The sequence below is a fragment of the Algibacter aquimarinus genome, from assembly GCF_039543265.1.
GTDB classification, from domain to species: domain Bacteria; phylum Bacteroidota; class Bacteroidia; order Flavobacteriales; family Flavobacteriaceae; genus Algibacter_B; species Algibacter_B aquimarinus.
Window position 1 is genome coordinate 1 of the sequence record NZ_BAABJK010000008.1, and the last position, 49,209, is coordinate 49,209.

Genomic DNA, 49,209 nt, shown 5'->3' on the forward strand with positions numbered 1-49,209 from the left:
TTACCTAGAGTTGCTTCTAAGATACCGTCTTTATAGATATTATAATTTGTTACACCTATATCATCATTAGCGGCAGTCCAAGATAAATCTACGGTAGTATCTGTTTTAGCCGTACTCGATAAAGTAGGGGTAGATGGAATGGTAGAGCTTGTTGTAATAGCTAATGTGTTACTAGCAGCACTTTCATTATTATCTGCATCTAAAGCAGTAACGGTAAAGTTATAAGCTGTAGCTTCTGTAAGGCCTGTTACTTGATAGTTTAATACATTACCTAGAGTTGCTTCTAAGATACCGTCTTTATAGATATTATAATTTGTTACACCTATATTATCACTAGCGGCAGTCCAAGATAAATCTACCGTGGTATTTGTTTGCCCTGTACTAGATAAGCTAGGTGATGTTGGAATGGTTGAACCTGTATTGATTGATAGTGTATTACTGGCAGCGCTTTCATTGTTATCCGCATCTATGGCTATAACTGTAAAGGCATAAGTTGTTTCTGCACTAAGTCCTGTTACTTGATAGCTTAGTACATCGTCTAAAGTCGCTTCTACGACCCCGTCTTTGTAGATGTTATAATTGGTAATATAAGTACTACTATTAGAAGCTGTCCAAGATAAATCTACTGTAGTATCTGTTTGAGTTGAACTACTTAGAAAAGGCATAGATGGTGGTTGAATTTCTGAGCAAGAAGTTAATAAAGCTCCTGCCCAATCTGCGTGATCAAATGCATTGGAGCCCATTTGGTCTACAACAAGCCTGAGTTGAGCAACTTCTTTTATATCTACTTCAATTAATTGCGCATCGTCAGCAGCTGTTAAAGTTTGACTTCGGAATAAAGAAATGTCATCACCAAATATTTCGAACTGCACGCTTGCAGATGTATTTGGACCTACATTATCATCTATCCCAATATAGGATTTAAATGTTCGGAACTCACCATCAATATTATAAATAATTTCAGAGTTGGCATGTGTACCAATACCATGAATAAACGTTTGCCCATTAATGGTTAAAGTATTACCATTTAAATTAGTATTCTTTCTAGTTGTTCCCCAGGCTTGTTCAGCTGAGAACCAATCTAAATCAGAAAGGTTAGTTTCATCCAAAAATTCACAAACTTCAGCATTTGTAGTTATTGTGACTACATTACTAGATGCACTTTCAATACCATTAGCATCAATACCAGTTACAGTAAAATTATACAAGGTAGATGCAGTAAGGTTAGTTACTTGGTAGCTTAAAATATTATCAACAGTAGCAATAAGTAAGTTATCATTGTAAATATTGTAGTTAGTGATGTTTGTATCACTTGTAGAAGCTGTCCAATTTAAATCGACAGTCGTATCGGTTTGAGCTATACTTGACAATGTAGGGCTAGTAATGGGTGATGATAAAATGATAGGTCTCCAATGTTGGTTTTCCGTATCTTCTTTAGTCCAGCTTATTACAGGTTCGTTTTCAGTAAGACTATTATCATTAATACTCAAATCTAATCCATTATAAACATTTACTATTCTGTAATAGTCGTCTCCAACAGATTCAAAGTACCATAATTGATGTTGCTTTCCACTCCAAGGCTCTTGAATTACTTGAACTCCACGATCTGTTCTTAAATCTCTTAAGGACAATACCATATTGGAGTGTTTCGCTTTTATTCTATACTTGTTATTACCTAAATCTTCCATTAACCAATTTGAATGGTTCTCTTGATTAGAAGTTATTTGAACCACATTCGCATCATCATTATTAGAGGCATTGTCTACAGCTAGAAACATATTGCTATGACGTGCTTGTAAAGTATAAAAACCTTCAGTAATGGTTTCAGGTCCATTTATATCAAGACCATCAATCCAGCCTACTAATTCATTAATATAATCTTCATCTACCAAATTTCTACCAATAGGAGGCATTTTATCACTAGAAGTACTACTATCTCTCATAAAAAGCATTGAGTTAGCATGATCTTGTGGTTTTACTATTTTAAACCCTGGTAAGGAAGCATGACTGACCACATCGGCATTTATCAAAGATTGATCATAAAGAGCGGTTAGAGCACGACCATCAAATGCACCTTCAACACCATTTGGTCTATGGCAATAAGCACAATTTGAATCTATGAAAGATCTAACCTTCATCTCGCTGCTAGCAAGTTCTGAATTGATATGTGCAGATTTTGGTAAATTCTCAGGAGTACCGATGTCATGATTAAACATATTCAGATGATTCCAAGTTTCTAATTGATTGCTATTAATACCAGTAGAGGGGTAGGTGTAGTCTTTATTTAGTTGCCTTGTCTTTAAGCCAAGAGAATATCCTGCTACACTAGTGTGACATTGCATACATTGAGATCTTGAAGGAAAGTCCCAAGTTTGAATGGTTGAAGATCCATCGCTTTTCGAAACTGTGTAATCTTGAGAAATCTGTTCATCAATACCGATTAAAAAAGCATCAGTTTGTTCGTCATTCCACTTATATGTAAGTCCATAAGCTTGGTTGTCTTCTGTAAAAACAAGAAAACGTGTTTCTAATTTTGTGATTTTTGACGGGTCATTTTCGTCTGTTGGTAAATCAAATTGCTTTATAGTTACTGTTCCTGGAGGAAAAGACCAATTTTCCTCATTTTCAAAAGTAATTTGTTCTAATGAAGAATCATGATTTCCATCATTTGGTAAAGCAATCCATCGTCTTTTCTTAGCCCCATCAGACCAAAGTGGTGAATTTACATCATAAGGTATAATACCATCTATAGGCGTAAGATTTTGTAAATCGGAAAATACATTGAGATCTGATAATTTTTGTGGTGGATCGGGTATTGAACCTGTTGTGATTATTTTACGAATTACACCACCATCTTGGGCAGTTCCAAATAAATCTAATACGTATATGATGCCATTGGAATCTACAAAAAAAGAGGATATCCCATCTTTACTACCAGCACCACTAACAGGAACTCTAAATAAAAAATTCACATCACCAGTATTCTCACCAGTTTTTGTTAACGACCAAACATCTTGTGTTTCATGGTCACCAAAAAAATATTTACCAACTAACCCAGGGTATTTATTACCTCGATATACAAATCCACCAATAACAGACCTTCCTATGTTTCTTCCGTAAGCATGAATTGGCGGTTGGTCATTACCTATGATAGGATCAGGCTTAGTTTTTGGTCCAGCTTGATCACCCTCTCTGTAAGGCCACTGTAAGTTATCACCTTTTTTTACAAGACTAATTTCTTCTTTTGAACCTTGACCAATATCACCAAGCCAAATATCACCCGTTGGCGGATCAATGGTCATTCTATGAGGACTTCTGGTTCCTATGGCATAAAATTCTTCTAAAATACTACCGTTTGGGTCTAGCCAAGGATTGTCGTTGGGTATGTAATAACCTTGTGTGAAAGAATTTGGCCAACCATTTGGTGGTGTGCCAGAGTTTAAAGGTTGCTTTCTAATTGGATGACTAATGTTTCCTCCTCTTTGATCAACATCAATTCTTAATACACCTGAAAATAATAAACTATTGATTTGTTGAGTAACGTTATATGAATCATTTGAAGCACCTTCATCACCTACAGCTAAGTATAAGAATCCATCTTCAGGACCAAAAAACATATCACCGCCATTATGCCAGTCATGGCTGTCGAATATATTGATAAGGATTTGTTCAGAGGAGGGGTTTATGGCATTTGCACCTAAAGGAAGGTTAAATCTAGAAAGTCGCATATAACCATTGACTACAGAACTAGTTTGATCAGTTCCTTGTACTGGGGTGTATCGGTAAAAAACATAAATGTATTCAGAATTAGGAGACCCAGGTATACCAAATTCTGGATGCAAAACAATACCAAGCATACCACCATCTGCATAGCTTACAACATTATCGGATAAATCTAAGAGGAGTTCTTTAGAGCTTGTATTCTGATTGTTTGTAAACTTCCAAATATGACCTTGTAATCCAACAACCAAAAACTCATTGCCTCCAGGTAACTCAGCCATATCAACAGGGTCTATAAATGTTAAATTTGGAAAAGCATTTTCAACATCATAGCTAATTTGATCCAAAGAAACTCCAGTTGGAGTTAAGCTAGGAAAAACACCGTTTAAATAAGCCCCAACAGGTTTAGGAGTTAAAATACCAGGCGCATTAATAATACTTTTGTAAGAAAAGATAAAAAGTAAAGCTAAAGCTAAGCCTGAAATAAATATTGATTTTTTATGAGTGAGAGTAATTTTTTTCATGATAATCCCTTTAAGAGGTTATCAAAAATAGACATAAACAGTTATGAGCTAAATAAATACCTATGAATAACCACTATTTTCGACGATTAGCATAATTTTGAATTATCCAAAATAATAATAATTTTGAATACTAAAATAACCAGATATAAAGTTATGTTTAACCGATTAAATGAATTTTGTAAATAAAATATTTATCTGTTTTAAAACTAATACTCAATAACAATATTTGGTATTTTTAGTATAAGAACTTTGTTTTTGATTTTAAACTAAAATTAATTTTGAGAAAATAGCTATTCTATTAGACATACCATTTGTATACCTTACGTATACCTTCCTCTAAATTTATTTGATGTTTCCAGCCTAATGCATGTAACTTTGAGGGGTCGGTAAGTTTTTTCATAGTACCATCAGGTTTTGAAGTATTAAAATGAAGTTGGCCATTAAAGCCTATAATATCTTTAATCAGTAAAGCCAAATTTTTAATAGAAATATCTTTACCAGTTCCTATATTTATATGAGTATTCCTAATTTCTTCGGTATTAGAGATACAATCTTGAAAGTTACGTTGTTCCATTAAAAAAACACAAGCATCTGCCATATCTTCACTCCATAAAAATTCCCGCATAGGGTTACCACTTCCCCAAACTTCTAATTGAATGGTGTTATCAACTTTTTGGATTCCATATTTGTCTAAAATATCCAAAATAGTTCCTTTAGAAGAATTACCAGAAATCCCTTCAATAGGCATTTTTGTTAAATCCTTTCTAATGGTACTCCAGTTGTTTTCATGCAATGCTTTACCTAGATGCACTTTTCTAATTAAGGCAGGGAGTACATGAGATTTTTCTAAATCAAAATTATCATTAGGACCATATAAATTGGTTGGCATAACCGAAATAAAATTAGTGCCATACTGCAAATTATAACTTTCACACATTTTTATGCCAGCTATTTTTGCGATTGCATATGGTTCATTAGTATATTCTAAAACATCAGTGAGTAAATAATCCTCTTTCATGGGTTGAGGACAGTTTTTTGGGTAAATACATGTACTTCCTAAAAACATCATTTTTTTTACATCATTCAGATAGCTTTGATGTATTACGTTATTTTGAATGCATAAATTTTCATATATAAAATCAGCGCGATAGTTGTTATTGGCAATAATACCACCAACTTTTGCAGCTGCTAAAAACACATAATCTGGTTTTTCACTAGAAAAGAAAGTAGCTACAGCCTTACTATCAGTTAGATCTAATTCTTTGTGGGTACGCGTAATAAAATTTTTATAGCCCTTGCTTTCTAAATTTTTTAAAATAGCGCTACCCACTAATCCTCTATGGCCAGCAATGTAAATTTTTGAATTTTTATTCATTTCTAGTTTTGCAAATTAGTACAAGTTTTATTTGTTAAGCTTTGATAAATTTACTCAGCTTGAGTTAAGATGTCATGTCCGCCTTTTAATAAATCAACATCTCGTTTAAATAATTTGACGTCAGATTCCATCATGTCTTTAACTAAATCACCTAAGTCATATTCAGGAACCCAACCAAGTTTTTCTTTTGCTTTAGTAGGGTCACCAATCAATAAATCTACCTCTGTAGGACGGAAATATGTAGGGTCTATGGACAATACTTCTTTGCCTATTTCTAATTGGAAATCTTCAAGGTTACAAGCCGTAACATAGGCCTTTTCATTAATGCCTTCACCTCTAAATTCTAGTTCTATACCAACTTCTAGAAATGCCATTCGAACAAAATCTCTAACTGTAGTCGTAACACCTGTAGCTATCACCCAATCTTCAGCTTTATCTGCTTGTAAAATCATCCACATCATTCTTACATAATCTTTGGCATGTCCCCAATCCCGTTTTGCTTCTAAGTTTCCTAGAAATATTTTTTCTTGTAATCCTAATGCTATTTTAGCAACAGCTCTTGTGATTTTTCGCGTAACGAAAGTCTCACCTCTTCGAGGAGATTCATGATTAAACAGAATACCATTGCAAGCATACATATTGTAAGCTTCTCTATAGTTTTTTGTAATCCAAAAACCATATATTTTTGCAACACCATAAGGAGAACGTGGGTAAAACGGAGAGTTTTCATCATAAAAACCTCTTTCATTTTTATTTTCAGGTAAACCACCATATAATTCAGATGTAGAAGCTTGATAAATTCTGGTTTTCTTTTCTAAACCTAAAATCCTGATTGCCTCCAGTAATCTTAAAGTTCCTAATCCATCAACGTTTCCAACATACTCAGGTGTGTCAAAAGAAACTTTAACGTGAGACATCGCACCCAAATTATAGATTTCATCCGGTTGACATTCTTGGATAATACGAGTAAGGTTGAGAGAATCCGTTAAATCACCATAATGCAATTTCAACCTTTGATTTGGATCATGCGGATCTTGGTATAAATGATCAATTCTATCAGTGTTAAAAAGAGAAGATCTTCTCTTAACACCATGGACCATGTAACCTTTTTTTAATAGTAATTCTGCTAAATAAGAACCATCCTGTCCGGTAATCCCTGTAATTAATGCTACTTTCATATATGATAATATGTAAATTATTAAACTTTAATCAGAAGTAATCAAAATAGTTAAGAGCTAACTTTAACTATTATAACCACTAAAACTTTGCTAAAAGTAATGGAATAAATTAGTTTACAAAAAGCATATAAGGTAAAGTTTAAAAAAATTAGTTAATGTGTATTTATGAGAGATTTTTTTCAGAATCCTTATAAATTTTTTAAGATTTTTATCAAAGCGTTAAAGTGTTTTTTATCTGATTTTTAAGTAGTTCAATTTTTAAATTAACAATTATTTTGTTTTAAATCGACAAATTTGTAAAACTTAACGAAAGCATCTTATTTTAAAAGATCAGTTTTGAATAATACTTTATATTTAGTTTTTATTTAAAGTATTTATGCTATTTAATTCGATTGATTTTGCGATTTTTTTACCAATTGTATTTTTGCTTTATTGGTTTGTTGCAAATAAAAATTTAAAACTTCAAAACTTTCTTATAGTCATAGCAAGCTACGTTTTTTATGGATGGTGGGATTGGCGCTTTTTAACTTTAATTTTGTTCAGTACTTTGGTTGATTATTCCATTGGTTACCGACTAAATACAGAGGAAAACAAATTAAAAAGAAAAGTACTGCTTTGGACTAGTATTTTAGTCAATCTGGGTTTTTTAGGTTTTTTTAAATATTACAATTTTTTCTTAGATAATTTTATAAGTGCTTTCTCTTTTTTCGGAATGGTAATAAAAGCAAATACCTTAAACATTATCCTTCCTGTAGGTATAAGTTTCTATACCTTTCAAACATTGAGTTATACAATAGATGTTTATAAGAAGAAATTAGAGCCCACTAAAGATTTTATTGCTTTTGCGGCTTTTGTATGTTTCTTTCCCCAATTAGTAGCAGGGCCAATAGAGCGCGCAACACACTTACTGCCACAGTTTTTTAACAAAAGGCATTTTGATTACCATAAAGCCATCGATGGTATGCGTCAAATATTATGGGGTTTATTTAAAAAAATAGTTATTGCAGATAACTGTGCAGAATTTGCTAACCAAATATTTAATAATTCAGCAGATTATAACGGTAGCACGTTAGTTTTAGGCGCTTTGTTTTTTACATTCCAAATATATGGGGACTTTTCAGGTTATTCTGACATCGCTATTGGCACGTCAAGATTATTTGGGTTTGATTTAAAACAGAATTTTGCATTCCCTTATTTTTCAAGAGATATAGCAGAATTTTGGAGACGCTGGCATATTTCATTAAATACATGGTTTAGAGATTATTTGTATATCCCCTTAGGAGGTAGTAGAGGAGGTACAAAGATGAAAATACGTAATACCTTTGTTATATTTTTGGTGAGTGGATTTTGGCATGGAGCAAATTGGACCTTTATTATTTGGGGAGCTTTAAACGCCTTATATTTTTTACCGATAATGCTAAGTAACAATAATCGCAAGCATCTCGATCTTGTTGCAGAAGGTAGATTTTTACCTTCGTTTAAAGAATTAATTAGTATGTTAACCACCTTTACATTAACTGTTTTTGCGTGGATATTTTTTAGAGCTGAAAATTTGGGACATGCTTGGGATTATCTAAAAACTATTTTTTCATCCAGTATTATAAACACACCTTACTTTGAGAATGGAAAAAAGGCTATACCAACAATAACTCTTTTAGTTTTTTTTATCATAATTGAATGGTTAGGAAGATCAGGAAAACATGCTTTAGAAAAGATAGGAATAAATTGGAACCGTAAAGTTAGATTAGCAATTTACTATTCAATCTGTTTTTTAATTTTTTGGTATGGAGGTAAACAGGAAACCTTTATTTATTTTCAATTTTAAAATATTATGAGATTTTTTTTAAGAAATGTTTTTTTGTTTTTAAGTATTCCTACGGCAATACTTATAATATTTTTTTCTTACACAACTCATATATCTAAATCTTATAAATTAAAAGAAAATATTACTATTCTAATTTCAGGTGATTCTCATGTTACAAGTGCTATTGATGATAAAGACATGAATATTCCAAATATTCAAAATATTGGAAAACCTGCAGAATCTATTTATTTTTCTTATTATAAGATTAAGCATTTATTAGAAACTAACCCTAATATTAAGACAATTTATTTTGGCTTAAGCTACCATAATATCACTGACTTTGCTGATATATTTACCAAAGGTAAACGATCATTTTTTTATGCACCACCGTATTTCTATGTATTACCTTTAAAGGAAAAATTAAGATCTTTTAAATGGAATTCGAATAATGAAAGTGTGTATATTAAAAACATAATAAATTCTGGTATAGAATCAATTAAATTCATGCCGAGTTATATAGGTGAGGGCTTTAGTAATAATTCTTTACTTGAATTGTCTAAGAGTAAAGCAGATTTTAGGATAAAGGAACAGTACTTTGAAGGAGGTAAATTAAGAGATTTTTCTTCTTTAAATCTTCATTATTTAGAAATGATAATTAAATTATTAGATGAGGAAAAAGTTGAATTATTTATTTTAAACATTCCCTTGGCCGATTATTATAAATCAAAGATTCCTAAAGAATATATAATTAAATATGATGAAATTATAAAAGAATACGATTTAGAGGTTATTGATTTTAGTGAATTAGAGTTAGGAGATCCAAAATATTTTTTACCAGATGGAGATCATGTAAATGCAAAAGGAGCTAATTTTATAACACAAGAATTTAAAAGAATATTATTGTTAAAATAAAATTTGTTTATCTCAAAAAACAATTTATAAATCACTTTAATAAAAATAAAGAAATGAAACGAAACTCTTCAATTGAACTTTTACGAATTTTATTCATGCTATTTATTATTTTATTTCATTTTTTGGGAAGAAATTATAATCTTTTTGGTGTAACAAATGAAACAGCCATTTGGGATGAAAATTTACTGTCGAAACTTATTGTGCATGCAACAGGACAATTGGGAGTTCCGGGTTTTGTCTTTATTTCAGGATATTTTGGATTAAAATTTAACAGTTATCGTTTTATAGACCTTTTGGCTCAATGTTTTCTTTATTCATTTATTTTCTATTCTTTGATTTCCCCAACGATTGGCATATTTGAAAACAGACCATTTATACTAAGTATGTTTTTTTTAAGTTCTTGGTGGTTTATGTGGTCGTACATTTTGCTTTATTTTATAAGTCCTGCTCTAAATAGTTTCATTGAAAATATGAAAAAAAATCAATTCATAGTTTTACTATTTCTGTTGTTCTTCATATCGATAGGACTTTGGATTCATAAAACAAGTGCAACCAATATATTCATACTTCTTGAAATTTATTTTATTGCTAGATTTGTAAAAATACACTTAAGTGATGCTTTAAAATCAAAGGCTTGGGTTCTACTCCTTTTATCTTTTATTTTGTATTATGGTTTAGTCGCAGTAGGATATTTTAAGCATAATCTTGTGGTCATGCCTTATGTAAATTCGTATTATAATCCCATAATAATAGTATTAACAGGTTCTTTAATTGTTACATTTGAAAGAATTAAGTTTAGTGCAAAAATTATTAATTGGGTATCCCCAAATTTATTGGCAGCCTACCTAATAACTGAAAATTTTTACGGAACTCATCTTTTCAAAAATTGGTTTTATATTCCAAATGAATATCCTATTTTAAAGTTTATAGGTATTGGTTTAGGTTTAACGATTATATGTGTTCTAGTAGATAAATTTCGACTATTATTATTTAGTCCTACAGAAAAAAGGTTAGCTATTAAATTAGAAAAATGGATGTATTAGTAAAAAGAAACTTTTTTTAAAAAAAATTACTTTACCTTAAGAATAAAATATTTGAGTATTGTAATATTGACCTATTTTATTTACCATGTTAGTAATGAGTATAATTAAACTATAAAATTATGAATTATCCTAAACTATATAACTGTAGAATAATGTTTTTTCACAATTCATCGCGGTTTTCTTCAGTAGAATACCATTTATAGCATTAGATAAACCGTTAAACTAATTTTTAATAACTTTTTTTTTTGTAAAAACTATTAAAATTTAAATTTACGCGAATCATATTTTTTTATATAAGTTATATTTTATAAAATTTTAAAGAAAGAGAGTACTTGATTATAAGAATGAAATCTAACCAAGAAAAAATAACAAAATTAATACACAACTATATTCATGGAAATAAGTACGTTTAAAGAATTAAAAAAAAATCTAAAAAAGGAATTAAATGAGCTTCCAATAATAAAGGTCGCTTTATTAGGAGATAATACGACTCAGTTTCTAGCAACAGCTATACAGGGAATAGCTGTTGAAAGAGGTTATAAGATTGAACTTTTTGAAGCAGATTTTAATCAAGTAGAACGACAATTCCTTGATCCAACTTCTGAATTATATAGCTTTAATGCTGAATATGTAATAGTATTTCAATCTACTCACAAATTATTATCTAACTATAACAAAAAGACAATAGAAGATCAAAAGTATATTGCAGAAGAACGTCTTGATTTTATAAAAATGATAAGCAATTCCACAGACTGTAATTTGATTTATTTTAATTATCCTGAAATTGAAGATAGCGTGTTTGGAAGTTATGCTAATAAAGTAGAAAGTTCATTTACCTACCAGATACGTAAGCTTAATTTTGAGCTTATGAATTTATCTCAGGAACTCCATAATCTTTTCATTTGTGATATAGCTGCGTTACAAAATAAATTGGGAAGAGATATGATGTTTGATTCATCTGTTTACGTGACTACCGAAATGTTACTTTCGATAGAAAGTCTTCCTTATGTAGCTTCTCGCACTATGGATATTATTTGTGCGGCGCTAGGCAAATTTAAAAAATGTTTGATACTAGATTTAGATAATACGATGTGGGGAGGCATAATAGGAGATGATGGTCTAGAAAATATTCAGATTGGTCATCATTTAGGTATAGGAAAGGCTTTTACTGAGTTTCAGCAATGGGCAAAAAAATTAAAAAATAGAGGAATAATACTTGCTGTGTGCTCAAAAAACAACGAGGATACTGCAAAGGAACCTTTTGAAAAGCATCCGGAAATGGTGCTGAAATTAGATGATATCTCTGTATTTGTAGCTAATTGGGAGAATAAGGCTGATAATATTAAAAATATTCAATCTATTTTAAACATAGGTTTTGATTCTATGGTGTTTTTAGATGATAACCCTTTCGAGAGAAGCATTGTTAGGGAAAATGTACAAGGAATAACGGTTCCAGAATTGCCAGAGGACCCTAGTGCTTATTTGGAGTATCTTTACGGCTTAAATCTTTTTGAAACCTTATCGTATTCTAATGCTGATGCGGATCGCACAAAACAATATCAAGTAGAAGCAAAAAGGGTAACCTTACAAAAAAACTTTACAAATGAATCTGAATTTTTAGAAAGTTTGGACATGTTTTCTGTTGTAAAACCATTTGATAAGTTTGATACCCCACGTGTATCTCAACTAACTCAAAGAAGTAATCAATTTAATCTCCGTACGATAAGATATACTGAAGCAGATATTAAAAATATTTCAAATTCAACGAAATATCAGAGTTTTAGTTTTACGCTTTCAGATAAATTCGGTGATAATGGATTGATTTGCGTTATAATTTTAGAGAAAAAAAGTGATAATTCAATTTTTATTGATACATGGTTAATGAGCTGTCGCGTTTTGAAACGTGGTATGGAACACTTTACCTTAAATGTAATAGTGAATTATGCTAAAGAGAATGGTTTCAAAAAAGTTGTAGGAGAGTATATTGCAACACCTAAAAATAAAATGGTTGAGAATCACTACCAAAATTTAGGTTTTACAACATTAAATGAAGAAGGTAAAAACTTTTATGAGCTAAAAATTAATAATTATTCAAAAAAAGAATCCTTTATAAAAAAACAAAATAAAAAATGAATCAACAAGACGTTTTAAATCAGGTACAAGAAATTTTTCAAGATCAATTAGATGATGAGTCTATCATATTAACTAATGAATCCACTGCCAATGATGTTGATGATTGGGATTCTTTAACCCATATTATGCTGGTAGTAGCTATTGAAAAACAATTCAAGATTAAGTTTACATCAATGGAAATTCTTTCGTGGAGGAATGTTGGTGAAATGATTGATAATATTTTGAATAAGCTAAACTAACAACATGCTTGTAAATTCATTAAATTTTTTAATATTTTTTGGAATCGTATTTTTCATCTACTACATTCCATTAAAAGAGAAAACCAAATCTCAAAATTGGTTGTTATTTGTAGCTAGTTATGTTTTTTATGGTATTGCTGCATGGCAAATGATACCTTTATTATTTACAGCTACAACTATTTTCTATTTTTTAGGGTTTGCAATACGAAGGGGTAATGAGAAAAAAGCCTCTTTGCTTACTACTCTAGGTGTATGCATTGGTGTTGGACTTTTGCTTTACTTTAAGTACCTAAATTTCTTTATTCAATCGTTTGCCGACCTGTTTAATACAATCGGACTCAAAGCAAACTGGGGTACTTTCAATATTATTCTACCGCTTGGTATTAGTTTTTTTACGTTCCGTCTAATTAGCTATATTATTGAGGTTCGGAGAGGGAAAATGGTGCCGACAAAAGATTTTGTGGTCTTTGCTAATTATATAGCTTTTTTTCCGACGATTATGTCCGGACCCATAGATAGACCAAATAGTTTTATACCCCAACTTACAAACAAAAGAACGTTTAATTATGGTCTAGCTTCGGATGGATGTCGCCAGATTATTTGGGGAATGTCTAAGAAAATGATTATTGCTGATAATTTAGCTACAATAGTTAATCCAGTTTGGGCTGATATTCCAAATCAAAGCGGAAGTACATTATTTATTACCGCTATTTTATATAGCATTCAGATGTATACCGATTTTTCAGGTTATTCAGATATGGCGATTGGTATTGGTAAAATACTAGGGTTTCGTATAACCAAGAATTTTAATTATCCATATTTTACAAGAAATGTTTCTGAGTACTGGCGTAATTGGCACATGTCATTAACATCTTGGTTAACAGATTATGTTTTCATGCCTTTGAATGTTAAATTTAGAGACCTTGGAAATTTTGGCTTGATATTAGCCATTATTATTAATATGGTTGTTGTTGGATTATGGCATGGAGCTAATTGGACCTTTGCCTTATTTGGTCTTTATCATGGATTACTATTTATACCACTCATTCTTTCAGGATCTTTTTTTAAAAAGAAAAAGTTAAAAACCAATAAATTAGGAATACCCTATTTAAAAGATGTTTTAAAGATGCTTGGAACTTTTTTACTTGTTACTTTGGGGTTGGTTATTTTCAGAGCAGATAATATTGGTCAATTCTGGGATTATATTAATGGCTTTTTTAATTTTTCAAATTTTTTCAAGTTAACATTAGATAAAAAGGAACTTGTTCCATTAGCTTTATTTATAGTGATTATGTTTATTCTTGAATGGTTTGAAAGAGGTAAAGAATTTGCATTGAGTACCTTTTTAACTAAAAATAATATCGTTTTTCGATGGTCTTTTTATTTCTTTTTAATTGTAATGCTTTTTGTAATGTCTTCAAAACAACAGGAATTTATATATTTTCAATTTTAACATGAAAAAATTTTTAATAAAATTATTTGTCTTTGCAGTTCTGTTTTTTGCTTTTGATAAACTATTCATATACACTAGGAATATACTTCCTGAGCATGATACTTTGGATAATAGATTAGATTTAGTGTTTAAGGGTAAAATTAACAAGGATTTAATTTTAATGGGATCATCAGTTGGAGACACGGATTTACTACCGCATGCTTTTCAAGATAGCTTAAACCTAAGTACTTATAATTTATCTTATGGTGCTGCTGCGATAACCTATCAAAAATTTATATTAGAGAATTTATTAAAACATAATTCAAAACCAAAAATCATTATTAAATTAATTACTAATGATACAGAATTTTACGGAAGCTCTGGTGTTAATGACATGGGTTTTAGGTTAGATAGACTATATCCTGTGATTAAATATAAAACAGTAAGAGATGAGTTGGTTATTAGAGAAGATATTAACCCAATACTCTCTCAGTTTATGGTTTTGAGTCATTTTAAGAAACAACATGTCATAGATCTTATAAAGCCTAAACAAGAACATGATGATTATTACAATGAATTTGGAACTGAAGTTTTTAAGGATAGGCATGATAGTTTAGGTAAATGGAGTTATAACAAGAATCCGAAATATGATTTTGAGAAAGAAAATTTAAATTTCATAGAAGATTTTATAGAATTTCAGAAAATATGTAAAGTAAATAATATAAAATTAATATATGCTGTTGCACCAACTTATATGGCTTTAAACAAGGAGTTATTACAAATAGTAAAAAATAATTTGTTAGGTAGTACTAATTTATTTGTTTATGATTACTCTAACAAAGCCTATAAAGATAAATTTAACTTTGCGGACCCTTTGCATATGAACCCTAAAGGGGCAATAATTTACACAAATGAATTAATTGAATTCACAAAGACTATATTAGAAAAATGAGCACATCCGAAAGTAACAAGCGTATTGCCAAAAATACAGCCCTTCTGTATGTACGAATGTTATTCACCATGGGTGTTGGATTTTACACCTCTAGAATTGTACTTGATGCTCTTGGTTTTGTTGATTATGGTATTTATAATGTAGTAGGTGGAATTGTATCAACACTTGCTATACTAAATGGATCTATGGCTGGTGCTACACAACGCTGGATAACAATTGCCTTAGGAAAAGAAAATCTTGAATATTTGAAAAAGGTTTTCTCTATAGGGGTTTCAGCACAGGTGATTATAGCTATAATAGTTTTGTTGATAATTGAAACTCTGGGTTTATGGTACCTATATGGTTATGCAGTTATTCCAGAAGATAGAATGAATGCTAGTTTTTGGGTATTTCAAATATCGGCTATTACAATGGTTTTAAGTATTCTAAATGTTCCATTCATGGGAGCTATTATGGCGCATGAAAAAATGGGTGCCTTTGCGGCATTTTCGATTATAGATGTAATAATGAAACTTGTTATTTGTTATGCAGTTTATGCTACCACGTTAGACAAATTAATTGTATACGCTTCATTATTACTATTAACCTTTCTGATTAATTTTCTCATACAGCAAATTTATTGTTATAAAAAATTTGAAGAAGCCCGATTTAGATTAGGTTGGGACAAAGATATTTTAAAACAAATGTGGTCGTTAGCTTTTTGGTCTATGTCTGGAAATGTTGCTTACATGGGATATACACAAGGCATAACTTTACTTATTAATTTGTTTTTTGGACCAACGATGAATGCTGCTGCATCTATTGCAAGTCAAGCAGGTAATATTATCAATCAATTTAGTGCTAATTTTCAAACAGCAATGAATCCACAAATTACCAAAAACTATGCTAAAAATCAATTTAAAGAGATGCATGATTTAGTCTTTAGGTCTGCTAAGTTTTCTTATTTTTTGATGCTTATTTTCGTGGTACCATTATTTTTTGAAGCTAATTTACTTTTAAGTCTTTGGTTAAAGGAGGTGCCTAATCATTCAGTTTACTTTTTGCGATTAGGGCTGTTTATTTCGATGTTTATGGCAGTTCGGAATCCACTCATTGTGTCTGCACAAGCCAATGGCGATATAAAAAAATATCAATTTGTAGTAATTCCTATTTTGTTATTAGTTACTCCAGTAAGTTATATCATTTTAAAGCTTGGCGGCATCCCTGAAACAACCTCTTATGTAATGCTAGTAATCATTATTATAGCGGTATTTGCGAGTGCGTATATGTTACGAGACATGGTTCATCTGGATTTTATGGATTTTGTAAAGCGAGTGATGCTGAAAATTTTTCTGGTTACCATAACTGCTTTTAGTTTACCTACAATTGTTTATTTATTTATGGACGAAGGTATTATACGATTTTTAGCATTGGGAACTGTCGCTACCTTATCTTGCGTAATGAGTATTTATAAAATTGGTTTAACAGACTCAGAGCGCATTTTTGTCTTAAATATTATTACCTCAAAATTAAAATTTATAAAACTCAAATAATATTATGAAAAAAAATATTGCTTTTTGTTTAAATGACAAATATGTTACGTTTTGCTATGTAACTATGTTTTCAATTATAAAAAATAAAAATGCTTCTGATGAAATAACATTTCATTTATTAACAGACTATTTTGAAGCTGATAGTATTGAAAAATTTAATAAACTCGTTTCAAAATCCAATGATAAAATTAAGATATATAATATAGATAAAAAGAAGTTTGATGGTTTTAATATGAATTTTTCTGTCTATGTATGGTTTAGAATTCTCATTCCAGAACTGGTAGACCAAAATATTTCCAGAGTTTTATACCTTGATTGTGATGTTATTGTGGATTCTAATTTAGATTACCTATTTGAGTTAGATTTTTCGGATAACGCTATTGCGGCAGTTATAGATAGAGAATCTTTTGACAGTAATACATTTAAGCGATTAAAGTATCCTGAAGAGAAAAAATATATATGTGCTGGTGCCATGCTAATTAATGTTGATTACTGGCGAGAAAATAAAATTACACAAAAAGTTTATGATTATGGAAAAAAGTACCCCAAGGAAAGTGTTTTTGCTGAACAAGATGCAATAAATTATCTGTGTCAAGATTCTAAAATAATTTTGCCTTTGCGGTTTGGTGTAGTAAATAATTTTTTCTCAGCATCTTACAGATATGATAAAAATCAAGTTTTAGAAGCAATGAATAACCCCGTTATTATTCATTATGCTGGTAATTCTCCTTGGAAGTATCCTTCTAATCATCATTTTCATAAAAAACTATGGTGGTCTTACATGAAAAAATCAAAAGTTAATCAAAAAAGTATATTATTAAATTATTACAAATCAATGATTATTCATTACTTAAAACTTATAAAGTTCAAAATCACCAATTTTAAAAACTATCCTTACTCTAAACCAAAAACAATTTCTAAAAAGGAAGTTTTAGCAAATTTTAAATAAAATTATTATGAATTTAATTCAGGCAATTAAAAAAATAATTTTCGAAAAACAATTTGTCTATCTTTTTTCTGGCTCTAAAGTAACAATTGAGAGAGGAGCATTATTTAGAGTAGGAAAAAATGTAACCATTAAGAATACTGAGATTTATGTAAAAAAAGGCGATGTTCTTGTTATTGGAGATAATTCACACATATCAAGCGCAAAAATTAGTATGATTGTTGGTGAAAATAATGAACTCTACATTGGTAAAAGTTGTATTATTGAAGAGTTTGATTTAAGTTTAACTAACGGGGCTATAAGTATTGAAGATTATAATATATTATCTAAGGGTGATAAATCAGAAAGACCTCATTTTCAGGTTGAAGGAGATTTAAAAATTAAAGGATATAATTCCTTGCGATGTAATATTTGGATTCGTTTTAATGGTAAGTTAAAAATAGGCTTGCATAATGCCATTAATGAAGGTACCGAGATACGATGTGACGAATCTGTCTTTATAGGTGATTATAATCAAATATCATATGATTGTATTTTTTGGGATACCAATACTCATACTATATATAAAGCTGAAAAACGAAGAGAAATTACCAAACAACAATACCCAGAATTTGGAGTAGAATTTGAAAAACCTGTAACAAAACCTATTTATATTGGAAATGATTGTTGGATAGGAAAAGGAGTTTCTATTTTAAAAGGAACCAAATTAGAGGATAGATGTATAGTTGGATATGGAGCTTTATTGAGTAATATTACTGTTTCTGAAAATAAAACTATCATTAATAAGCCTAATTTAGTAATAATTGATAATCAACTTTAGATAAAAATGCGTGGTAACTGGGTTTCATATTTAGAAAAAATTGTGTTTCCTGTACTAGATGCAGCTGCTGAAGATCGACTGAAAGAAACCATGCCTATTTTTAAAGATAGAAGTGAGTTTCAATATTTAGAGGCTATCGGTAGAATTGTTTGTGGTATTGCACCATGGTTGAATTTACCAGATGACACTTCAGACGAAGGAGAGCTCCGTGCAAACTATTTGGATCTTACATTAAAGGCTATTACTAATTTAGTAAATCCCAATTCAAGAGATTATATAGATTTTGGTTTAGGAGGTCAAGCTTTAGTTGATGCAGCCTATTTATCACAAGGACTTTTAAGGGCGCCTAATTTATGGAATGCTCTAGGGACAGAAGTACAAGATAAATTACTACATGAAATAAAAAAAACGCGTAATATAAAGCCACCTAAGAGTAATTGGTTGTTATTTGCTTCAATGGTTGAAGCTTTTTTATTGAAATACGGTGATGATTTTAATAGAAAAAGATTAAATTATGGCGTTAGAAAGTTTATTAAAAACTACTATAAGGGGGATGGACTTTATGGTGATGGGACAAATTTAAGTATAGACTACTATAATAGTTATGTTATTCATCCCATGCTCATGGATATTTTAGAGATTATGATAACTCATAAATTTAAAGAGTCAAACCGATATTTAATTAAGCAAAAACCAAGGTATCAGAGGTATGTTGAAATTCAAGAGCGGATGATTTCTCCTGAAGGAGCTTATCCACTTTTTGGTAGAACATTAATTTGCAGATTTGGAGCATTCCACGCCTTAGCGCAAGCTGCTTTTTTAGAGTTACTTCCCAAGAATATAAACTTCTCACAAGTTAGGTGTGCTCTAAATGCTGTTCTAAAACGCCAGATTGAAATGTCTAAAAATTTCGATTCGGATGGTTTTATGACTATTGGTTTTAATGGAATGCAAGAGAGAATGGCTGAATCTTATGTGTCCTCCGGTAGTCCATATCATTGCTGTAGTGTATTTCTTCCATTAGGTTTGAGTTGTGATCATCCTTTTTGGAAAGATGAAGATTCAGAATGGACGAGTTTAAAAGCATTTAACGGTCAAGAATTTGAGCAGGATAAATCATTTCATGAAAAAAGTGTTAAACAAGAGTTTTTCATGCCCTTAGTTTACAAGTGCCAATCAGGTTTGAGAAAATTAAAAAACCTATTTAAAAGTTAAATGGCTAATAGTAAATCATATATGACCATTAGTTTTATATATTACCTGTGAATATAAATAGATGACCTAATTATTCTAATTTTAAAAAATTCAAGATTATTTTTAGTACCAGAATTAGTTGGTTATTAAAGCTAATAAATCATCTAGTTCGTGAGGTAATTCATATAAAGACAACTTATTTGATAAAGAAGGGATATCCTCGTAAGCTATCGCTCCCATATAATTACTAGAAACCTCAAAACCTTGTGTTTTCCAGTTTTTTTGATTTTCATCAACGTATATATTTAAAGGATGGAAACCATCTAAACTTGGTACTTTCGAAAAATCATCATCAATACCTTTACCAATAGCTTTTACAAAAGCTTCTTTTCGAGTCCATAAACAGTAAAACGCATGTTTTTTATCCTTCGCATTTTTAATAAAATCTATTTCGTTAGTGTTGAATAAAGCTTCCAATAAGTTTATGAAATCGTAGTCAGGGTTAATAAATTCAATATCTACTCCAACAGGGCGAGTTGCCAGAGAAATAAGCCCAAAGTCTTCAGAATGTGTTACATTAAAAAAAAGTAATGGATGAGAAGCTAAGTAGGGTTTTTTATTGTGTCGATATGCTAGTTTTATTTGCTTTATATCTAAATTTGTATGAAGTGATAAAACGATTTTCAGTAAACTTCGACATATTATAAATTGGCTTGAGTCTTTTTCTTTATGATATCTTTTTGCTCTATTAATTTCTTCAGTGTTTAAGAAATAAGATAATTCATTAACCATTTTATAATAATCAGCTAAATTCACTTTATAAATTATTATATCTGAATCGTTAAAAGTATAATTTGCATCATAAGGATTAGATTTTAATGTACCTACTGACTTGCAGTGAATTTTAGTTTTTATTGACTTCATTTCTCGAATCTAAAACGTTTTGAAAAATACGCCCTACTTCTTTTTCATTTTTTTTGGTAAAAATCCCATCATGATCTCCAGGTATGTCATGAGTACTCACTCCTTTTAAAGCAATTTTATTCCAGCCGTAAAAAACAGGGTCATTTGTATAAGCAGTTTCATCTTTTGCTTTAAATAAATCGACTCTAATATTTTGTTTTTTTATGTGATAACGCTTTTTAATAGGTTGAATAATACTTTCAGTTTTTAAAAAATGAGTATGAGCAAGCTTTTCATCTTCGGTCAGGAAAGTTTTGGTTTGAAAGTGCTGGTTTAATATAAATTCTTTTTTTCGATTTATATGAAATTTAAATTTTTCCCAGCTTTTCATCATTTCACGTAAAAAATAAATTTGTCTGTTCGTTTTATAAAAAAATGATGCTATTTTTTTTCGAAGCGGTGAAGCGTGATTAAAATGAGGTTCAATAATTGTATCAAATAGGCCTACCATATTTACCTTCTTATTTTGCTCTTTAAGTTGTTTTGCCATTTCATAAGCAATTATGCCTCCAAATGAGTAACCTGCTAATGCATAAGGACCTTCAGGATTATGTTTTATTATAGAATCCACATAAAGAGAAGCTATTTCTTCAATACTATTAAATGATTTTTCACTGCTAAATAATGCTTTGGCTTGTAAACCAAAAACAGGTTGTTCTTTATCTAAATTTTTAGCTAACGCATTAAAAATTAAAACCTCCATCCCTGCACCATGTACTATATAAATAGGTGTTTTATTGCCCTCTGGCTTAATAGGAACCAGAGATCCCCATGATTCAATAGTTTTGTCTTCTTTATCTAATAATTGAGAAAAAGTTCTAATAGTTGAATATTCAAATAAAGCGGATAGTGGGAGATCTTTTCCCATCTCTTTTTCTATTCTATTCATTACTTTTAGAGCAATGAGAGAATGTCCACCTAACTCGAAGAAGTTGCTTAAAACATCAATTTTGTTCAAGTTTAAGTATTCTTTCCAAATTTCAGCTACAAGTTTTTCTGTTTTATTTGATGGTTTAGTGCTAGGAGTACTTGACAAAACTTCAATTGTTCTTTCCTCTATAAGGGCATTTCTGTCTAATTTACCGTTAGGAGTGGTTGGGAATTTTTTTAATATTCTGATGTCATAGGGAACAAAATAAGCAGGCAAATGTAAGGATAAATAATTTTTCCATTCTTTTATTTTAGCTTGGGATACATTCTCAAAATCTTCTAAAATTACATAAGCAAGTAAGTTGTCATTATGCCCTAGTACAACAGCAGATTTTATATTATCTATATTAATAAGTGTTTTTTCTATTTCTCCTAGTTCAATACGATATCCACGAATTTTAACTTGATCATCTAAACGACCTAAACATAATACATTTCCTGATGGTAATAATTTACCTAAATCGCCTGTAAGGTAAATAGTTTTGTTAGAATTTGAGTGACTGAATTTATTTTCAATGAATTTTTCTTTAGTTAAATCCTCTCGCTTTAAATATCCTTTTGCAACACCATCTCCAGCAATTGCGATTTGGCCAACAACTCCTGGAGGAACTAAATCTCCATTTGGATTCAATATATATAGTTGGTAATTTGCAACAGGTTTACCAATACTTATTATATCATCACTCGGTTTTATTTGCTTAATAGTAGCACATATAGTTGTTTCAGTTGGTCCATACATATTCCAAAGTGAATCACATTTTGAAAGTATTTTTTGAGCGAGTTCTTTAGAAAGTGCTTCACCACCGCAGCATGCCTTTAGTTTAAGTTTTTCACTCCAGTTAGCTTCTAATAGCATCTTCCAAGTTGTAGGAGTAGCTTGGAGTATTGTTATTTTTTTATCCTTTAAAAGATTGAGTAAGAATCTACCATCCTTTGAATTTTCACTATTGGTCATAACAACGCATGCTCCATTTAAAAGAGGTGAAAATATCTCAACATTTGCTATGTCAAAAGAAATTGTAGTAATTGTTAATTGTTTATCTGTATTTTTAATTCCCGGTTCTTTTGCCATAGTAAATAGTAAATTCACTAAACTCTTATGGGTTATGGGAACGCCTTTTGGCTTGCCAGTTGAGCCAGAAGTATATAAAAGATAAGCAATGCTGTTTTGGTTTACAATTATATCTAAAGGGGTGTTTGGGAATTTAGGTAAAATGGCTAAAGCTTTTTCTATAAATAGAATATTAATAGAATTGGAAAATGAGTTTCTACTTGCTTCATTAGTTATCAAATATTTAACTTCTGAATCTTGAAGCATAAATTCTAAACGTTTTTTTGGATAGCTAGGGTCCAAAGGCAAATAAGCGGCTCCACATTTTAATATAGCCATTAGTGTAGCAACTAACTCAGTGCTACGTATCAGCGCTACACCAATAAAATCACCTGGTTTAACGCCTTGGTTTAATAGATAATGTGCTAATTGATTTGCTTTTTTTTGTAAGTCTTCATAAGTAGTCTCAATATCGTTGAAATCTATAGCTATACTTTTTGGGGATTTATCAGCCTGAATTTGAAGTAATTCGTGTAATGGTTTGTTTGAGTAGGATTCTTTGTTATTATTTAATGTATTGTAGAATTTTAAATTATCTTCATTGATTATTTCTCCTATGGATTTATTTGGATTAGATACTAAATTATGTGTAAGTTCTTCGAAAGAAACCATCATCTTTTTTATGGTTTCTGGTTTGAATAAAGCTGAATTATAGGCTAATTCAAAAGTTAAGTTTTCTTGAGTTCCCATGGCATTAAGAAAAATCTCAAAAATTTCGTACTTCCTAGGATTACTTATTAATTTATAGCTTAAATCATGAAATGCAACACCATCGTCCATTCCTAGGTCAATATTGAAAGCTACAGGTACTAAGGGTATTCGTGATGGGTCTCTTGTAATAGCAAGCATTTGAAGTAAATGTCCAAAACTTAGTTGTTGATGATCATAGGCGTCAAATAATTCTGATTTGCGATGTCTCAAATAATTAATAAAATTTTCTTTTTTATTTATTTTTGTACGTAATGGTAATAGATTAGCACAATGGCCTACTAAATGCGTCATTCCGACTACTGATTGTCCTGCAGCAGGTAGTCCAACAGCAATATCATCTTGACCAGTTATTTTAAATAAAAATATTTCGAATACAGCTAGTAATGAAGTTACTAAACTAGAATTAGCTTCACGTCCTGTTGTTTTAAGTATGTTCAATAAATCTTTATTAAAGTCAAAATCAAAACGTTGACTTTTATAGGTGCGTTTTATAGGATAGGGAAAATCAGTAGGTAACGATAAAGGCGTAATTAAATCTTCATGCTTCTCAACCCAAAATTTCTGAATCTCTTTGTACTCATCACTCTTAATTAGCGCTAACTGATTGTCTGCGTAATAGCTAAATTTTTCTGGGTTTGGTAATTCAGGTGAGGTACTCTGTACATGAGCAGAATAAAGTATACCTAACTCTTGAAGCATAATACCTATAGACCAGCCGTCACAGATAATATGGTGCGCTGTTAAAACTAATTGAGATTCAGTTTCGGATATTTTTATTAATCCACAATTAATTAAAGGGGCTTTTATTAAATTAAAAACATGTTCGGTTTGTTCATTTAAATAATTTGCTAGCGCCTCTTCTTTATTTTTGTCTGATAAATCTGTTATGTCCTTAAAAGTAAACGGAACCTCAATATTTTTAAAGATTGTCATAAACCGTCCATCGGTACTAAAAACAGCTCTTAATGATTCGTGCCTTTTCACCAAAGTATGAAAAGCAAATTCCATTCCCTTTAAATCTAATGTCCCCGTAAAACTTAAAGATACAGATTCGTTATAAGCTCTATTTGCATTTGCACCTCCTAACTTGCAGGCGGTCCAAATTTCTTCTTGAGCTTGAGTTGTATGAATCACGCACTCAATTTCTGGGCCAGCAAATGGATTGAATTTACTTTTTTCTTCTTGCTTTATAGTTGGTTGTGTCATTATTTAAGCTCTTAATCTGCTGATAATTTGATTATTGGAAACTTTTAAATTAGAAATAAGTTTTTGTTTTACAAAGTAAAATGAATAAATTAATATTATAAACTTATTTTTTCATAGGTATCCGCTTTTTTTATAAACCAAGCAGGATTTCCTTCTTCATCAATACCTAAGCGTGCGTTAGGAACTGGTGGCTTATTTAAAACATTTGTACTTTTCTTGATAATTTTTTTTTGATTTTTGAGTTTCGTCTCTGAATTAAAAAAACCTGCAGAAATCATTTCATCCAAAGCTTCTTTTATATTTGAAACTATTTTACTAACGTCTTCTGGTTTGTAAGCAATAGTTAAAAAACAAGGGAATCCATCCCAGATATGAATGCCTTTATCTCTTAAAAGAACAAATAATATTTCGGAGTAAGGTATTTCTTTTGTGAATTTTAAACGCCATAATGAACCAAAATATGTTATTTCAATAGGTAGATTATTATTAATAAACTCAATATTTAATTCAGAGGCTAAGCCTTGAGTCATTTTATTTAAATCCTTTTGTAATTTGGGTCCCTTTTCTTTCATGTATTCCAATGATGCTTTTGATGCAGCAAGAGCAAGCGGGTGTCTAACAAATGTACCTGCGAAATAAGTTACTCCAACCTCTGGATAAGAATCATCATCATATTGCCAGAAACCTCCATCCAAAGCATCCATATAATCTTTTTTACCCAGAATGGCACCTATTGACATACCACCACCAATTACTTTTCCATATGCAGCTATATCTGCTTTAATTCCAAACAGAGCTTGTGCACCACCGGGATGCATTCTAAAGCCTGTTATAACTTCGTCAAAAATAAGAGCTGTATTTGATTTAGTAGTAATATCTCTCAGCTCTTTTAAATATTCAATGGGTTGAAATTCTGGTCTTCTACTTTGAACAGGCTCAACCAATACTGCTGCTAATTCATTTGCTCTTTCACGAATAATATTTAAACTTTCCTCAGTACCATAATCAAGTATTAGCATATTCTTTACTGCTTCTGGCATAATACCTGCTGCAGCTGGAAAAGTTATCATTTTTTTAGAACCTCTAACTAGCCCTTCATCATTAATACCATGGTATGATCCTGAAAAAGCAACAATAAGAGAGCGTCCGGTAACTGTTCTGGCTATTCGCATAGCCCCGAGAACAGCCTCTGAACCTGTGTTGCAAAGACCAGCTCTATCATGACCAGTAAATTCGCATAACAACTCACAAACTTCACCAGCTAGCGGATGTTGAGGACCTACCTCAAAACCACTTTCAATTTGTTTATAAAGTGCTTCTTTAATAAACTCTGGTTGATGTCCGAACATACACGAACCAAAACCATTAAGTGCATCTATATATGTATTACCATCAATATCTTTAAATTTATTACCCGATGATTTTTCTATTACTAAGGGATAGACCAAGTCTTTGGTTAGTGGTTTAAAACCTGAAACAACTCTGGGGTCAGCCATTTTGGAACGATGCTTTTGAGCATAGTTTTTACTTCCAATGGTTTTTTTATTATAACGGCTTGTAAGTTCTTTTAAAAACTCAAGTTGCTTAGCGTTTAAATCTGTAATCTGTTTTTCAATTTTTGGTGAAGCTCCAAATGGCTTTTTATGCTCTTTTTTTTCTTCTTCAGATAATACATTATCATCACTATGATGACTTGATTCTACCTCAGGAATTGTTGAATTTGATATTGAATCTATACCATTTTGAACATTCGAAATTCCTGCAGTTCCGCTTCCTTGTATCAATTCTACTTGTTTACCAAGAAGTTGTAGTTGTTGTGCTATAAGGCTTAATGCGTCATTATTTTGATTATTTGTAATAGGAAAACTATTATTTGTTAGAGAAGTAATATTTACATTTTTAGAATTGTTCTGAGTTTGGGTTTCAACTTTTGAGGGCGAAAACATATTCTCAGGTAAATTTTCATCTAAATAACTAGCTAAAAGATCTGGAGTATTAAATTCCTCATTTAGTTGACGGAATGTTATAGGTATTTTAAATTCCTTTTTACAGATTATTGCAATTTGGGTTAGAATAAGTGAATCAAGTCCTAATTCTAAAAAACTATAATTAAAATCAGAATCTTCAATTTCAATACCAGATGAATTTGTGATTAAATCTGAAATCTTTTTTAAGATAATAGGTTTTCTCATGGGCGTAATGTAATTTATGTTTTCAACTAACTCATCATTAGTAACATCTTGCGATGATAATAAGTTTGTATTTATATTTTTTTCTTTTGTAATAGGCTCAACCCAACACGGTTTTCTATCAAAAACATAAGAAGGTAACTTTAGTTTTTGTCTTGATTGACCTTTATAATATGCTTTCCAATTTGGCTCTAAGCCATTTAGCCACAAATGGCCTAAAGTATTTAATAGTTGTGGGTAAGAATTTTCATTCTCTTTAGGTATGGGTAAACTAGGTAATACTGTCATTAATTTTGACGCTCCTTTTTGATTGGCCAATGTTGTTAATGCTTTTCCTGGTCCAACTTCTAATAAAATTCCTTCTCCTAATTTTATAATAGTATCCATAGCATCAGCAAAAAGAACTGTTGCTCTTAAATGATTGGTCCAATAATCTGAATTAATAGCTTCAGAATCTTTTAACCATGTTCCAGTTACTGATGATATTATTGGTGTAACAGGTTTTTTTAATTTAATTTTATCTACTTCTTTTTTAAAAGTTTCTAAAACAGGATTCATCATAGTAGAATGGAATGCATGACTTGTAGCTAAAAGGCGATGAGCTATTTCTTTTTGTTTTAGAATATTTATAAAATTATGAATATCTGAGTCTTTACCTGAAACTACACATAAACGATCTGAATTTACTGCAGCAATTGATAAGTTGACAGGAAGTATCTTTTTTAATTCTTCTTTTGATAACCTTACAGTAAGCATACTACCACTTGGAAGTTCGCTAACAAGTTTCCCTCTTTTTGTTATTAATGTTAAAGCATCCTCCAAACTAAAAATACCTGCTAAGTGTGCACCAACAAATTCTCCAATACTATGCCCACAAAAAGCAGTTGGTTTTATACCCCAACTTATCCAAAGTTTTGCTAAAGCATACTCTATAACAAAAAGAGCAGGCTGTGTAAAGCGAGTATCTTTTAATTGGTTTTCAGTATCTATTGAATTAGTTTTAGGAAAAATAATTTTTTTAATATCTATCTTTAATTCCTTAACAAGAAAGTCATTACAAGTATCAAAAGCATCAGAAAAAACTTTCTCATATTTATAAAGCGCTCTTCCCATTTGTAAGTATTGAGCTCCTTGTCCAGGAAATAGAAAGATAACCTGATTTGGTATGGTTTGTAGTTTTTTAAAGTTTTGAGAATTCGACTCTTTGTTTAAAAGTGTTTCAGAAGCTTCGTTGCTACTTCCAGCAATTATAAATTTACGATGATTAAAATTATCTCTAGTTATTTTTAGGGAGTAAGCAACATCTGCTAAATAGGTTGAAGTGTTTGAATTTAAATAATCTCCTAATCTATTACCATATTTATTAAGACTCATTTCTGTTTTTGCAGACCATGGTAATAATTGTAAAGGTCGTTGAAAATCAGAAGATTTAGGTTGGTCCATTATGTGTTCCTCAAGAATGACATGCACATTGGTTCCCCCAACACCAAAAGAACTTACCCCTGCTTGTCTTGAACCATTTTCAATATTCCAATCTCTTAATTCAGTATTAACGAAAAAAGGACTATTTTTAAAATCAATGGCAGGATTAGGTTTTTCAAAACCAAGAGAAGGTGGGATTTTTTTGTTATTTAGCGCCAATACTGTTTTAATTAACCCAGCAACTCCAGCCGCTGCCGTTAGATGGCCCATATTACTCTTTATAGAACCAATAGCACAATAGTTTTTCTTTTCTTGATTACCGAATGCCGTATTTAAACCTTCAATTTCAATAGGATCGCCTAGTGGAGTTGCGGTTCCATGGGTTTCAATGTAGCTAATCGATGAAGGTGAAATTTGTGCATCATCAAGTGCTTTAGAAATTGCACCTGCTTGCCCATCAACACTTGGTGCAGTAAAACTACCTTTACCACCACCATCGTTATTAATTCCAATACCTTTTATTTTACCATAAATAAAATCTCCATCTTTTTTTGCAGCCTCTATACTTTTTAAGAGTATAACACCTGCACCATCACTAAAAACGGTTCCTTTACCTTCAGCATCAAATGAGCGACAATGACCATTAGGGCTTAACATTGAACCTTCTTGGTATAAATGTCCACTAAAAATAGGAGCAGTTAAACTTGAACCACCTGCTAAAGCTATATCACATTGTCCATTTCTAATGGCTTCAACAGCTTCTGCAATAGCTAGGAGTGATGTTGAACATGCTGAATGAACACTTACAGCAGGCCCTTTGAGGTTTAAATGAAATGCAGTACGAGAGGAAATATAATCTTTTTCATTTACCGTATTTGCTTGAAGATGACCAATATCATTTATTAAGTCTGTATTTGGTAAAATATTATTTTTATAATAAGTATTAGTACCAGTTCCAGCATAAACACCTATACTTCCTTTGTAATGCTTTGGTAAATATCCAGATTGTTCAAGAGTTTCCCAAGAAATTTCAAGGAATAAACGTTGCTGAGGATCCATAGCTTCAGCAAGTTTTGGACTAATTCCAAAAAACCTAGCGTCAAATTCTTTTGCAGAAGGAACAATACCTCTAGCTTTTACATAAAGAGGATCATTCCGCAAGTATTCTGGAATAGTTTTATCGAGCTCATCTGGCTTAAAAAATGAAATAGTTTCTTTACCTTCACTGAGAACTTCCCAAAGTTCTTCAATAGAAGATGCTCCAGGAAATCTTCCAGACATACCTATAATGGCTACATCATTAGAATGTTTTCCTTTTGAATGTTTTGAATAATCTTGTCTAGAAACAGTTTCTTCATCATTAATATGTTTAGATAATAATGCAATTGTTGGATATTGATAAATTTTAGTAACTGATAAATTTAAATTAAGGCGTTTTCTAATTAAAGTAGCAACTTTTTGAGTTAAAAGGGAAGTACCTCCCATTTCAAAAAAGTTATCATCAATTCCTACAAGTGGTATTTGTAATTGTTCTTTCCAGATTTTTTCAATATGTTTTTCTAATTCAGTTTTTGCTTTTCTAAAAGGTGGAGCAGAATCAGGTCTTTGGTATTCAGGTTCAGGTAAACGGTTCAAATCTATTTTACCATTAGTTGTTATTGGAAATTCGTCAATCCACATGAAAATGGATGGAATTAAATAATCAGGAAGAATTTCTTCGAGTTTACCACGAAGAATTTTTGAGTCTTTTGCACCTTTAGATTGTATATAAGCTATTAATTTTGGTTCATTCCCAAAATAATTACTAACAATTACTGCGGACTTTTTTGTGTCAGGTAAGTTATCAATAACAGATTCAATTTCTCCCAATTCTATTCGATGTCCTCTTATTTTGACTTGATTATCAATTCTACCAAGACATTGTACTTCACCATTTGGTAAAAGTTTTCCCAAATCACCAGATAAATACATTTTAGCATCACTGATTGAGGAAAATGGATCATTTATAAATCGGTCTTTGTTAAGTTTGATGCGATTTAGATAACCAAGTGAAACACCCTCTCCACCTATAACAATCTCGCCTATTTCGCCTATTTTTACTGGTTCCCTTTTCTCATCTAATAAATAGGCACTCGTATTTGCAATTGGTTTTCCAATAGTAATAGGATTATCGTCTTCAGTAATTTTTGTTAAAAACGCACAAACTGTAGTTTCAGTTGGCCCGTATATATTCCAAAGTTCATTACATTTCTCAAGTAATTCTAGTGCTAAAGGTCTTGGTACTTGTTCTCCACCAATTAATGCTTTTATTTTTAATGGTTTTTTCCAGCCAGAATCTAAAAGTATCCTCCAAATACTTGGTGTTCCCCATATATGGGTTATTCCTTCTAATCTTGCTTTATTTAATAATATTTGTCCATCTATTCTTGTTTCTTCATCAACTAGGACCACAGATGCGCCAATGAGTAAGGGCAAGAAAATTTCCATAACCATGGCATCAAATGATATAGTTGTGATTGCAAAAATTTTATCTTCAGGTTTTATACCTGGTTCTTTTGCCATTGAATAGATTAGGTTTATTACATTTTGATGAGAAACTTGAACTCCTTTTGGCTTTCCGGTAGATCCTGATGTATAAATTATGTATGCGCCTGATTTTATTGAAATATTTAAATCAAGAGATTTTGAATTAGAGTTTTTAGACTCACTTAAAATATCTTCGATAAAAATATTTTTTGATTTGTTTGTAATAATTCCGTTAGATGAATTACTTATCAAAAAACTTGCATTTGAATCAGTAATTATCAATTCAAGTCTTTTCTTTGGGTAACCTTTATCTATAGGTAAATAAACAGCACCACATTGCAATACTGCAAAAATTGAAATAATTAATTCTGGTTTTCTATCTAATGAAATTGCAACAATTTGTCCTGGAACAACTCCAATTTCCTTAAGATAGTTAGCTGTTTGATTTATTTTTTTCTGTAGTTCTTTATAATTAATTTCTTGATTTCCAAATTGAAGCGCTAGAGCTTCAGGATTAGCATGAGAATACGCTTCAAAAATTTCGTGAATTGTAGACTTAGGATAAGAAATTATATTTCCTTTAATGATAGATTGGGTATTCATTTTTTTGATAATTATTTTCTTAAAAATTAAATAATTAGGTCAATACATAAACAACATAAAAATTATATCATTTGAGAGGGAGGGAGGATATTTTATATAATCAAAAATAGAAGTAATTTTTAATAATGAAATGATTTTTCCGTGATTTACTCATATTTTCGTTGTAATCCAATTCATAAAGTGACACTTAATTTTTTTTAACTTTTATTTTTATTTAATTATTTATAAATCAGTATTTTATACCGAATTAAATGATTTTAAACGAAAACATAATTAATATTTTTTAATTCAAATAATAAACACATAAATTCAATTTATAATTTTTTTGAAATTTAAGTTATTAAAATGAAAAGTAAGCTAAAGCATATAATTGGTAATTTTTTAGTTTTTACCTTACCCAACAGAACTAGTAAATTGACTAGCAAAGGGATAACCCTGGGTATGGATAAATCTTTAGTAAATCGTTTGATTCGTTTTGCACTTCTAAAAAATGCAGAAAATACAGGAGATTATGAGGCCCTAGCCATATATCATCAAAACTATTGGTCAAGTCAAGGTAAAGAATATTTTTCTAGTGAACTTGGACAAAATGTTTTAGAAGACTTTTTTTTACCTAAATGTTCTTTTGTTTTTGATTTGCTTGAGAAGAAATTAAATCATAGTACAGATATATATAATACTTTAATTGAAATAGGCACAGGAGATGGTTCCGTTTTAGAACACCTCAGTACAAGGTTTCCTCAAATTAATAGATTTATCGGCATAGATTTAAGTATTCCTCAGATACATGACAATAAAGAAAAATATAGTGATAATAAAAGGTTAGAATTTGTAGCTTCAGATGGTTTTGATTGGATCGAAGAGAACGGATACAGTAATACGATTATAGTTACTTCTAGAGGTGTACTTGAGTATTTCACTCAGGATAGATTAACACATTTTTTTGATAAATTAAATAATATTGGACAAATACTTTTCATAGCAATAGAACCTACAGGAGTTGATCATGATTTTTCAAAAAATCCGAATTCTCAAGTTTATAGTTTCGAAGGTTCCTTTTCGCACAATTATGCCAGAATTTTTGAAGAATCAGGATTTGAATTATGGCACCAATCTAAAATACTACAATATAAAGATGTTTATTTTAATTTTTTTGGCGCAAAGTGTTAAGTCATTTAAATTTAAAAGTGCGCACGAGAAGATTCGAACTTCCACATCCTAAACGGATACTGGCCCCTCAAGCCAGCGCGTCTACCAATTCCGCCACGTGCGCATTAATGAAGTGAGTAAAAATAGAAAAAGTTAAGCAATAAAGCTTAACTTTTTCTTGTGACCGGGCTGGGGCTCGAACCCAGGACCCTCTCCTTAAAAGGGAGATGCTCTACCAACTGAGCTACCAGGTCATTATTCCAAACTAACATCTTGCTGTTAGCGGGTGCAAATATAAAATGTTTAATTAATAAAACAATACTTTTTTTGAAGAAATTTTTGTTTTTTTGTGCTTCAAATAAGTATGTTTTTAAGAATCAATTTATAACGAAAAAATGATTATTGTTTTAATTGGATATATGGCTTCTGGAAAGACGTCAATTGGAAAGAAATTAGCTAAAAAATTAAGTTATAATTTTTTGGATTTAGACGATTTTATTGAGGAAAAAGAAAATATGTCTGTTACCGATGTATTTAAACAAAAAGGTGAAATCTATTTTAGAAAACAAGAAGCATATCATTTAAAATCTATATTAAAATCTGAAAACAATACTATTTTATCTGTTGGTGGAGGAACACCTTGTTATAGTGGTAACATGGATTTAATATTGGAAACAGAAAAAGCTGAGTGTATTTATTTAAAAGCATCTTTAAAAACATTAGTAAATAAATTGATGAAAAAAAAGGCAACAAGACCTTTAATTGCACATGTTGAAACTGAAGAGGAAATGACCGAATTTATAGGTAAACATCTATTTGAGCGAGCTCAATTTTATAATCAAGCAGAAATAAAAGTATCAATTGACAATAAAACTAAGGATGAAGTTGTTGAGGATATAGTTCTTAAACTATTCTAAAAATACTTGATAATTTTTACCTTCTAAAACCACTTCTACGTGTTCGTGTAATGATGTAGATAATGAAATTCCTTTAAAATCTGCTTTAACGGGATACTTTTTATGGTTTCTATTAACTAAAACAGCAGTTTTAAATTGTATTAAGGGAACATCTAAAAAGTGTTTTACACCATATATTAAGGTTGTTCCTGAATTTAAAACATCATCAACTAAAACTAAAGATTTATTTTTATAATCCTTCTCGTCAATTGATGTTTTAATAACTTCCCAAGGATTTTTCTTATCAATAGTTACCTTACAAAGCACAGGATTTATATTTGATATTTTTTGTAAAACTGTTTTTAGTTTTTTTGCAAGTATGTAGCCATTACTATCTATACCTGCTAAAATAACTTCATCTTCATTTACATTACTTTCATATATCTGAAATGCAATGCGTCTTATTTTGTGGTTTATTTCGTTATGATTTAGTATAACATTGTTCATAACAGTCATTTAAAAATGTTTTAAATTAAAATATAAAATTACTCATTTTCATCAGTAAAATCATCAATATCTCTTCTATCTTTTTTTGTAGGCCTACCAACCCCTTTTTTTCTATAATAATCTTTCGAGTATTTCAAAAGTTCTTGAGCTTCAAATTGTTCTTTGGGCGTCATATCTGTTCTATAAATATCAACCAATTTAGCACCAATTCTGCTTTCAGGAATGTCATTTACCTTTAGCTTATAATTTATTTGGTTTTTTCTTAATTCAATAATGTCTTGCGGATATACTTCTCTACTAGGTTTTACTACATCATTATTAACCTTTACTTGTCCTTTTTTACAAGCGGTAGTGCCAAGTGTTCTTGTTTTGTAATATCTAACACACCATAAATACTTGTCTATTCGCATACAATTACTGCTAAAACTACGTTAATGTTTTTGTGCAAGAATATATTAAAATTGTATCTTGCGAGCTCAAAAATAAGCAATATAGCCATATCTTTTGAAATGAAATTATATCAAAACATCATGGTTATTCTAAATAACAATTAGTTAAGAAGTAAATATGAGAATTTATAAATTGTATTTAATAGTATTGATTACCATAATTGGTTTTGTATCCTGTAGTAAAGATGATGATGGAGGGTTAGTGCAAATTCCAGATAGAGACAGAGGGGAACAACAAATGGCGGATAACGATTCTCTTATTGAATACTTGACCAATCATTATTATAATTCAAGTGATTTTACAGATCCAACTTTAGCAAAAATTAGTGATTTAGTAATTACAGAATTACCAGAAGGAGGTACAGTGCCAGATGGAAGCACTTTGCTTCTTGAAGCTGTTGGAACTCCTAAAAAAGTTGTTTTTGCTGAAACAAATTATGATTTATACATACTCAAATTAAACCAAGGAGGTGGAACAAATTCGCCAACTTTTGCTGATGATGTTCGTGTAAGATACGAAGGTTTTAATCTAAGTAACTCGGTATTTGATAGCGCTGTAACACCAGTAGATTTTGATTTAACATCATTAATTCCAGCATGGAGAAAAGTTTTACCAGATTTTAATGATGCTGAATCTTTTGCGGATGGAACAGATGGAACAGTTAATTTCATGAATCATGGTGCAGGAGTTATGTTTGTGCCTTCTGGACTTGCTTACTTTGCAAATTCTGTTTCTGGAATTTCAGCTTACTCACCAATAATATTCAAGTTTGAATTATTACAAACATCAGAAAGAGATCATGATAATGATGGTATTCCATCTTATAAAGAAGATTTAAATGGTGATGGCGAGTTTACAGTAAATTTTGATGACCTTGAAGATCCTGCTGATGATGATACTGATGGTGATGGTTTTCCAAATTATTTAGACAATGATGATGACGGTGATGGTGTTCTTACTATAAATGAAGATATTGATGGTGACGGTGATCCAACAAATGATATTGGAAAAAATGGAATTCCAAAATATCTAGATCCTGAAGAAACAGAATCTAATGAATAAAAAAAAGCTCTTACATTGTAAGAGCTTTTTTTTATGATTGTTTTTTTAAAGAATCAAAGACAAACTCAAAATTAACTGATCTGGACGAGTATCTAACCTACTAGTACCAATACCATTGTTGCCTAAAAAGTTAGCTTCATTATTACTAAATCCTCTTTCATATCTAAGATCAATTCCTAATTTGTTCAAATTAAGACCAATACCAAAATTTAATCCTACCGAAAAGTCATTTTCAATTTCATTAATAGAAATTCCATCAAATTCTGAATCTAAGATATATTGAAAAGATGGTCCTCCAAATACACTAATAGGGCCAAGTACTTTAACACCTACAAGGACAGGAACATCAATTTTCTGCATATCAAAACTATCGTCATTATAATCACTTTTCGTGCTGGTGTAAACCAATTCAGGTCTTAAATACACTTGATTTCCAAACCTTCCAAAAACACCAAAATGGTAACCGATATTTCTATCAGGGTTTTCTGCATTTGTACTTACAGATTCAAAATAATCACCATTTGCGTTGTAATTTAATCCGGCTTTAAGTCCAAAGCCGTTTGCTGTTTGCGCATTTGTTGTGGTTGGAATAATAATAGCAATAAGCAAAATAAAAAATAGATTTTTCATAATATTCGTTTTAAGATTTGATTTACAATATCAAAAACGTTGCCAAATAAGTATTATTACTTTTTTAGATTTAATATATTGAATAAAGTAGGATTGAATTATTATTTATAACAAGGATGAAATTGAATTTAATTCTTCTATAATTCTTGTTAAAAAGAATTCAGAAATTAAAAAAATATGTAGGTTTGCCAACTTATAAGGATAGATTGATGAAATTTGAATTAAAAGCACAAGATTCCCAAAGTAAAGCTAGGGCAGGAAAAATTACCACAGATCATGGTGTAATTGAAACACCTATTTTTATGCCAGTTGGAACAGTAGCTACTGTAAAAGGAGTTCATCAACGAGAATTGAAAGATGATATTAACCCCGATATTATTCTAGGAAACACATACCATTTATATCTAAGACCTCAAACACATGTTTTAGAAAAATCTGGAGGGCTGCATAAATTCATGAATTGGGATAGAAATATTTTAACCGATTCTGGCGGATATCAAGTGTATTCACTTTCTGCTAATAGAAAAATAAAGGAAGAGGGCGTTAAGTTTAAATCTCATATAGATGGTAGTTACCATACATTTACTCCTGAAAATGTTATGGAAATTCAACGAACCATTGGCGCAGATATTATCATGGCTTTTGATGAATGCACACCATATCCTTGCGACTATAATTATGCTAAACGTTCTATGCATATGACGCATCGTTGGTTAGATAGATGTATAAATCATTTAGATAAAACCCCTTTAAAATATAATTATAATCAAGCATTTTTTCCTATTGTACAAGGGAGCACTTATAAAGATTTACGAAAACAATCTGCAGAATATATAGCAAATTCAGGTGCGGTTGGTAATGCAATTGGAGGTTTATCTGTTGGCGAACCTGCAGAAGAAATGTATGCCATGACAGATGTGGTATGTTCAATTTTACCAGAAGACAAACCAAGATATTTGATGGGAGTTGGTACACCAATCAATATTTTAGAAAATATAGCGTTAGGAGTAGATATGTTTGATTGTGTAATGCCTACGCGTAATGCAAGAAACGGTATGTTATTTACAGCATATGGAACTATTAATATTAAAAATTTAAAATGGGCAGAAGATTTTTCACCTATTGACGATATGGGAATTACTTTTGTAGATACAGAGTATAGTAAGGCTTACTTAAGACACTTGTTTACAGTTAACGAGTTGTTAGGTAAACAAATAGCAACAATACATAATCTTGGGTTTTATTTATGGTTGGTTCGAGAAGCCAGAAAACATATATTAGCAGGAGATTTTAAAATTTGGAAAGACAAAATGGTAAAACAAATGAATAATCGTTTATAGGTGAAAATTTTAGATTGGTACATATTAAAGCGTTATCTGTTTACATTCACCATGTTATTGCTGTTGTTTATTCCAATTATGATAACAGTCCACTTAGCTGAAAAAATAGGAAAAATCCTTGAAAATGAAGTTCCTTTCAGTGAAGTTATGTTATATCTTTTAGACTTCACTATTTACTTTAGCTACCTACTTTTTCCGCTATTTTTATTTATATCTGTTATTTGGTTTACCTCCAAATTAGCTAATAATACTGAGGTTATTGCCTTTTTAAGTTCAGGAGTATCTTTTACTAGATTTTTAAAACCCTATTTAATAGGAGCCTCAATAGTCGCTATTTTTTCAATAATTCTTGGTTTGTATTTGGCACCAAAAGCAAGCGAAGGGTTTAATAATTTTAGTTATAAATATTTAAAAAAAGGAAGAAAAGCAGTTCAAAACGTTAATGTTTTCAGACAAATTAATGATAATGAAATTATATATGTAAGTAGTTTTGACGTTAAAAATAACAGAGGAAGTAATTTTACTTTAGAGCACTTTGATAAGAACGAATTAGTATATAAAATATCTGCTGATAACATTAAATACATAGAAGAAGATTCAACCTCATTTTACCAATTAACAAATTATACAAAACGAGTAGTTGGTAAAAATGAAGATATTTTAGTTAAAGAAAGGAAGAAAGACACACTTTTTGATTTTAAAGTTGATGACTTAATCCCCGTAATTTATGCAGCTGAAACAAAAATGTATGGCGATTTAAAACGTTTTATTGCTAAAGAAGAGGCACGTGGTTCATCAAACGTTGGTCGTTTTCAATTAGTATTATACAGAAAATGGAGTTTACCAGTTTCTGTGTTTGTTCTAACTATTATTGCTGTAGCTGTATCTTCTATTAAGAGAAGAGGAGGTATGGGAATTAATTTGGCAATTGGAATTTGTATTGCCATGGTTTTCGTTTTTTTTGATAAAATATTTGGTGTAATGGCAGAACAATCTAATTTTGATCCACTTATTGCAGTGTGGTTTCCTAATATCATTTTTGGTATTTTAGCAGCATACATGCTATATAATGCCAAACGCTAAGCTTAAAAATTATTTACATCTTCATTTTCTGGTTTTTATTGCTGGTTTTACGGCAATTTTAGGAGAACTTATAACCATTAAGGCTATTCCTTTAGTTTGGTTTAGAATGGTAATGGCAGCTATTTTAATGTTTGTTTATATCAAAATAGCAAAAGTAAAATTACGAATTAAACCAAAATCCGTTTTAAGACTTTCTATAGCTGGAATCATTATTGCTTTACATTGGATTACGTTTTTTGCTGCAATAGATGAGGCAAATATATCTATCGCTTTAGCAATGTTTTCTACAGGTGCTTTTTTTGCGTCTTTTATTGAACCTATAATTTATAAACGGACTATTATTTGGTACGAAATTCTTTTTGGGGTTATAGTTATTATTGGTGTTTTTATAATTACACAAAGCGAAATAAAATATATTACAGGTATTATTTTAGGGATTTCTTCAGCGTTTCTTTCATCATTATTTGCGGTATTAAATGGTAAGTTTTTAAAGCATCATACGGCAACAGTTATATCTTTCTATGAGTTTTTAAGTGGTGTTTTATTTATATCAATTTACATTCTCATTTTTGAAAATGGCTTTTCGGCTGAGTTTTTTAATTTATCATCATTGGATTATGGTTACCTTTTTATTTTGGCATCAATTTGTACAGCATATGCTTTTATAGCAGCAGTTTATGTTATGAAGCTAATAAGCCCTTATACAGTAGTTTTAACTTACAATTTAGAGCCTATTTATGGAATTGTCATGGCAATAATTCTATTTCCTGAAAAAGAAAAAATGAGCGCATCATTTTATTACGGAGCAGTTATTATTATTTCAACAGTACTTTTAAATGGTATATTGAAAAATATCAGATTTTTAAAAAGAAAAGGTTCTTAGTATACTATCAAATTAAAGTTTTTATATTTGTAACCTAACCAACAATTAAACCGATATCAAATAAAATTCTTATGGAATATTTAGAATTTGAACTCCCTATAAAAGAACTTGAAGATCAACTCCAGAAATGTAAAATTATTGGAGAGGAGAGTGAAGTAGATGTTACCGAAACATGTGCTCAAATAGAAAAAAAGCTCAAAGCTGCACAAAAAGATATATATAAAAACTTAACACCATGGCAGCGTGTACAAATGTCTCGCCATCCAGAAAGACCTTATACCTTAGATTATATTAAAGCGCTTTGTGGTGATTCTTTTTTAGAATTACATGGCGATAGAAGTTTTAAAGACGATAAGGCCATGATTGGTGGTTTAGGTAAAATTGGAGACCAAACATATATGTTTATTGGTCAACAAAAAGGATATAATACCAAAACGCGACAGTATAGGAATTTTGGAATGGCAAATCCAGAAGGTTATAGAAAAGCGTTACGTTTAATGAAATCTGCTGAAAAATTTGGAATTCCGGTAGTGACGCTTTTAGATACACCCGGAGCATATCCAGGATTAGAAGCAGAAGAACGTGGGCAAGGAGAGGCCATTGCTAGAAATATCTTAGAAATGACGCGTCTAAAAGTACCAATTATTACTATTGTTGTAGGTGAAGGAGCTTCAGGAGGAGCATTAGGTATAGGAGTAGGTGATAAGGTACTTATGTTGGAAAACACATGGTATTCTGTTATTTCACCAGAATCATGTTCATCAATATTATGGCGTAGTTGGGAATATAAAGAACAAGCTGCTGAGGCGTTAAAGCTTACCGCTACGGATATGAAAAAATTAAAGCTGGTAGACGAAATAATTAAAGAACCTCTTGGTGGGGCTCACAGAGATAGAGCTAAAACGTTTTCATCGGTAAGTAATGCAATTACTAAATCTTATGAAGCATTTAAAAACTTATCACCAAAAGAATTAGTGTCTCAGCGTATGGAGAAATATGCACAAATGGGTGTTTTTAAAGGCTAATCCATTTATAATCATATCATAGTAAAATCTGAAGTATTTAACTTCAGATTTTTTTATGCTTATTCACAATATTTAAGAGTTATTAACAGTTAAATTGTTAACTACTAGTTAATAATGAAAAAGGTTTAATTATCAATAAACCTTTCTAATTTAATTACTTTCGCAGTTATGAAACAGCCAAACCCAATTCAAGGATATAAAGTAGATAAAAGTACTATTATCAGTCTTGAAAAAGGTAAAATACCTCCTCAAGCAATTGATTTAGAGGAAGTTGTATTGGGGGCTATGATGATTGATAAGAAAGGTGTTGATGAGGTTATTGATATTTTAAGTCCAGATGCCTTCTACAAAGAAGCACATCAACATATTTTTGAGGCCATTTTTCAGTTGTTTGAAAACAGTGAGCCAGTCGACTTATTAACGGTTTCTTCTCAGTTAAAAAAGAATTCAAAGTTAGAGCTTTCTGGAGGTGATTTTTATTTAATTTCTTTAACGCAAAAAGTGTCGTCTTCGGCGCACATAGAGTTTCACGCGCGCATTATTTTACAGAAGTTTATTCAACGAAGTTTAATTAAAATTTCCAGTGAAATAATAGAAGACTCTTATGATGAAACCAAAGATGTTTTCGATTTACTAGACAAAGCAGAATCTAAATTATACGAAGTAACTCAGGGGAATATAAAAAAGTCTAGTGAAACTGCTCAAGACTTAGTAATTCAAGCTAAAAAGAAAATTGAAGAAATTTCGAATAAAGAAGGATTAAGCGGAATTCCAACAGGTTTTAATAAACTAGATAAATTAACCTCGGGTTGGCAGCCATCAGATTTAATTATTGTAGCAGCTCGCCCAGGTATGGGTAAAACTGCTTTAACTTTATCTATGGCTAGAAATATTGCTGTAGATCAAAATATTCCAGTAGCGTTCTTTTCATTAGAGATGGCTTCCGTTCAATTAATAACCCGTTTAATATCAAGTGAAACAGGTTTATCTTCTGAAAAATTAAGAACAGGAAAACTTGAAAAACACGAGTGGGAACAACTTAATGTAAAGGTTAAAGGTTTAGAAAAAGCGCCACTTTTTATCGATGATACGCCATCACTCTCTATATTCGATTTAAGAGCTAAGGCACGTCGTTTGTCATCACAACATGGTATTAAATTGATAATGATTGATTATTTACAATTAATGACAGGAGGGAGTAGCCATGGCGGAAATCGTGAGCAAGAAATATCAATGATTTCTAGAAACTTAAAAGCCTTGGCAAAGGAATTAAATGTTCCAGTAATTGCATTATCGCAGTTATCTCGTGCTGTTGAAACTCGTGGAGGAAGTAAACGTCCATTATTATCAGATTTACGTGAATCTGGTGCGATAGAACAAGATGCAGATATAGTAAGTTTTATTTTTAGACCAGAATATTACAAAATTGATGAATGGGATGATGAGGAACGATCGCCAACAGAAGGGCAAGCAGAGTTTATAGTTGCAAAACACAGAAATGGTGGTTTAGAAAATATTCGTTTAAAATTCATTGGTCATTTAGGTAAATTCGATAATCTTGATGATTTCGATTCGCCTTTCGAGTTTCATTCTAAAATGAATGCTGCTGCTAATGATGACACATTTAAGGCTGATAATTTTAAGGCTAGTCCAGACCAAGCATTCGGTAGTTCATTAAATGAAGAAGATGATGATGTACCGTTTTAAAAATTAAACTCCTGTTAAACTTCATTTAGTAAAATAATTTTTTGATTATCTTTCCATTATGAAGAAGCCCCTATTTATAATTTTATCCTTATTTTTTTCAATTAATTCCTTTGCATCTTACGTATTGGTTCCAATGGATGCTGAAAGCCAAAAAAATCATTTAAAAGCTTATGGCATAACATTTTGGGTACTTAATAAAGAATTGAAAGTTAAGTGGTTACTAAATTATAGAGGTGGATCTTTCTTATTGCCAGATACTGAAGCTATTCAACGAGAGTGCCAAATAAGAGGCGTTTCATTTGAGGTTATTTCAGATTCTAAAACAGAAAGTATTTTAGAAGATATTGCCAGTCCAAGTCAAAATATGGAAGCAGTAATCTTAGAAAAAGCTCCAAAGATTGCAGTTTATACACCTAAGGGAAATTTACCTTGGGATGATGCTGTTACCATGGTGCTTACTTATGCTGAGATTCCCTATGAAACTGTTTACGATGAAGAAGTGTTAAACGATGGTTTGTTATTGTTCGATTGGTTACATCTTCACCATGAGGATTTTACAGGGCAATACGGGAAATTTTATGGAGCTTATAAAGCACAATCATGGTATATAAATGAAAAAAAAGAAGCAGAACAGTTAGCAACTAGACTTGGTTATAGTAAGGTTTCGGAAGAAAAACGAGATGTAGCGATAAAAATTCGTGATTATGTTATTGGTGGAGGTTTCATGTTCGCCATGTGTAGTGCTACTGATAGTTTTGATATTGCTTTATCAGCAGAAGGGATTGATATTTGCGAACCTATGTTTGATGGTGATGGCAGTGACCCAGGCTATCAAAATAAAATAGATTTTAATAAAACTTTTGCTTTTACTAATTATACATTGGAAAGAAATCCTAAAGTTTATGAGTTTTCTTCTATTGATATGACTAGAAAAAGATCGGTATCCAAAACGGTTGATTACTTTTCGCTTATGGACTTTTCTGCTAAATGGGACCCAATACCAACAATGCTTTGCCAAAACCATACAGCGCTAGTTAAAGGTTTTATGGGGCAAACCACTTCTTTTACTAGAGATGAAATAAAATCTAACGTTTTAGTTTTGGGTGAAACCAAAATAAATGGAGAAGCCAAATACATTCATGGAATTAAAGGAAAAGGTTTTTTTACATTTTATGGCGGTCATGACCCTGAAGATTATCAGCATAGAGTAGGAGATGCAAAAACAGAATTAGATTTACATCCAACATCACCTGGATATAGACTTATATTAAATAATGTTTTATTTCCTGCTGCCAGAAAAAAGAAGCAAAAAACGTAATTAATTAGACCTAACAACTCTCTCAAACGTATAAATAAAACCGTCGGCTAATTGGCCTTCAGAAGTATTATTTTCATCAATTATAAAATTAGTTTGCGAAATGGTAAATTCACCTAATTCATTTCCGTTAACAAAAATATAAGAATCTTCACCTTCAGTAACAAAAGAAAATTGATAGGTTCCAGAATCTAATAAATCTTGTTTAGTATCATCAGTATTATTATTTTCAATAGTTAAAGTTTCAGTAGGTTCATCAAAAATCCAAACAACCGTATCTAAGTTAAATTGATCATTTATACCAGCTATACCTCCAGTAGTGCTTATTAAATGCCAAGTAAGGGTAAATTGTTCAAAATTATCATTAGTATCATTATCATTAAGAGAGCAATTTGAAAGAATAAATAAAAAAGATAATGCGATAAAGAAATTACGTTTCATAATTCTCATGGTTTAGATTTGTATATTTTAGATGATAAAACTTTTGAATGGTTGCGTTAAAACTTTAAAAAATAATAGAGAATGAAATTTTTTCAAAAAGAAATAAAACTAAAGCCACATTCACGAGGCTTTCATTTAATTACGAATGAGATTTTGAATGTGATACCTGAAATCACTCAAATTAGTACAGGACAATTACAGGTATTTATTAAACATACATCTGCAAGTTTAACAATTAATGAAAATGCAGATTATACGGTTAGAACTGATTTTGAAAGCCACTTTAACAAAATGGTACCAGAAAACGCTCCATATTATGAGCATACTTACGAAGGCTCTGATGATATGCCAGCGCATATTAAATCATCTTTATTGGGGTCTTCAGTACAAATACCAATTACTAATGGTAAATTAAATTTAGGAATTTGGCAAGGAATATATTTATGCGAGCACAGAAACAATGCAAACAGCAGAAAACTAGTTATTACAGCTTACGGAATTTAAAAAGCCAATTCAATTGAATTGGCTTTTTGGTATATTAGTGAATTATGTGAATTTTACCATTCATCTAATGTGCTTTTTTTATAATATTGAAAATATGTAGCCCAGTTGTTTCCTGGAAAATCACAACCACTAGCCCATGCAGTTTCTTGAGATGAATTTCCTTCATCATTATAATCAACCACAGCATGTGCAGCAATATAACTTCCCTTAGATTTTGGTACTAAATAAGTGATATCTTTAACACAACTTAAATTATCATCTCCATATTCAAAGTGACCATTTTTCGGATTACCACCTCCTCCCATTGGAAAGTCATTAGGAGAACTTACCACAGATAAATGTGTTGAAGTTATACAATAATTATTATTTGTGATTTTATATGTTATTTCGTAGTTAGCTCCATTAGTGATTACTGAAACTTCTCCAACTAGTATATGTTGTCCAGCATATAAATCTGTTTTATATTGTGTTGCGCAATCAGAAAGTAATTCACTATTGTCCTTTGAAGAATCAGATTTTGAGTCAATATCATCAGATAGTGATTCAGTTTCACAACTAAAGCTTACAAATAATAATACAGTTAATGAAAATAATCTTAATAAGTAGGTAAATTGAGGTCTCATGTAATTTGAATTTATTTGATTTAATTCAAACTAATCCGAGGGAAGAAAAGTTAACGATGCAAACATATTTACTATTAGTTGCTTGCAAATAAAAAATAAGTTGAATTGCCATAATACTCGTTAAATAATCAATTTAGATGCATTATTCTATCAAAACACGACTATTTTTTTAGAAATTCTATTGTGAATTTTACATGTATTTAAGTGTTTCACTCCTCTTTTTGCTATAAAAAAAGTTTAACTATTAATAAATTATGCAAAAAAAATCCGATTCTTTCGAATCGGATTTTTTATTAAGCGAATAATATGTTTTACAATAGGCAAAAAGCCTTATTTTACTTTATCAACTACAGCTTTAAAAGCTTCAGGGTTATTCATTGCTAAATCTGCTAAAACCTTACGGTTTAATTCAATATCATTAGCCTTAAGTTTCCCCATAAATTGAGAATAAGATAAACCATGCTCTCTGGCCCCAGCGTTAATACGCGTAATCCATAATGCACGGAATGTTCTCTTTTTGTTTCTACGGTCTCTGTACGAGTATTGCATCGCTTTGTCAACCGCATTTTTTGCTACTGTCCAAACGTTTTTACGTCTTCCAAAGTAACCTTTTGCTTGTTTAAGCACCTTTTTTCTTCTAGCTCTTTTTGCTACAGAATTTACTGATCTTGGCATAATTTTAATTGTTTTTTGTAGTAGGCGGTCTTTACAGTTATTTGTCTTTGGTTATTAGTTTTTGGTCTTGAAACATTAAAGTTTAGATTTGAAACTTTTAACTTTTAACTTTTAACTTTTAACTCTTTTTTTATTTGCCTAACTCCAGGGTTTATAAATTGTTTAACCGATTAAAACAAATGTTACTTTAAACGCATCATTGTTTTAATGTTATCCTCATCTGCTTTAGATACTAAACCATCATGAGTTAACTTAAGCTTACGCTTTTTAGACTTCTTTGTCAAGATGTGACTCTTAAAAGCGTGCTTTCTTTTAATTTTACCAGTACCTGTAAGCTTAAAACGCTTTTTAGCACTAGATTTTGTTTTCATTTTAGGCATTTTGTTTTCCTAGTTTTTAATTATTTCGCTTAATTATCTTTAATTCCTGAATTTCAGGGTAATTACTTTTTTGGAGCAATAAACATCGTCATACGTTTACCTTCTAAACGAGGCATTTGCTCAACTTTTCCAAACTCTTCAAGATCTTGTGCTAAACGTAATAGCAAAATCTGACCCTGCTCTTTAAATATGATAGAACGTCCTTTAAAGAATACAAATGCTTTAAGTTTAGCACCTTCTTTTAAAAACTTCTCAGCATGTTTCTTTTTAAATTCGTAATCATGATCATCAGTATTCGGACCAAATCGAATTTCTTTAATAATAACTTTCGTAGCCTTAGACTTTAAAGCCTTATCACGTTTCTTTTGTTCGTAAAGAAACTTTTTATAATCCATAACCTTACAAACAGGAGGGTCTGCGTTTGGAGAAATCTCTACTAGATCTAACTCTTGTTCGTTTGCTATTCTCATAGCATCACCTTTGGTGTAAATACCAATTTCAACGTTGTCTCCTACAAGACGCAGTTTTTGTGCCGTAATTTTAGAGTTTATCTTATGTTTATCCTCTTGTGAAACCCTTCTAGGTTGATGTCTTCTTCTAATTGCTATGACTTTATGGTTTTAAATTAAACTTATTATTTTAGTTATTTATTAAAATGATTTCAATGTCTTTTTAATATCTTCTTTTATTATTTCAGAGAAAGTATCTACAGAAATCATGCCTAAATCTGCGCCACCGTGTTGTCTTACAGTAATCTTACCTTCTTGTTCTTCTTGCTCACCAATGATAATCATATAAGGGTGTTTCTGTATTTCGGCTTCCCGAATTTTCTTCCCTATAGTCTCATTTCTATGGTCTACAAGGGCGCGAATTTCGTCATTTTCTAGCAAATTTAAAACTTTTTCAGAGTATTTTTCATATTTCTCACTAATTGATAATATTATAGCCTGAACGGGCATTAACCAAAGCGGGAAGTTTCCTCCAGTATGTTCTAATAATAATGCTACAAAACGCTCCATACTTCCAAAAGGTGCACGGTGAATCATTATAGGTCTGTGTAGCTCATTATCACTACCTTTATAAGTTAAGTCAAAACGTTCTGGTAAAGTATAATCTACCTGAATTGTTCCTAGCTGCCAGCGTCTTCCTAAAGCATCTTTTACCATAAAATCTAACTTAGGTCCATAAAAGGCAGCTTCACCTTCTTCAATAACGTAATCTAAGCCTTTATCTTCTGCGGCATTTATAATGGCTTGTTCTGCTTTTTCCCAATTTTCAACATCGCCAATGTATTTTTCAGGATTTTTAGGATCTCTAACAGAAACCTGTGCAGTAAAGTTTTCAAAACCTAACGATCCAAAAACATAAAGTACTAAGTCAATAACATCTTTAAACTCTTTATCCAATTGGTCTGGAGTACAAAATAAATGCGCATCATCTTGAGTAAACCCACGTACACGAGTCAAACCATGCAATTCGCCACTTTGCTCGTATCTATAAACGGTACCAAATTCAGCAAAACGTTTAGGTAAATCTTTATAACTCCATTGTGATGATTTGTAAATTTCACAGTGGTGCGGACAATTCATTGGCTTTAATAAAAACTCCTCATCATCTTTTGGCGTTGTAATAGGTTGAAAACTATCTTCACCATATTTAGCATAATGTCCAGAGGTTACGTATAAATCTTTATGTCCAATGTGTGGTGTAACCACCATTTCATAACCCGCCTTTTTCTGTGCAGCTTTCAAAAAATTCTCTAAACGCTCGCGTAAAGCAGCACCTTTGGGTAACCATAAAGGTAAACCTTGTCCTACTTTTTGTGAAAACGTAAAAAGCTCCAATTCCTTACCAAGTTTGCGGTGGTCTCGTTTTTTAGCCTCCTCAAGCATATGTAAATACTCTGTAAGCTCCTTTTGTTTTGGGAACGAAATTCCATAAACACGAGTTAACTGGGGTTTAGTTTCATCACCACGCCAGTAAGCACCAGCCACACTTAATACTTTTACAGCTTTTATAATTCCCGTGTTAGGGATATGGCCACCACGACATAAATCTGTAAACGTAGAATGGTCACAAAATGTAATGGTACCATCCTCTAAATTTTCAATCAATTCTGTTTTAAACTCATTGTCCTTATATAAAGACAATGCTTCTGCCTTAGAAACCGCTCTCAAATTAAAATCATGCTTACCACGTGCAATCTCTAACATCTTAGTTTCAATGTTCTTAAAGTCCTTTTCAGAAACAGTATGCTCACCAAAATCTACATCATAATAAAATCCATTTTCAATTGCAGGACCAATAGTAAGTTTTGTTCCCGGATACAATTCCTCAATAGCCTGAGCCAATACGTGCGCAGAAGAATGCCAAAAAGCAGTTTTACCAGCATCATCGCGCCATGTAAATAAAACCAACGAGCCATCTGTGGTTAACGGTGTCACAGTTTCTACAGTTGTACCATTAAAACTCGCCGAAATTACATTTCTGGCAAACCCTTCACTAATGCTTTTCGCAACATCCATTGGTGTAACGCCTTCATCAAACGTCTTCACACTACCATCAGGTAAAGTAATATGTATCATAAAATAAATTGAAATTCGCCTGCAAAGATAATAGTATAAACAAACCCACACAATATATATATAAGTATAATTTATTTTTTGGGCGTTACCCGCAAGGGGTCGGGCTATCCGTTACAAGTCCTCGCTCCTCCTGTCGTCGGGCTGTGGGCTATGCACTGCTATCCCTAACGCAGGCTAATCTGCCAAAGTAATTTCTAAACCGTGACACTAGTTTGTGCATACAATATATAACTAACCAAAAGGATGGTTGTATCATAATCGTCTTAATTATAGTTTAAAGAGCACAAAGTCAAACCATACAATTATTTTGTTATTAAATTCGAGCATCTAACTTAGCGTCCAAACGCCTTTGCGTGACAAAACTTTTACATAACACCACGTATTCTCTCTTCAAAAAAAATAAAAACACAAAAAAATCAAAAAAAATCAACCTATAAAACACAGAGAACAAGGTATTTAAATGGGGGAAAAAAAAAGAATAAAAAAAAG

At 31.0% G+C, this 49,209-nt stretch carries 36 protein-coding genes and 2 tRNA genes; 21 read left to right on the top strand and 17 right to left on the bottom strand.

Going from position 1 to position 49,209, the window contains the following annotated elements:
* The 3 genes from ABD939_RS12385 to gmd all read right to left on the bottom strand — a co-directional run.
* Positions 1–4,244, bottom strand: a 4,244-nt coding sequence (locus tag ABD939_RS12385) for an NPCBM/NEW2 domain-containing protein (protein WP_345169100.1), incomplete at its 3' end; no start/stop codon positions are given.
* Between the two features lie 298 nt (positions 4,245–4,542).
* Complete coding sequence (locus tag ABD939_RS12390) at positions 4,543–5,619, bottom strand: GDP-L-fucose synthase family protein (protein WP_345169103.1); 1,077 nt, start codon at positions 5,617–5,619, stop codon at positions 4,543–4,545.
* Between the two features lie 50 nt (positions 5,620–5,669).
* Positions 5,670–6,797, bottom strand: a complete 1,128-nt coding sequence (gmd, locus tag ABD939_RS12395) for a GDP-mannose 4,6-dehydratase (RefSeq protein WP_345169106.1) — start codon at positions 6,795–6,797, stop codon at positions 5,670–5,672.
* A 376-nt stretch (positions 6,798–7,173) separates the two neighbouring features.
* Between gmd and ABD939_RS12400 the strand changes: the two genes are divergently transcribed.
* The 11 genes from ABD939_RS12400 to ABD939_RS12450 all read left to right on the top strand — a co-directional run bounded on the left by ABD939_RS12400 (position 7,174) and on the right by ABD939_RS12450 (position 19,825).
* Entirely contained in the window at positions 7,174–8,622 is a 1,449-nt protein-coding gene (locus ABD939_RS12400; protein ID WP_345169109.1) for an MBOAT family O-acyltransferase, read from the top strand.
* A 6-nt stretch (positions 8,623–8,628) separates the two neighbouring features.
* A complete protein-coding gene (locus tag ABD939_RS12405) occupies positions 8,629–9,513 on the top strand; it encodes an SGNH/GDSL hydrolase family protein (RefSeq protein WP_345169112.1) in 885 nt (294 codons plus the stop codon).
* 53 nt (positions 9,514–9,566) lie between these two features.
* Positions 9,567–10,556 (top strand): acyltransferase family protein, encoded by a 990-nt coding sequence (locus ABD939_RS12410; RefSeq protein WP_345169116.1) that lies wholly within the window; start codon positions 9,567–9,569, stop codon positions 10,554–10,556.
* Between the two features lie 393 nt (positions 10,557–10,949).
* Positions 10,950–12,689 (top strand): HAD-IIIC family phosphatase, encoded by a 1,740-nt coding sequence (locus ABD939_RS12415; protein ID WP_345169119.1) that lies wholly within the window; start codon positions 10,950–10,952, stop codon positions 12,687–12,689.
* Positions 12,686–12,928: an acyl carrier protein gene (locus ABD939_RS12420; protein WP_345169121.1), complete on the top strand. Its 243-nt coding sequence runs from the start codon at positions 12,686–12,688 to the stop codon at positions 12,926–12,928. The genes ABD939_RS12415 and ABD939_RS12420 overlap by 4 nt, the downstream gene beginning before the upstream one ends.
* 4 nt (positions 12,929–12,932) lie before the next feature.
* Positions 12,933–14,381 (top strand): MBOAT family O-acyltransferase, encoded by a 1,449-nt coding sequence (locus ABD939_RS12425; protein WP_345169124.1) that lies wholly within the window; start codon positions 12,933–12,935, stop codon positions 14,379–14,381.
* Between the two features lies 1 nt (position 14,382).
* A complete protein-coding gene (locus tag ABD939_RS12430) occupies positions 14,383–15,312 on the top strand; it encodes a hypothetical protein (RefSeq protein WP_345169128.1) in 930 nt (309 codons plus the stop codon).
* Positions 15,309–16,844, top strand: a complete 1,536-nt coding sequence (locus ABD939_RS12435) for an MATE family efflux transporter (RefSeq protein ID WP_345169131.1) — start codon at positions 15,309–15,311, stop codon at positions 16,842–16,844. Before ABD939_RS12430 ends, ABD939_RS12435 begins: the two co-directional genes overlap by 4 nt.
* A gap of 4 nt (positions 16,845–16,848) precedes the next feature.
* A complete protein-coding gene (locus ABD939_RS12440; RefSeq protein WP_345169134.1) occupies positions 16,849–17,793 on the top strand; it encodes a glycosyltransferase family 8 protein in 945 nt (314 codons plus the stop codon).
* A gap of 7 nt (positions 17,794–17,800) precedes the next feature.
* Positions 17,801–18,610, top strand: a complete 810-nt coding sequence (locus tag ABD939_RS12445) for a DapH/DapD/GlmU-related protein (protein ID WP_345169137.1) — start codon at positions 17,801–17,803, stop codon at positions 18,608–18,610.
* A 6-nt stretch (positions 18,611–18,616) separates the two neighbouring features.
* Positions 18,617–19,825: a DUF2264 domain-containing protein gene (locus tag ABD939_RS12450; protein WP_345169140.1), complete on the top strand. Its 1,209-nt coding sequence runs from the start codon at positions 18,617–18,619 to the stop codon at positions 19,823–19,825.
* 114 nt (positions 19,826–19,939) lie between these two features.
* Here the strand turns inward: ABD939_RS12450 and ABD939_RS12455 are convergent, their stop codons facing one another.
* From ABD939_RS12455 to ABD939_RS12465, 3 genes are all read right to left on the bottom strand, one after another.
* The gene (locus tag ABD939_RS12455) at positions 19,940–20,728 is read right to left on the bottom strand and encodes a 4'-phosphopantetheinyl transferase family protein (RefSeq protein WP_345169143.1); all 789 of its coding nucleotides are present in this window, start codon (positions 20,726–20,728) and stop codon (positions 19,940–19,942) included.
* Entirely contained in the window at positions 20,709–24,725 is a 4,017-nt protein-coding gene (locus ABD939_RS12460) for a non-ribosomal peptide synthetase (RefSeq protein WP_345169146.1), read from the bottom strand. Before ABD939_RS12460 ends, ABD939_RS12455 begins: the two co-directional genes overlap by 20 nt.
* Positions 24,726–24,820: 95 nt before the next feature.
* Positions 24,821–31,465: an amino acid adenylation domain-containing protein gene (locus tag ABD939_RS12465; RefSeq protein ID WP_345169149.1), complete on the bottom strand. Its 6,645-nt coding sequence runs from the start codon at positions 31,463–31,465 to the stop codon at positions 24,821–24,823.
* A 345-nt stretch (positions 31,466–31,810) separates the two neighbouring features.
* Here ABD939_RS12465 and ABD939_RS12470 point away from each other — a divergent pair, with 345 nt between their 5' ends.
* A complete protein-coding gene (locus tag ABD939_RS12470) occupies positions 31,811–32,635 on the top strand; it encodes a class I SAM-dependent methyltransferase (RefSeq protein ID WP_345169150.1) in 825 nt (274 codons plus the stop codon).
* Positions 32,636–32,653: 18 nt separating this feature from the next.
* On the opposite strand, the gene ABD939_RS12475 is transcribed toward ABD939_RS12470, so the two are convergent.
* Positions 32,654–32,738: transfer RNA gene (locus ABD939_RS12475), tRNA-Leu, on the bottom strand.
* A gap of 57 nt (positions 32,739–32,795) precedes the next feature.
* A tRNA-Lys gene (locus tag ABD939_RS12480) sits at positions 32,796–32,868 on the bottom strand.
* A gap of 141 nt (positions 32,869–33,009) precedes the next feature.
* Here ABD939_RS12480 and ABD939_RS12485 point away from each other — a divergent pair.
* Positions 33,010–33,531 (top strand): shikimate kinase, encoded by a 522-nt coding sequence (locus tag ABD939_RS12485; RefSeq protein WP_345169152.1) that lies wholly within the window; start codon positions 33,010–33,012, stop codon positions 33,529–33,531.
* Here the strand turns inward: ABD939_RS12485 and ABD939_RS12490 are convergent.
* Together ABD939_RS12490 and ABD939_RS12495 are read right to left on the bottom strand one after the other, a co-directional pair.
* Entirely contained in the window at positions 33,523–34,026 is a 504-nt protein-coding gene (locus ABD939_RS12490; RefSeq protein WP_345169155.1) for a phosphoribosyltransferase family protein, read from the bottom strand. The two genes, ABD939_RS12485 and ABD939_RS12490, sit on opposite strands and share 9 nt — an antisense overlap.
* A gap of 29 nt (positions 34,027–34,055) precedes the next feature.
* Positions 34,056–34,427 carry an RNA-binding S4 domain-containing protein gene (locus tag ABD939_RS12495; protein WP_345169157.1) on the bottom strand — a complete coding sequence of 124 codons (372 nt, stop codon included), beginning with the start codon at positions 34,425–34,427 and terminating at the stop codon, positions 34,056–34,058.
* 157 nt (positions 34,428–34,584) lie between these two features.
* Here ABD939_RS12495 and ABD939_RS12500 point away from each other — a divergent pair, with 157 nt between their 5' ends.
* A complete protein-coding gene (locus ABD939_RS12500; RefSeq protein ID WP_345169159.1) occupies positions 34,585–35,529 on the top strand; it encodes an FKBP-type peptidyl-prolyl cis-trans isomerase in 945 nt (314 codons plus the stop codon).
* A gap of 45 nt (positions 35,530–35,574) precedes the next feature.
* Here ABD939_RS12500 and ABD939_RS12505 read toward each other — a convergent pair whose 3' ends face one another.
* Complete coding sequence (locus tag ABD939_RS12505) at positions 35,575–36,159, bottom strand: outer membrane beta-barrel protein (protein ID WP_345169163.1); 585 nt, start codon at positions 36,157–36,159, stop codon at positions 35,575–35,577.
* A gap of 209 nt (positions 36,160–36,368) precedes the next feature.
* Here ABD939_RS12505 and tgt point away from each other — a divergent pair, with 209 nt between their 5' ends.
* The 6 genes from tgt to ABD939_RS12535 all read left to right on the top strand — a co-directional run bounded on the left by tgt (position 36,369) and on the right by ABD939_RS12535 (position 43,515).
* Positions 36,369–37,499, top strand: coding sequence for a tRNA guanosine(34) transglycosylase Tgt (gene tgt / locus ABD939_RS12510; RefSeq protein ID WP_345169166.1), 1,131 nt, complete (start codon positions 36,369–36,371; stop codon positions 37,497–37,499).
* Positions 37,500–38,582, top strand: a complete 1,083-nt coding sequence (locus ABD939_RS12515; protein ID WP_345169171.1) for an LptF/LptG family permease — start codon at positions 37,500–37,502, stop codon at positions 38,580–38,582.
* Positions 38,569–39,465, top strand: a complete 897-nt coding sequence (locus ABD939_RS12520; protein WP_345169174.1) for a DMT family transporter — start codon at positions 38,569–38,571, stop codon at positions 39,463–39,465. Before ABD939_RS12515 ends, ABD939_RS12520 begins: the two co-directional genes overlap by 14 nt.
* Before the next feature lie 71 nt (positions 39,466–39,536).
* Entirely contained in the window at positions 39,537–40,490 is a 954-nt protein-coding gene (locus ABD939_RS12525) for an acetyl-CoA carboxylase carboxyltransferase subunit alpha (RefSeq protein ID WP_345169177.1), read from the top strand.
* A gap of 168 nt (positions 40,491–40,658) precedes the next feature.
* Entirely contained in the window at positions 40,659–42,197 is a 1,539-nt protein-coding gene (dnaB, locus tag ABD939_RS12530; RefSeq protein ID WP_345169180.1) for a replicative DNA helicase, read from the top strand.
* Positions 42,198–42,330: 133 nt separating this feature from the next.
* Positions 42,331–43,515, top strand: coding sequence for an asparagine synthetase B (locus ABD939_RS12535; RefSeq protein WP_425550290.1), 1,185 nt, complete (start codon positions 42,331–42,333; stop codon positions 43,513–43,515).
* Here the strand turns inward: ABD939_RS12535 and ABD939_RS12540 are convergent, their stop codons facing one another.
* Positions 43,516–43,953 carry a hypothetical protein gene (locus tag ABD939_RS12540; RefSeq protein WP_345169185.1) on the bottom strand — a complete coding sequence of 146 codons (438 nt, stop codon included), beginning with the start codon at positions 43,951–43,953 and terminating at the stop codon, positions 43,516–43,518. It lies immediately after the preceding gene.
* 81 nt (positions 43,954–44,034) lie between these two features.
* On the opposite strand from ABD939_RS12540, the gene ABD939_RS12545 reads away from it, so the two are divergent.
* A complete protein-coding gene (locus tag ABD939_RS12545) occupies positions 44,035–44,457 on the top strand; it encodes a secondary thiamine-phosphate synthase enzyme YjbQ (RefSeq protein WP_345169188.1) in 423 nt (140 codons plus the stop codon).
* A 53-nt stretch (positions 44,458–44,510) separates the two neighbouring features.
* Here ABD939_RS12545 and ABD939_RS12550 read toward each other — a convergent pair whose 3' ends face one another.
* The 5 genes from ABD939_RS12550 to thrS form a co-directional block, all read right to left on the bottom strand.
* On the bottom strand, positions 44,511–45,080 hold the full coding sequence (locus ABD939_RS12550) for a hypothetical protein (RefSeq protein ID WP_345169191.1): 570 nt from the start codon (positions 45,078–45,080) through the stop codon (positions 44,511–44,513).
* Positions 45,081–45,410: 330 nt separating this feature from the next.
* Positions 45,411–45,755, bottom strand: a complete 345-nt coding sequence (rplT, locus tag ABD939_RS12555; protein ID WP_109351006.1) for a 50S ribosomal protein L20 — start codon at positions 45,753–45,755, stop codon at positions 45,411–45,413.
* Positions 45,756–45,937: 182 nt separating this feature from the next.
* Entirely contained in the window at positions 45,938–46,135 is a 198-nt protein-coding gene (gene rpmI / locus ABD939_RS12560) for a 50S ribosomal protein L35 (RefSeq protein WP_345169198.1), read from the bottom strand.
* A 62-nt stretch (positions 46,136–46,197) separates the two neighbouring features.
* The gene (gene infC, locus ABD939_RS12565; RefSeq protein WP_345169204.1) at positions 46,198–46,743 is read right to left on the bottom strand and encodes a translation initiation factor IF-3; all 546 of its coding nucleotides are present in this window, start codon (positions 46,741–46,743) and stop codon (positions 46,198–46,200) included.
* Between the two features lie 42 nt (positions 46,744–46,785).
* Positions 46,786–48,720, bottom strand: coding sequence for a threonine--tRNA ligase (thrS, locus tag ABD939_RS12570; protein ID WP_345169201.1), 1,935 nt, complete (start codon positions 48,718–48,720; stop codon positions 46,786–46,788).
* Positions 48,721–49,209: the final 489 nt, after the last annotated feature.

Bases quoted from the DNA above. Each gene is read 5' to 3' on its own strand.
- ABD939_RS12450 (WP_345169140.1), top strand. From the start codon at position 18,617: ATGCGTGGTAACTGGGTTTCATATTTAGAAAAAATTGTGTTTCCTGTA.
- thrS (WP_345169201.1), bottom strand. From the start codon at position 48,720: ATGATACATATTACTTTACCTGATGGTAGTGTGAAGACGTTTGATGAA.
- dnaB (WP_345169180.1), top strand. From the start codon at position 40,659: ATGAAACAGCCAAACCCAATTCAAGGATATAAAGTAGATAAAAGTACT.
- ABD939_RS12545 (WP_345169188.1), top strand. From the start codon at position 44,035: ATGAAATTTTTTCAAAAAGAAATAAAACTAAAGCCACATTCACGAGGC.
- ABD939_RS12445 (WP_345169137.1), top strand. From the start codon at position 17,801: ATGAATTTAATTCAGGCAATTAAAAAAATAATTTTCGAAAAACAATTT.
- ABD939_RS12485 (WP_345169152.1), top strand. From the start codon at position 33,010: ATGATTATTGTTTTAATTGGATATATGGCTTCTGGAAAGACGTCAATT.
- rplT (WP_109351006.1), bottom strand. From the start codon at position 45,755: ATGCCAAGATCAGTAAATTCTGTAGCAAAAAGAGCTAGAAGAAAAAAG.
- ABD939_RS12415 (WP_345169119.1), top strand. From the start codon at position 10,950: ATGGAAATAAGTACGTTTAAAGAATTAAAAAAAAATCTAAAAAAGGAA.
- tgt (WP_345169166.1), top strand. From the start codon at position 36,369: ATGAAATTTGAATTAAAAGCACAAGATTCCCAAAGTAAAGCTAGGGCA.
- ABD939_RS12420 (WP_345169121.1), top strand. From the start codon at position 12,686: ATGAATCAACAAGACGTTTTAAATCAGGTACAAGAAATTTTTCAAGAT.
- ABD939_RS12540 (WP_345169185.1), bottom strand. From the start codon at position 43,953: ATGAAACGTAATTTCTTTATCGCATTATCTTTTTTATTTATTCTTTCA.
- ABD939_RS12520 (WP_345169174.1), top strand. From the start codon at position 38,569: ATGCCAAACGCTAAGCTTAAAAATTATTTACATCTTCATTTTCTGGTT.
- ABD939_RS12490 (WP_345169155.1), bottom strand. From the start codon at position 34,026: ATGACTGTTATGAACAATGTTATACTAAATCATAACGAAATAAACCAC.
- ABD939_RS12390 (WP_345169103.1), bottom strand. From the start codon at position 5,619: ATGAATAAAAATTCAAAAATTTACATTGCTGGCCATAGAGGATTAGTG.
- ABD939_RS12460 (WP_345169146.1), bottom strand. From the start codon at position 24,725: ATGACACAACCAACTATAAAGCAAGAAGAAAAAAGTAAATTCAATCCA.
- ABD939_RS12500 (WP_345169159.1), top strand. From the start codon at position 34,585: ATGAGAATTTATAAATTGTATTTAATAGTATTGATTACCATAATTGGT.
- rpmI (WP_345169198.1), bottom strand. From the start codon at position 46,135: ATGCCTAAAATGAAAACAAAATCTAGTGCTAAAAAGCGTTTTAAGCTT.
- ABD939_RS12435 (WP_345169131.1), top strand. From the start codon at position 15,309: ATGAGCACATCCGAAAGTAACAAGCGTATTGCCAAAAATACAGCCCTT.
- ABD939_RS12495 (WP_345169157.1), bottom strand. From the start codon at position 34,427: ATGCGAATAGACAAGTATTTATGGTGTGTTAGATATTACAAAACAAGA.
- ABD939_RS12505 (WP_345169163.1), bottom strand. From the start codon at position 36,159: ATGAAAAATCTATTTTTTATTTTGCTTATTGCTATTATTATTCCAACC.
- ABD939_RS12525 (WP_345169177.1), top strand. From the start codon at position 39,537: ATGGAATATTTAGAATTTGAACTCCCTATAAAAGAACTTGAAGATCAA.
- ABD939_RS12440 (WP_345169134.1), top strand. From the start codon at position 16,849: ATGAAAAAAAATATTGCTTTTTGTTTAAATGACAAATATGTTACGTTT.
- ABD939_RS12550 (WP_345169191.1), bottom strand. From the start codon at position 45,080: ATGAGACCTCAATTTACCTACTTATTAAGATTATTTTCATTAACTGTA.
- ABD939_RS12455 (WP_345169143.1), bottom strand. From the start codon at position 20,728: ATGAAGTCAATAAAAACTAAAATTCACTGCAAGTCAGTAGGTACATTA.
- ABD939_RS12430 (WP_345169128.1), top strand. From the start codon at position 14,383: ATGAAAAAATTTTTAATAAAATTATTTGTCTTTGCAGTTCTGTTTTTT.
- ABD939_RS12470 (WP_345169150.1), top strand. From the start codon at position 31,811: ATGAAAAGTAAGCTAAAGCATATAATTGGTAATTTTTTAGTTTTTACC.
- ABD939_RS12535 (WP_425550290.1), top strand. From the start codon at position 42,331: ATGGATGCTGAAAGCCAAAAAAATCATTTAAAAGCTTATGGCATAACA.
- ABD939_RS12400 (WP_345169109.1), top strand. From the start codon at position 7,174: ATGCTATTTAATTCGATTGATTTTGCGATTTTTTTACCAATTGTATTT.
- ABD939_RS12425 (WP_345169124.1), top strand. From the start codon at position 12,933: ATGCTTGTAAATTCATTAAATTTTTTAATATTTTTTGGAATCGTATTT.
- ABD939_RS12410 (WP_345169116.1), top strand. From the start codon at position 9,567: ATGAAACGAAACTCTTCAATTGAACTTTTACGAATTTTATTCATGCTA.
- ABD939_RS12405 (WP_345169112.1), top strand. From the start codon at position 8,629: ATGAGATTTTTTTTAAGAAATGTTTTTTTGTTTTTAAGTATTCCTACG.
- gmd (WP_345169106.1), bottom strand. From the start codon at position 6,797: ATGAAAGTAGCATTAATTACAGGGATTACCGGACAGGATGGTTCTTAT.
- ABD939_RS12465 (WP_345169149.1), bottom strand. From the start codon at position 31,465: ATGAATACCCAATCTATCATTAAAGGAAATATAATTTCTTATCCTAAG.